The following is a 54,214-nucleotide window of genomic DNA, read 5'->3' as shown; positions in this document are numbered from 1 at the left end:
GTGCTGGAGGACGAAGATCACCTGACAGTCGCCCCGGTCGGTTTCACCCGCGCCCTGATGGCTGTGCTGCCGGCGCGGCGCTGACCATCGAGCCTGAGCTAGAAGGCCCCGCCGGCCCGCAGGTTGATCCCGTATTCGAGGTAGGCCTTCAAGCAGGCCAGCATGTGCATCCAGCCTCCGGCGTTGTCGTGCGACGCCTTGGCGCCCTCGACCGTCTGCGGCCAGGGGCCCTCGCGGATCTGAACCATGGTGTTGTCGGCGTCCATGGCGACGAAGGTCATCTCCACGCGCGTCGTCCCGCCGGCCGCCGAGGGCCAGTCGAAGACGATCTTCTGGTCCTTCACCACCTGGCCGACGACGACGTCGAGGGCCTGGTCCGCCTCGGCGAACTTCCAGCTCACCGTCGCGCCCGCCACCAGCGGTCCGCTGGAGGTCTGCAGGAAGTAGCCGCTCAACTTGGCGGGATTCACCACCGCCTCGAACGCGTCCTTCACCGGTTTGCGAATCTTCAACTGCACCTGGAATTCCACGGCAAGGCCTCCGGTTGCGATCGCGATCAAATATGTTATGAAAATATAACATGTCAACCGACGACGCCGATGACCTGGTCTTCAAGGCCCTGGCCGACCGCCGCCGGCGGCAAATCCTCGACATTTTGAAGGCTGGGCCCCGCACGACAGGGGAGCTGTGCGCCCACTTCGCCGGCGCCCTGGACCGCTGCACGGTCATGCAGCACATCGGCGTGCTGGAGCGCGCCGAGCTGATCATCGCCCGTCGCGAAGGGCGCAGCCGCTGGAACTACCTGAACGCTGCGCCCGTGAAGGCGATCTCCGACCGCTGGATATCGCCCTACGCCGCCGAGGCGGTGGAACTGCTCGCCCGCCTCAAGCGCGATCTGGAAACCCCCTAGGTTTCCGCGGCGGTCTCGGAGGTTTCGCGATTGGCCACCCGGATCGCGGCGGCTTCGGCGTCGTAGAGGAAGGGCAGGAAGGCGTAGCGCTTGCCCTTGGTCACCGCGGTCGCCTCGTGCAGCAGGGAGCAGGAGAAGATCACCGCCCCGCCGGTGGGCGGGCGATAGGTCTTGGGACCGAACTCGGCGAAGGTCAGGTCGCCGCCTTCGAAATCCTCGGCGTTGAGATTGATCGAGCAGGCGAACCGCCGGTGGGCGGTGCCCGGCGTGGTGTCGTCGCGGTGTGGCTTGAAATAGCCGCCGTCCTGCGCGTCGTAGCAGGCCACCATGTTGCGCTCGATATGGCTGACCTTGAACTGAAAGGCCTTCCGGATCTGGGGGAACAGGCGGTTCATCAGCGCCTGGTGCGTCTCGCGGACGAGGCCCAGGTCGGTGATCATGGTGTCGCGGCGCTTCTTGTAGTTGTCCAGCACGCCCACGGTCCTGCCGTCGATCTCGCGCATCACACCCGATGGCGTGCCGCCATCGGCTTCGTAATGGGCGATCAGCCGCCGGCAGAGGTCGCGATCGAAGATGCGCGGGGCGATCAGCACCGGCGCGTGCAGCGGCACGCCCGCATGGTCCTGCGGCGCGGGGAGGGCCTGGATCAGGGCGAAGAGGTCTTCGGCCTTGTCGATGTCGGCGGTGGCCAGCACGCACTCGGCCGGATCGAGCAGCACCCAGCGGGGCCGGGCCTCCCCCTCCGGCGTCAGGGCCTCGAACAGCCGGCTCACCGCGCCGTCGCGGTCCAGGAACCAGCGCAGCCCGGTCTGGTCACGGGCCATGCCGATCGTGGTCTCGTCGCGCAGCACCCCATAGGTCGAGAGCTTCACATCGTCGAACAGCCCCCGGTGCGCGACGATCAGGCTCAGCGCCGCGCGCCGGCCCTCCGGGTCGGTGGGCAGGAAGGCCAGCAGCACATAGCGGCCACCGAAGGCCGCGGAGGTGTAGCGGGGATTTGTGGTCGTCGCGCAGACGAACCGCGGCGCCAGCGCGCCAACGACGATGGACATGCCGCAGGTTGCCGCCGGACGCCCGCCCTGGCAAGGCGCGGTGGACCGCAGGGCGAAGATCCTCCCCCAGGCGCTTCGCGCCGATGTGGGGGAGGTGGGTCGCCGCGCAGCGGCGAGCCGGAGGGGTATCAACGTCGTTGGCCCCTACCGCCCCCAAACAAGAGTCAACGTCCCCCTCAGCCGGCCCTTCGGGCCAACAGCTCCCCCAGAGGGGGAGCATCTACCGTCCAGTATCCTCGCGAGGGGCCGGCCTACCCCTTGGGAATGGCCCCACACGCCACGCGGGCGCCGGCGCCGCCGATGGGCTGGGTCGTATGGTCGTCGGCGCCTGCGTGGATCACCAGGGCCGAGCCGTCGGCGTCCATCAGGGCCGGCCTGGCGCCCTTGCCGCTGAGCGAGGTGTAGCCGGAGAACAGTTCGGCGGTCCCGGTCCCATCGGCGCCGACATAGAGGTTGGGCAGGTCGCCGGCCTCGTTGCCGTCCGGGTTCAACAGGCCGTGAACCACGGCGGCCTGGCCGTGAACATGGGCGCCGGCCGACGTGAATCCGGCCGCCGAGCAGTCGCCCTTCTCGTGGAAGTGCAGCCCGTGCCAGCCGGGCGTCAGGCCCTTGGCCTCAACCTTCAGCATCACCCCGTTGGGGGCCTCGGTCAGGGTCAGGGTCCCGGCGGAGCCGCCGGTGGAATTCTTGAGATCGATCCGAAGGTTGGCGGGCGCGGCTGCCGCGATGGCGGCCGTCGCGGCCAGGCTGATGATCAGGCCGGGGAGGGCGAATTTCATACTGTCTCCATAGGCGTTTCCCAGGCTCACGAAGGTTGGCCTCGGGGGTCCTGGGATGTTAACAACTGAACTCTGATTTCCAGTCCGATTCCAACGGCGAAAAATTCCCCTTGAGCGACGACAGCACTATCCCTCCGGACGACGGCCGGCGCGGGGGCATCGCCCCTATCGCCATCGAGGACGAACTCAAGAAGTCCTACCTCGACTACGCCATGAGCGTCATCGTCAGCCGCGCGCTGCCCGACGTGCGCGACGGCCTGAAACCGGTGCACCGTCGCATCCTGTTCTCCATGAGCGAGCAGGGACATACGCCTGACCGCTCCTATGTGAAATCGGCCCGGGTCGTCGGCGACGTGATGGGTAAGTACCACCCGCACGGCGACCTCGCGATCTATGACACCCTGGTCCGCCTGGCCCAGCCGTTCTCCATGAGCCAGCTGCTGATCGACGGTCAGGGCAATTTCGGCTCGGTTGACAACGATCCCCCGGCGGCCATGCGCTACACCGAGTGCCGCCTGACCAAGGCGGCGATGGCCATCCTCGCCGACCTGGACAAGGACACCGTCGACTTCAAGGACAACTATGACGGCTCGGAGCACGAGCCCACCGTCCTGCCGTCGCGGATTCCCAACCTGCTGGTCAACGGCGGCGGCGGCATCGCCGTCGGCATGGCCACCAACATCCCGCCCCACAACCTGGGTGAGATCGTCGACGCCTGCCTGGCCTATGTGGACAATCCCGAGATCGGGCTGGACGAGCTGCTGGACATCGTTCCGGGCCCTGACTTCCCCACCGGCGGCGAGATCATCGGCCGAACCGGCGCCCGCAACGCCCTGATGACCGGCCGCGGCTCGGTGATCATGCGTGGCAAGGCGGCCATCGAAGAGGTCCGCAAGGACCGCGAAGCCATCATCATCACCGCCATCCCCTATCAGGTGAACAAGGCCGGTCTGGTGGAGCGGATCGCCGAGCTGGTGCGCGAGAAGCGCGTCGAGGGCATCGCCGACCTGCGCGACGAAAGCGACCGCCAGGGCATGCGCGTCGTCGTCGAGCTGAAGCGCGACGCCTCGGCCGACGTGGTGCTGAACCAGCTCTACCGCTTCACCCCGCTGCAGAGCTCCTTCGGCGTCAACATGCTGGCCCTGAACCGCGGCCGTCCGCAGCAGATGGGTCTGCGCGAGATGATCACGGCCTTCATCGACTTCCGCGAGGAGGTCGTGGTCCGCCGCGAGAAGTTCGAACTCTCCAAGGCCCGCGACCGCGGCCACGTCTTGGTTGGCCTGGCCATCGCCGTGGCCAATATCGACGAGTTCATCCACATCATCCGCTCGTCCAAGGACCCGGCCGAGGCCCGCGAGCGCATCGTGGCCAAGGGCTGGCCGGCGGGCGACATGATGCCCCTGGTGGACCTGATCGCCGACCCGCGCACCGTGCTGGAAGAGGGCGGCCTGATCCGCCTGACCGAGGAACAGGCCCGCGCCATCCTGGCCCTGACCCTGTCGCGCCTCACCGGCCTTGGCCGTGACGAGATCTTCGGCGAGGCCGAGAGCCTGGCCGGCGCCATCCAGGGCCACCTGTCCCTGCTGTCGTCGCGCGACAACATCATGGCCGTGGTGCGCCAGGAGCTGGTGGAGGTGCGCGCCGCCTTCGCCGTGCCGCGCCGCACCGAGATCGTCGACGGCGACGCCGACGTCGAGGACGAGGACCTGATCGCCCGCGAGGACATGGTCATCACCGTGACCCACGGCGGCTATGTGAAGCGCACCCCGCTGGTGACCTACCGGACCCAGCATCGCGGCGGCAAGGGCCGCTCGGGCATGTCCACCAAGGACGAGGATGCGGTCACCCGCGTCTTCTCGGCCAACACCCACACCCCGATGCTGTTCTTCTCCTCGGGCGGCAAGGTCTATCAGCTCAAGGTCTGGCGCCTGCCGGTTGGCACGCCCACCTCGCGCGGCAAGGCCTTCGTGAACCTGCTGCCCATCGAGCCGGGCGAGAGCATCACCTCGATCCTGCCCCTGCCCGAGGACGTGGCCACCTGGGATCAGTACGACGTCATGTTCTCCACCCGCTCCGGCGGCGTGCGGCGCAACAAGCTGTCGGACTTCATCGGCATCAAGCGCAATGGCAAGATCGCCATGAAGCTGGACGAGGGCGACCAGATCATCGGCGTCGGCGTCTGCAACGCCCAGGCCAACGACATCCTGCTCACCACCGCGCTGGGCCGCTGCATCCGCTTCGCCACCGAGGAGGTCCGGGTCTTCGCCGGCCGTGAATCCACCGGCGTGCGCGGCATCCGCCTGGCCGAGGGCGACAGTGTCATCTCCATGGCCGTGCTGCGCTCGGTCACCGCCACGCCGGCGGAACGCGCCGCCTATGTGAAGCACGCCAACGCCATGCGTCGCGCCATCAGCGGCGAGGGTGAGGACATCGAGGACGCCGCGGCGCCCGACGACGAGGACGAGGCCGGCGACGAGGCCCTGTCTCCGGACCGCATCGCGGCCCTGGGCGCGGCCGAGGAGTTCATCCTCACCGTCTCCACCGAGGGCTACGGCAAGCGGACCTCGGCCTACGAGTTCCGCCGCACCGGCCGGGGCGGCCAGGGCCTGCTGGCCCAGGACCTCACCAAGAAGGGCAAGGGCGGACGTCTGGCCGCCTCCTTCCCGGTGGAGGAGTTCGACGAGATCCTGCTGGTCACCGATCAGGGCCAGCTGATCCGCACGCCCGTCGGTCAGGTCCGCGTCATCAGCCGCAACACCTCGGGCGTCACCATCTTCCGCACCGCCCAGGACGAGCACGTCGTCTCGGTCGAACGCCTGGCTGATCAGGGCGGCGGGGAGGGCGACGAGCTGGAAGTCGAGGCGCAAGCGGGGCCGGACGAAACTTAGGGCTTGCCTTCAAACGCTTGCCCGGCCAAAGCCGAAGCCAAGAACAGTTGGGGGATACAGGCGAATGGCCACCCGCGTCGGGATCTATCCGGGGACGTTCGACCCGATTCACAACGGCCATACCGACATCATCGGCCGCGCCGTGAAGTTGGTGGACAAGCTGGTGATCGGAGTGGCGATCAACGCCGGCAAGGGGCCGCTGTTCACCCTCGACGAGCGGGTCGCCATCCTGCGCGACCTGGCCTCGGGCCTGCCCAAGGACATCGAGATCGTGGTCCAGCCCTATGAGGGCCTGCTGATCCACTTCGCCCGCGAGGTCGGGGCCAGCGTCATCATCCGCGGCCTGCGCGCCGTGGCCGACTTCGAATACGAATTCCAGATGACCGCCATGAACCAGCAGCTCGACCGCGACATCGAGACCGTGTTCCTGATGGCCGACCCCCGTCACCAGGCGGTGTCCTCCAAGCTGGTCAAGGAAATCGCCATCCTCGGCGGCGAGGTGAGCAAGTTCGTCAGCCCTGGCGTCCGCGAAGCCCTGCTGGCCAAGGTGGCCGCCGGCGCGAACTAGTTCGGATCCCGAACTATCTTCCAGCCTCTGGGGTACGACTTCATGCGGCGCCTGAACCTGCCCGCGCGGGGTGGCGATCTCGCCCGCGCCCCGCTAGGAGTGGGACCATGATCCGCTCCCTCCTGATCTCCTCCGCCGTTCTGGCGCTCGCCGGCTCCGCCTTCGCCGCGCCCAAGGCCAAGACCCCGGCCGCCCCCGCCGTGCCCAGCGCGCCCGGCGCGCCGACCGCCGCCGACTGGCGCACGCCTGATCCCGAGAACGTCCTGGTGATCGACACCAGCAAGGGCCGCATTCTGCTGGAGCTGTCCCCCCAGCTCGCGCCGGCCCACGTGGTCCGGGTCAAGGAGCTGACCCGCACGGGCCTCTATGACGGCCGCCTGTTCTTCCGGGTCATCGACGCCTTCATGGCCCAGACTGGTGACCCCCAGGACACCGGCCAGGGCGGTTCGGACAAGCCCGACCTGGAGGCCGAGTTCACCTTCCGCCGCGGTCCCGAGACCCCCTTCGTCCAGGTCGCCGACCAGACCGTGGCCGAGATCGGCTTCGTGGGCGCCCTGCCGGTCATGACCCAGAGCTCGATGCTCATGCCCATGACCAAGGACGGCAAGATCTCCGGCTGGGGTCTCTATTGCCCGGGCGTCGCCGGCATGGCGCGCGGCGAGGCCGAGGCCAGCGCCAACAGCCAGTTCTTCCTGATGCGCCAGGCCTATCCGTCCCTGGAAAAGCGCTACACCGCCTTCGGCCGGGTGATCTCGGGCCTCGAGGCGGTGCGGGCCATCAAGGTCGGCGAACCGGTGGTCGATCCCGATAAGATGTTGAAGGTCCGCGTGATGGCGGATATCCCGGCCGCCGAACGCCCGAAGGTTCGGGTGATCGATCCCGCCGGTCCCTGGTTCAAGGCCGAGATCGCCAATGTGCGCGGCGCGATGGGCGCCGATTTCACGGCCTGCGCAATTCGAATTCCCTCAGAGGTGAAGTAATGGACGCCGAAAATACCCTGATCATGACGCTGGAAAGCGGCCCGGTGACGATCAAGCTTCGCCCGGACCTCGCGCCCGGCCACGTCGAGCGGATCAAGGAACTGGCCCGCGAGGGCTTCTATGACGGCGTGGTCTTCCACCGCGTGATCCCGGGCTTCATGGCCCAGGGCGGCGACCCCACCGGCACCGGCTCGGGCGGTTCCAAGAAGCCGAACCTGACCGCCGAGTTCTCCAAGGAGCCCCACGTCCGCGGCGTCTGCTCCATGGCGCGCACGAACCAGCCGAACACCGCCAACAGCCAGTTCTTCATCTGCTTCGACGACGCCAAGTTCCTGGACGGCCAGTACACTGTCTGGGGCGAAGTGACCGAGGGCATGGACCTGGTGGACGGCCTGCCCAAGGGCGAGCCGCCGCGCGCGCCCGGCAAGATCGTCTCCATGAAGGTCGCGGCCGACGCGTGACCCCCGAGCTCGAGGCGGCCTACGCCGAACCGCATAGGCGCTATCATACCAGGACCCATATCGAGCAGTGCCTGGCGCTGCTCGATCAGGTTCCCGAGTTGATGGACTCTGAGCGCGACGTGCTGACCTACGCCATCTGGTGGCACGACGCGGTCTATGACCCGACCGCTCCGGACAACGAGGCCAAGAGCGCGGAGATGGCCAAGCGCGATCTCCGCGACCTCGACGTCTCCCTGCACGCCCGCGAGGAGGTGGCTCGGCTGATCCGCCTGACCGCCGGCCACCTTGTCGAGGAAGAGGATCGACTGGGCGAGATCCTGGTCTCCATCGACCTTGCCATCCTGGCGGCCGCGCCCCTCGACTACGACGCCTATTCTCGCCAGATCCGCGAGGAATATGCCCATGTTCCGGAGGACGCCTGGCGCGTCGGCCGGGCCAAGGTGATGCAACACTTCCTGGACGCGCCGGTTATCTACCCCGACCCGGCGTTCCGCGCCCTCTTCGAGGACGTGGCGCGGGCCAATATCGCCCGGGAGATCGCCTCCCTGGCCTGAGGGATTGGGAATGGCCGCCAAGCTGAAGGTCTTCGTCACCTCGGACGGCCTGGCCGACTATGTGGTGGCGGCCTCGTCACGACCCAAGGCGCTGGCCGCATGGGAAGCCCGCCAGGACCTGTTCGCCAGCGGCGCGGCCCACGAGACCGACGATCCCGAACTGATGAAGGCCGCGCTCGCCCAGCCCGGCGAAGTCCTGCGCCGTCCCGCCAAGAGCCACGTCCTGCCGGCCGCCTTGCCCAAGGTGGTCAAGCCCAAGGGGCCCTCCAAGGCGGCGCTGCGCAAGGTGGAGGCGGCCGAGCACCACTTGGCTGAGGTCGAGGTGGCACATGAGGCCGCCGCCGCCGCCATCGCGGCCGAGCGCGCCGCCCTGGACGCCCGCGAATCTGAGGCGCTGGAGGCCTACCAAGCCGACAGTCGCGAGGCCGAGCGCGCCCTGGCCAAGGCCCGCGCGAGCCTCTAGGGCGTCCGCGCCAGGGTGACGATCACCGGAAAATGGTCCGACCCCAGCGCCGGCCCGCGCTTGACGCTGACCGTCCGCCACTGCTTGCCCGCATAGACATGGTCGATGGGCAGGAACGGGAAGGGGACCTTGATCCGCCGATCTGAAACCTCGCCTGCCGGCCAGGAGAACAGCGCCTTGGTCCGGCGCTCCAAGCCAAACAGCTGGTCTTCCCGCCGCCGCGAGAAGGACCACGGCGTGGAGTTGAAGTCGCCGGCCAGGATCATCGCGTCCTTCGAATAATGGTCCAGCACCCAGGCCAGGCGCCGCCCCTGCTGCTGTTGCAGCGAGCCCTGGGTCGGCCAGGTGTAGTGGGCGCCCAGGACGGTGAACTGGCCCCCGGCGTTGCGATAGGTCCCTTGCGCTATGGGCGGTCGCGGCAGGCCCGCCGGAGAGGCTGGGGCTCCGCTGTCGAGCGGCTTGAGCTTGCTGAAGATCATCACCTGGCAGTCGCCGCACACCACGTGATAGGCGCGCCGAAGCAGGATGGCGTCGCGCACGGCCGGCGAGGCCTCCTCGATCACCACGATGTCGGCGTCCTGGTCCACGATCCACTGGGCGGTTTGCGCCAGGTCGGCGTTGCGACCCCAGACGTTGAACTGGACCAGCTTGAGCTGGTTGGGCGCGCTGGCCGGGGCGCGCGGGGTCATCGGCCGGATCAGTTCGGGCAGGACCAGGGCGCCCGCCGCCACCACGCCCACGCCGCCCACCGTCAGAAACACCGTCCGCAGGGTCTTGGGCGCCAGCAGCAGGGCGTAGCCCACCACCACCAGGGCGCCCGCCAGCCAGAAGGGCGCGAAATGGGTCAGGATGTCGGCCCGCGCCGAGACGCGCCCCCCGTGCGCCACCAGGGCGGCGACGGCGCAGACGAGGCCCTCGCCGAACATCAGGATGGCCAGCAGTCGGGAAATGACGATTCGGAGCAGACCCATGCCGGCCTCTAGCATGGTCTGGCGCTTGACGCGTGACGGCGCGCGTGGCCTTCACGCCTCGCCATGCAACTTGCCGACTTCGACTTCGACCTGCCCGAGGCCAACATCGCCCTGCGGCCGGTCAGCCCCCGGGATTCCGCCCGCCTGCTGCTGGTCGCGCCCCTGGCGGACCTTACGGTCTCGGACCTCCCCGACCAGCTCCGGCCCGGCGACGTCCTGGTGCTCAACGACACCCGGGTGATCAACGCCCGCCTGAAGGGAACCCGCCACCGGGGCGAGAACCAGCAGGCCTGCGAGGCGACCCTGCACCGCCGCCTGTCCCCCAGCCGTTGGACCGCCTTCATGAAGCCCGGCAAGCGCCTGGCCGTGGGCGACCGCGTGGCCTTCGGCGAGACCCAGGATCGCGCCTGCCTGCTGGGCCAGCTCGACGCCACCATCACGGAGAAGGGGGAGGGCGGTGAACTGACCCTGTCCTTCGACCTCATGGGCCCGGGCCTCGACGCCGCCATCGCCGAGCGCGGCGCCATGCCCCTGCCGCCCTACATCGCCGCCAAGCGGGAGCAGGACGCCCAGGACCGCGCCGACTACCAGACCGTCTACGCCCGGGACGACGGCTCGGTGGCCGCGCCGACGGCCGGTCTGCACTTCACCCCCGATTTGATGGCGCGTCTGCGGGACAATGGGATCAGCATCGAATTCGTCACCCTGCACGTTGGGGCGGGCACCTTCCTGCCGGTGAAGACCGACGACCTCGCCGAGCACAGGATGCATGCCGAGTACGGCGAGGTGACCGCCGAAACCGCGGCGCGCCTCAACGCGGCGCGCGCCGCCGGCGGCCGCATCGTCTGCGTGGGGACCACCTCCCTGCGCCTGCTGGAAAGCGCCACTGGCGAGGACGGCGTGGTGCGCCCCTTCGCCGCCGAGACCGCCATCTTCATCACCCCGGGCTACCGCTTCCGCGCCGTGGACGGCCTGATGACCAATTTCCACCTGCCCAAGTCGACCCTGTTCATGCTGGTCTGCGCCTTCGCCGGCTACGACACCATGCATGCCGCCTACGCCCACGCCATCGCCACGGGCTACCGGTTCTATTCCTACGGCGATGCGAGCCTGCTCTGGAGGGCGAACCCTTGAGCGCCTTCCCCTTCGAGATCACCGCCACCGAGGGCAAGGCCCGGACCGGAGTGTTGAAGACCGCCCGCGGCGACATCCGCACCCCGGCCTTCATGCCGGTCGGGACGGCGGCCACCGTCAAGGCCCTGACCGTCGACCAGGTGGCGTCGACCGGCGCCGACATCATCCTGGGCAACACCTACCACCTGATGCTGCGTCCGGGCGCCGAGCGGGTGGCCCGCCTTGGCGGCCTGCACAACTTCATGCGCTGGGACAAACCGATCCTCACCGACTCGGGCGGCTTCCAGGTCATGAGCCTGTCGAAGATCGCCAAGGTCACCGAACAGTCTGTGGCCTTCCAGAGCCACATCGACGGCTCAAAGCACATCCTCACGCCGGAACGCTCCATCGAGATCCAGGCCGATCTGCTGGGCTCCGACATCGTCATGCAGCTGGACGAGTGCGTCGCCTGGCCGGCCGAGGAGAACCGGGCGCGGGACGCCATGCTGCTGTCGGCCCGTTGGGGCCAGCGCTCCAAGGCCGCCTTCGGCGAGCGCGACCGCCAGGCCCTGTTCGGCATCCAGCAGGGCTCCACCTTCGAGCACCTGCGCAAGGAGTCCGCGGAGCGTCTCATCGAGACCTGCTTCGACGGCTACGCCCTGGGCGGCCTGGCGGTGGGCGAAGGGCACGAGGCCATGTGCGAGGTTCTGGACTACGCGCCGTCCATGCTGCCCGCCGACCGGCCTCGCTATCTGATGGGGGTCGGCAAGCCCATCGACCTGGTGGAGGCCGTCGCCCGCGGGGTCGACATGTTCGACTGCGTCCTGCCCACCCGCTCGGGCCGCCACGGCCAGGCCTGGACCTGGGAGGGGGCTCTGAACCTCAAGAACGCCCGCTTCGCTGAGGACGACACGCCGCTGGACGAGACCATCGCCTGTCCGGCCTCCAGCCACTATTCCAAGGCCTATCTGCACCACCTGGTGAAGTCCGAGGAGATCCTCGGACAGGTCCTCCTCTCCTGGCACAACATCGCCTTCTTCCAGGCCTTGACCCAGGCGATGCGCGACGCGATTTCGCAGGGCCGGTTCGAGCAGTTCCGGAAGGACTTCAAGAGCCGGCAGCACGCGTAAGCTTTCAGGCGAAGTGGGAACCGGTTCGCCGTCCGAAAGCACGCAAGCAAGGACTCTAGCGGATCGGGTAGCGCGGCTTCAGGGTTTCGGCCATCGGCTCCTCGCGATCCACCAGGTCGTGCGACGGCCGGGCGGGCAGGGGGCAGCCACGGAATTCTCCCAGCCCCTTCAGATAGGCCCGGCGCACCGCGCCCGCGCCGATCGCCGCCGACACCAGTCCGTCGTGACGCTCGGCCCCCGACAGCTTGCGCACCCAGCCCCGGAACGGGATCAGGCCCGAGGCCGCGCCGGCCACGGCGCCCAGCGCCGCCCCGCGCCCGCGCACCATCAGGTCGTCCTCATCCTGCACCGGCTCGTCCAGGTCCGCGCCCAGGGCCCCGTTCAGGGGCAGGATCAGGCTGGTGATCCGCGCGCAGGTGGCCGGGACGGGCAGGGCATAGGGATCGGCCATGGCGTCCAACAGCACCTGGGGGATCTTGGTGCGCAACACATTGACGTCCCGCAGTGGCGCGGCGACCGCGCTCTGCACGTTCTCGCGGTTGGCCGCCGAGCTGGTCTGGATCTGCGGCGAGCCGTCGGCTGGCGCCGTCGTGCAGGCCGCCAGCAGGGCCAGGATCGGGAGGGGAAACAGGGCCGCGCGCATGCCGGGATGCTACAGCTTGGCCCCAGGCCTTGGAAAGCCCGCGCACGGCCTTGCTCAGGCAGGGGACGCGCCCTATGGTCCGCGCCGCTTCGCCCGGCGCGCTTCTGCTCGCCGCGCTTAGGGCCGGTAGCTCAGTGGTAGAGCATTCGACTTTTAATCGAATGGTCGTGGGTTCGACCCCCACCCGGCCTACCAAGCAGTCGTACGTGGTCGCGAGGCGGGAAGATGTCCTTGCACGACCGGCGTCACGACGGACTATTCTCGGGCAGAGCCTGACCGCCGCTGTCTTCCGCCAAGGGATGAACCATGGATCTCGCCGCCCTTGTCCGCGCCGGTCGCCAAGCTGAGCTTTTCGCGGATCTAGAACCAAAGTCGCTGGCCGGCGATCACGCCGCGTCCAACAACCTGGCCCTGGTGCATCGCTGGCTTGGAAACCAGATGCTGGAAGTGGCCTATGCGCTGCGGGCCTTCCAGCAGGACCCTTCGTCCCTGGGAGGGATCAACACCCTGTTCCGCGCCCTCGGGGCCGCCGCCCAGTTCCGGGTCTTGACGGACATCTATGCCGGCCTGCCGAACAAGCGGCTGCTCAATCGCCACCAGAAGCTTCTCGTGGCGATCGCCTATCGTGAAAGCAACCGCCTCGCCCAATCCCAGGAGGTTCTGGAGGCGATCCCTGACTTCCCACAGGAGGACGCGGTGGAGCTGGACGTGGCGATGCGGTTCGCCCAGGCCGCCTCCGACCACGCCGCGGCGCTTGCCCTGATCGACCGCGTCGAGGCCGTGGGGGGGCACGCGAGCCGGCAGCGTCTGTCCGAACGGTTCACCTCCGGCGACATGGCCGGCGCCCTGCAGGTCTATGAGGACGGCTGGCGCAGCGATCCCGCCTTGGCCGAAGACGCCAAGACCGCCTTGTTCTGCGCCGTCGCTCTGGACCGCCGCGACATTGTCGAGCGGTTGGCCCCCAGCATGGTCGGCGGGGCGCGCGAGGTGGCGAGACTCTATCTTGAGGGGGCGCGCGAGGTTGCTGTCCAGGGCGCCGCCCGCTCCTACCGCTTTCCCTTCGAGCCGACGAACCTGTCGATCGCCCTGCGTCACGTCGTGGGCCAGTTCTACGAGATCCAGACCCTGCAACGCCTGGCGCACCTGCTCTCGCCGGGGGACGAGGTGGTCGACGTCGGGGCCAACATCGGCAACCACACGATCTACTTCGCCGGCGAGCTCGGGTGCCGGGTGACGCCCTTTGAGTGCAATCCAAGGCTCGCGCCGCTGCTGCGCAAGGTCGTGGAGGATTCGGCTCTCACGGGCCAGGTGGACCTTCGCCATGTGGGGAAGGCGGTCTCCGACGGGCCAGGCGAGGTGTTCTTCAACCATATCCGCAACGACTACTCCAACGTCTCCAAGCAGGCCGACGGCGCCATGGTTGGCGTGCCAGCCATGGCGCTGGACAGTCTCGACCTGCCGTCCTGCCGCCTGCTCAAGGTCGATGTCGATGGGGGGGAGATCGGGGTTCTGCGCGGCGCTGAGGCGTTTCTCGCCCGGCATCGGCCCCTGCTGGTCATCGAGGTGATGAATTTCAATATCGCCGAGGCCCTGAGCCTTATCGACAAGGCGGGCTACGCCATGATCCGGGAAAACGCCCAGGCCAAGACCCATAGTGACTTCGTGTTCTCCCCTGTCGAACAGGAGCCGCCTGCCCTGTGAGGGGGTCGCCAACATGATGAACAGGAGATGACCAGCGCTGTTCAAAACAGGTTCAGAGGGCCGGTCGCATATTGGCGACAACGCAGAGAGCCAACTGGCTCGAAGCTCCCTCAAAGGATGCCCCGATGAAACGCGCAATCGCCGCCGCCCTCGCTCTTTCCCTGCTGGGCGGTACGGCCGCCATGGCTCAGCCGGCGCAGTATCAGCGCGACTACCAGGGCCAGTATCAGCAAGGCTACAACGGTGGCCGCTACGACGACCGCCGTGACTACCGCTACGATGACCGTCGCGACGACCGTCGTGGCTACGGCCAGCAGCAGCGCCACTACAGCGGCCAAGCCTGGCGCCGCGGCCAGCGTCTGCCGAGCCAGTATCGCAGCTCGGCCTACTACGTGAACGACTACGGCCGCTACGGCCTGCGCGCGCCGCCCCGCGGTCATCGCTGGGTCCGGGCCAACAATGACTACGTGCTGGCGGCCATCGCCACGGGCCTGATCGTTCAGGTCCTCGCCAACAGCAACAGCGGCCATAACGGCTATAACGGCCATAACGGCTATAACGGTTATCACCGCTAAGACAGAGTCTACCCAGTGGCGTAAGGAGCCCCGTCCTCTTCAGTGAGGGCGGGGCTTTCTTGTGGGCGATGGCCAGGCTTTCACGCGGCCGCCTCGAAAATGGATATTGGCCGTGGATTCCGAGGGTCTCGGTGGTCTCGGGCCATATCCGCAGCGTGACCAACACCATGCCGTTGCATGTGGATATCATCTACAAAGAGTATGACGTCGTCGGCGCCTTCGCCGTCGCCGCCCTTCTGTGTTTCCTGGCTATCGTCACCCTTGCCTTGAAGACCCTGCTCGAGATGGTTCAGTCGCACTCGCGGCCGGCCCGTCACTGACCAAGAGACCCCATGACCATTTCCATCCGCTCGGTGGAGAAGACCTTCGGCCGCTACCCGGCCCTGAACGGGGTGAGCCTGGAGATCGCCGATGGCGAACTGCTGGCTCTGCTGGGTCCCTCCGGCTCAGGCAAGACCACCCTGCTGCGCGCCATCGCGGGGCTGGAGTTTCCCGAGAAGGGTCAGATCCTGTTCGACGACCGGGACATGACCTATGCCAGCGCGGCCGCGCGCCAGGTGGGGTTCGTCTTCCAGCAGTACGCCCTGTTCCGCCATATGACGCTGGCCAAGAACATCGCCTTCGGCCTGGACGTCCGAAGGGGCGCGGCCAAGCCTCCGAAGGTCGAGATCGACAAGCGGGTCGAGGAGCTCCTGGGCCTGGTGGAGCTGCCGGGCCTGGGCAAGCGCTATCCGGCCCAGCTGTCCGGCGGCCAGCGCCAGCGTGTGGCGCTGGCCCGGGCGCTCGCGGTCAGCCCCAGCGTCCTGCTGCTGGACGAGCCCTTCGGCGCCTTGGACGCCACGGTGCGCAAGTCCCTGCGCCGGGAACTGCGGCGCATCCACGACGCCACCGGCGTCACCACCATTTTCGTCACCCACGACCAGGAAGAGGCTCTGGAACTGGCCGACCGCGTGGCGATCCTCAACCACGGCGTCATCGAGCAGGTGGGCACGCCGCAGCAGGTCCATGACCATCCGGCCGGCGCCTTCGTGGCGGGCTTCGTCGGCGAGGCCAATCGCCTGGAGGGTTTGGTCAAGGGCGGGCGCTTCATCGGGGCGGAGATCGCCCTCCCGGGCCGGGGCGCCGCCGACGGCGCCGCCGTGGCCTTCGTTCGTCCCCACGACCTTATCCGCGCTCCGGCCGGCGAGGAGGCTTTCTTCATCACCACCGATCGCATAAACGTGCAGGGACCGGTGGCCAGGATCGAGGGCAGGACGCCTGGCGGTCAACGCATCGAGGCTGCGTTCGAACGCAACTCCGCCGAGGGTCTGAGGCACGGCGACAAGCTCGGCCTGACCGCCCAGAAGGCGTACATCTTCAGCGCGTAACGGATCTGCTTCAACTTTAACGAGAGATTCATGAATTGGCGGCGTTATGCCGCGCATGGATGATCTTCTCCACTTCCTGATGACCCTGCGGACCTCGCCCCAGCGGGCGGTGCTGGTGGAGGTCGGCTTCGTGGCGGTGGGCGCCTTCCTGCTCGGATTGACCCTGTTCCGCCTGATCTAGCGCTACTGCTGCTGCTGTTGCTGCTGGTCGTACTTCAGGGAGCCGGGCGGCCCCCGCCGGCGTCCGCCGCGGTTGAAGGACGGCTGGGCCACCCGGATGAACTCGGGTTCGGTCAGGGCCGCCTTGGCGCGGCGCACCGACACGCCCACCGCCAGCTGGCTCTCCGCCTCGCCCTTGTAGACGCCTCGCGACGGTGGGACGTCGTTGTAGTCGCGGCCCACGGCGGCGGCGATGTGGCGCTCGCCGGCCTCCACATTGTTGGTGGGGTCCAGGCCCACCCAGCGCAGGCTGGGCAGGAAGACCTCCACCCAGGCGTGGGTGGCGTCGGGGTCAGAGCGGTCGCCCCCCTTGCGGTCGGTGAACAGGTAGCCGGAAACGTAGCGGGCGGGGATGCCCCAGGACCGGCAGATGGCGATCATGATGTGGGCGAAGTCCTGGCACACCCCGCGCTTGGCGTTCAGGGCCAGGTCGATGGGACTCTCGGCGTCGGTGACGCCGGGCTCATAGGCGAAGGACCGGTAGATGATGGCCGACAGCTCGCGCAGGGCGCTGAGCGGATCGCGCACCCTGAGCTGGTCGATGCCGGAGTCCCTCACGAAGGCGCTGAGCGCCTGGGATTCCACCGCAAAGCCGTGATGGTGCAGGAAGTCGAAGTTCTCTCCACGGACGAAGTCGCTCTTCAGCCGGTCCCATTCTCCCAGGTCCAGGGCGTCGGGCAGCGCCGCGGTTGGTTGGGTCTCCACGGCACAGCGCGCCAGGATGTTCAGCCGATCGTGCGGCTGCGGCACGTCGAAATGATAGACCGCGTTGCCGAAGGCGTCGGCGTAGGAGAACAGCTGGGCCGGCGGATCCAGCTCCAGCTCAAAGCTGACCAGCCGCTGGCGCGCGCCCTTCTGGGGCTGCATCCACAGCTCCATGACGCTTTCGCGCACATTGGCGGCGTAGTGGTACTGGGTGACGTGGCGGACTTCCAAAAGCATCAGGCCGGCAACCGCATCTCGAGGGAATAGGCGACGAAGGTGTCGTAGATCGCCGTGTGGATCGCTTCGCATTCGTCCAGCACGGTGGTGAGCAGGGCGCCCGCGCCGCCGAGTTCGATGTTCTCGACATCGGCGTACTGCAGGCGCGCCTTCAGGCGGCCGGCGAGGCGCTCAGGCCCGGCGTGGCCGGCGTCCACATAGCGGCTTGCGGCCGAGAGGTGCTCTTCGATCCGGGCCGTGGAGAACCGGATAGACCTCGGGAAGTCCTCGTCGAACATCAGGAATTCCAGGATCAGCTCGGGCCGGACGTCGGCGGTGTAGCGGCGCAGATAGGGCTCCAGCGCGCAACTCATCCGCAGCAGGCTGGTGAGCGCGAAGTGGTCGGTGATCGGGCGCTTGCGGGCGTCGCCGAAGAACACCTCCAGCAGTCGGCCGATCAGCTGCGCACGTTCGAGATGGACCCCCAGCAACAGGAATCGCCAGCCCTCGCCGTGGCTCATGGTGGCGTCCGCCGCACCCTTGAACAGGTGCAGGTCGGCGATGATGTCGTGCAGGAAGGCCGAGGAGCCGTCGTTGAAGGCCTTGGCCGCCCCCGGCCCGGTGACCCGCAGATAGATCAGGTTCAGCCGCTCCCAGGTCTCGCTGGTGATCTGGTCGCGCACCTGGCGGGCGTTCTCGCGGGCGCGGGACAGGGAGGTGGTGATCGACCCGCCATCCTCGCGATCCAGCGCCAGGGCGCGGGCCGCGTCATAGGGCGAATTGGCCTTCTCCGGATCGTTGTCGCCCACGGCGGCGAGCACGATGCGCGCGACCTGGGTCGCGGCGTCGCTGCGGTCGAGGGTGGCGTTGAGCATCACGTCCGACAGCCGGCACATGTGCTCGGCGCGTTCCACGTAGCGGCCCATCCAGTAGAGGCTGTCGGCGACCCGGGCGAGCATCATGACTGGGCTTCCTCGGCGTCGGCGGCCAGGATCCAGGTGTCCTTGGAACCGCCGCCCTGGCTGGAGTTCACCACCAGCGAGCCCTTCTTCAGGGCCACGCGGGTCAGGGCTCCGGGGGTCACGGTGATCTTCTCGCCCGACAGGATGAAGGGACGCAGGTCGACGTGGCGCGGGTCGATCTCGCCGTTGATCAGGCAGGGCGCTGTCGACAGCTGGATAGTGGGCTGGGCGATGTAGTTGCACGGGTCAGCGCGCAGAGCGTCGGCGAACTCGCTGCGCTCCTTGGCGCTGGCGTGCGGTCCGATCAGCATCCCGTAGCCGCCCGACGCGCCCACCGCCTTGACCACCAGCTTGTCGAGGTTGGCCAGCACGTGGCTGAGCTGGGCCGGTTCGCGGCAGAGGAAGGTCTCGATATTGGGCAGGATGGCGTCCTCGCCGAGGTAGTATTTGATGATCTCCGGCACATAGGCATAGACCGCCTTGTCGTCGGCGACCCCGGTGCCGGGCGCATTGCAGATCACCACGTTGCCCGCCCGATAGGCGTTGAACAGGCCCGCCACCCCGAGGCCTGAGTCCCGGCGGAAGGTCAGCGGGTCGATGAAGTCGTCGTCCACCCGGCGATAGATCACGTCGATGCGCCGCAGGCCGGTGGTGGTCCGCATGTAGACCATGTTGTCGTGGACCACGAGGTCGCGGCCCTCCACCAGGGGCGCCCCCATCAGCCGCGCCAGATAGGCATGCTCGTAATAGGCCGAGTTGTAGACGCCAGGCGTCAGCACCACGACCTGGGGATTGGGCCTCCAGTCGGCCGCCATGCCCTTGAGGGTCGAGAGCAGCAGGTCGGGATAGCGGTCGACGGCGCGCACGTTCGAGGCGCGGAAGGTGCCGGGGAAGGTCCGCTTCGACGCCTCGCGGTTGGCCAGCATGTAGGAGACGCCGGAGGGGACCCGCAGATTGTCCTCCAGCACCGCGAAGGCGCCGTCCGGCTGGCGGATCAGGTCCGAGCCGCAGACATTGGCGTAGGCCTGGTGCGGCACATAGAGGTTCTGCATCTCGCGGCGGTAGGACGGCGCCATCAGCACCAGCTCGCGCGGCACCACCCCATCCATCAGGATCTGCTGCTCGCCGTAGATGTCGGCCAGGAACATGTTCAGGGCCCGCAACCTCTGAGTCAGGCCCTTCTCGATAGTCGCCCATTCCCCGGCGGGAATGATGCGCGGCAGCAGGTCGGTGGGAATGATCCGTTCGGTGGAGCTCTCGGCCCCGTAGACGGTGAAGGTGATGCCCTGCAGCAGGAAGAACCGCTCCAGCGTCCGCTGGCGCTCGGCCATGTCCTCGGAGGCCAGGGTGGCGATGCGTTCGTCGAGGCCGGCGTAGTGACTGCGCACCTCACCGGCGAGAGTCAGCATCTCGTCGTACGGGATCGCCCCGTCCGAGATCTCGATGGCGTTGGTGTCCGATCTCTTCGCCGTCGCCACGCCCCACTCCACCTCTGCGATAATCCTTCTGCTTCGCCTTGGTTCCGACCGTAGGGAGAGCCCCGGCCAAAGGGACGGCTTTTTGGAATCGGCGGGCGACGCAGGAGTTGCTGCCCACTATTTGGGCAGGCTTCCGCCTAGTTTGAAAGCGCCTTGCGCGTCTCCAGCGGGGTGACAAGGCAAGGCGACCCGAGATAGACCCGGGACGGGGACGGCAGGGATTCTTGAACCTTGGGACGACTGGTCTTCGCCGTCGCCGCCTCAGCGGCGCTTTGTGTCCAAGGGACGCCTGACTCCGCGCACGCAGAGGCGCCGAAGGCTGCCGTCGAGGGCGAACTGTCCGACAGCCTGCGCGACGCCATCACCAATGCGGTGGGCGAGACCGACAAGCCCATCGAGAACCGCTTCGAGGCCCGTAGGCGCGCCCGTGAGGCCGCCGAGGACGCGGTCGCCGTTCTGCGGTCGGAGGGCTATTACGCCAGCACCGTCGAGGCCGAGGTCACCGAGACCGAGCCCGCCCAGCCGGTGGTCAAGGTTGCGCCCGGCCAGCGCTTCACCATCCAGGACCCCAAGGTCGAGTGGATCGCGCCGGAGCCCGCGCCAGGCGTGCAGATCGCCGGCGAGGCGGTGCTGGGCCTGGCCAACGGCCAGGCCGGCAGGGCCGCCGACGTCCTGGGCGCCGAGGGCCGCATCGTGGCCGCGGTGCGCAAGCGCGGCTATGCCGACGTGACCTTTGGTGACCGCCAAGTGATCGTCGACCATGCCGACCACAGCGTCCGCCCCACCTTCCGCATCGTCTCGGGCGAGTTGGTGCTCCTGGACGGCATCGATCTGGTGACGCCGGGCCGGACAAATCCCACCTGGCTGCGCGGCTTGGCGCCGTGGAAGGCCGGCGAGCCGTACGACCCCGACGACGTAGGCGAACTGGAGCGCCGCCTGCTGGACACCGGTGTCTATGACAGCGTCACCGTCGCCCTGGCCGGCAAGGAGAAGGCGACCGCAGAGGGCCTGCGCCCGGTGATTGTCAGTATCTCCGACCGCAAGCGCCGCACCCTCGAACTGGGCGCCAGCTATTCCACCAGCGAGGGGGTGGGGGCCGACGCCCGCTGGACCCGCTACAACGTGCTGGGCCGCGCCGACACGCTCTCCTACTACGGCCGCGCCTCCACGGTGGACAGCCGCCTGGGCGGCGAGCTGACCCTGCCGCACTGGCGCCGCGCTCAGCAGACCCTGAAGGGCCAGGCCGGCCTCTATCGCGTCCACACCGACGCCTATGACGAGACCGGCGTCGGCGTCCGCGCCGACATCGAGCGCCGCTTCGGCAAGACGTCCCACGTCACGGTCGGGGCGTCCCTGGACTACAGCGAAACCCAGGAGCTGCAGGCGGTCACCCTGTCGTCCCTCGGCCGCAAGCTTGTCACCGCCTCGGTGCTGGGCGCCATGGCCCTCGACCGCTCCGACGATCCCCTGGATCCCAAGCGCGGCTGGCGCGTGGAGGCGCGGCTGGAGCCGACCCTGATCGTCGGCGCCGACACCTTGCCCTATCTGAAGGCCCAGTCTCAGGGCTCGATCTACTTCCCCTTCGACGAGAAGGGCCGCACTGTCGTGGCCGGCCGCCTCAAGCTGGGCTCGGCCATCGGCGGCCTGATGCCGGAGGTTCCGGCCTCGCGCCGGTTCTATTCCGGCGGCGGCGGCTCTGTGCGCGGCTACGCCTACCAGGCCATCGGCCCACGCCTGGCCGACAACACGCCTCAAGGCGGGCTCTCCCTGTTCGAGGGCTCGGTGGAGCTGCGCCAGAAGATCGGCAAGCGTTGGGGCGTGGTGGCCTTCGTGGACGCAGGCTCCGTCGGTTCCGACCAGATCCCCAGCTTCAAGGACCTCAGCGTCGGGGCCGGGATCGGGGTCCGCTATGACCTCGGCTTTGGCCCCATCCGCGCCGACATCGCCATCCCCCTGGAGAAGCGCAAGGGCGACGCCGCCTTCCAGATCTATCTCAGCATCGGGCAGAGCTTTTGACCGGCCCGTCCGACATCGAGGAGGTGGTCCACGAGGTGGAGGCCGCCGTGGTGAAGGTCGCCCGCAGCCGCGGCCTGCCCAAGGCGATCCTGGCCATCTGCGCCGTCATCGCCCTCGTGCTGTCGGGTCTGCTGCTCACCACCCGCTACGGCGTCCTGCTGCCCCAGGGCCGGATGCTGATCGAGTCGCGCGCCAACGGCCTCAAGCTCGGCCGCTTCGGGTCGCTGCGGATCGAGGGCCTGTCCGGCGACGTCTGGCGCCATTTTTCCGTACGCCGCCTGACCATCTCCGACGAGAAGGGCGTCTGGCTCGAGGCGAGGAACCTCGATATTTCATGGCATTACGCCAAGCTCCTGACCCGAAAGCTGCACGCCGAGACGATCACCGCAGAGCAGGTCACCGTCCTGCGCCGCCCGACCCTGACGCCCAAGCGGAAATCCAGCGGACTGCCGGTCTCCTTCGACATCGACCTCATCAAGACCCGGCTCGAGCTGCAGCCGGCCTTCAGCTACCGGCGCGGCGTCTACGATGTCACCGCAAGCCTCGACGTCCAGCGGCGCGGCCGGGGCCAGCAGGGCCGCGTCTCCGCCGCCAGCGTCCTGCACGCCGGCGACCACCTGGATATGCAGTTCGACTTCGGCAAGACCCGGCCCCTGCTGCTGGTGGCCGATGTCCATGAGGCCCAGGGCGGGGCGCTGGCTGGGGCGGCCGGTCTTCCCGTGGATCAGGCCTTCGACCTCAAGGCCCGCGCCGACGGCAAGATGTCGGCCGGCAAGCTGACCGCCGTCGTCACCTCCGGCCCCGCCACCCCCCTGGAGATGCAGGGCGCCTGGACGCCAGAGGGCGGGCAGGCCAAGGGCCGCCTGGACCTCACCGCCTCGACCCTGACTCGCAAGCTCTCGGCCCGCCTGGGCCCCCAGGCCCTGTTCGTCATCACCGGCGCCAAGGCCGAGCCCGGCCTGCATGACCTCACCGCCCGCGTGCAGTCGGCCAACCTGACCCTGGTGGCCAGGGGCAAGGGCAATATCGGCGAACGCCGGACCGGTCCCAAGGGCCTGGCGCTCACCCTGGACACGGCCAGCCTCTCCAAGATCAGCGGTGGACCGCAGATGGGCCCCGCGCGGGCCGCTGGCGTCCTGACCGGAACCGCCGACGACGCGCGCTTCGTCGGGACCGTCGCGGTGGACCGTCTGAAGCTCGGATCCTACGGCCTGGACCGCGTCAGCGGTCCCATCCAGCTCACCCGCAGGGCGGGCGTGCTCGGCGTAAAGGGCCAGGCCAGCGGCGCGGGCGGGGCAGGGACCGGCGTGCTCGCCGCCATCCTTGGCGCCAGTCCCACCGCCAGCTTCGACGCTCAGCGCCTGGCCGACGGCCGCCTCTCCCTGCGCGACCTGCAGGCCGCCGGCGCGGGGCTGAAGGTCCAGGCCAGCGGCGGCCGCGGCCTGATCGGCGGTCTCAACTTCAAGGGCAAGGCTGAGGTTTCCAACCTCGCCGCCGCCCGGACCGGCGCCAAGGGCTCGGCGTCGGCCACCTGGAGCGCCACCCAAGGCGGCCCCGGCAAGCCCTGGACCCTGACCGCCGACGCCCGGGGCGCGAAGTTCGCCTCCGGCTATGCCGAGCTCGACCGCCTGCTGGGCGCCTCGCCTCGCGCCTCGGCCAAGGGCAATATCCAGGACGGCAAGATATCCCTCGCCAGCGCGGAGCTGAACGGCGCGGCCGTCAAGGCGACCAGCGCCGGTGTCCTCGAGAACGGAGCCCTGAAGTTCAAGCTGGACTGGTCCGCCGATGGCCCGTTCCGCGCCGGCCCCGTGGAGATAACCGGCAAGGCCAGCGGCTCCGGCGCCGTCACCGGCACGCTCGGGGAGCCCCGCGCCGACCTGCTGGCCGACTTCGAGGCCCTGGACGTGCCGCGCCTGCCGTTGAAGGCCGCGCACATGACGCTGACCTTCATGCGCCGCCCCGACGGCTCCAGCGGCCTCGTGACCCTGGCGGCCACCAGCGAATTCGGCCCGGCCGTCGCCAAGGCCGCCTTCCGCTTCCCCGAAGGTGGCGTCGATCTCAGCGACCTGGCCATCGACGCCGGCGGTCTGAAGGCCACGGGCGCGCTCGCCCTGCGCCGGTCCACGCCGTCGTCGGCCGACCTGGCGATCAGCCTCAGCAAGGGCGCCTTCCTCGACGGCGGACAGGTGACCGGGGCGGTGAAGATCGTCGACGCCTCGGGCGGCCCCCGCGCCAGCCTCGACCTGCGGGCGCAGAACGCGGTCCTGCCGGGCTCCCGGGTCGCCATCAGCGCGGGCCGCCTTACCGCAGACGGTCCGCTCGCCCGGCTGCCCTATGCCGCCGACGTCAAGGGCGCCTCGAGCAACGGCCCCTGGGCCTTCAACGGCAAGGGGGTGATCACCCAGGCCAGGCCCGGCTATGTCATCGGCTTCGACGGCATGGGCCGTTACGGCCGCCGGGACCTGCGCACCCTGGAGACGGCCGTCTTCAAGGTCGGCGGTCCCGAGCGCAGCGCGCGCCTGCGCCTGGCGGCGTCCGACGGCGGCGAGATCGATCTGGACGGTCGGCTGGCGGGCGACACCGCCCAGGTCCGGGCCCACCTGCGCCAGCTGGGCCTGGGTCTGTTCAACGAGGACCTCACCGGCAAGGTCGACGCCGAGCTGAACCTGGCCGGCAAGGGCGCCCGCCTCGACGGGACCCTGGCCGCCAGGCTGGAGGACGCCCGCGCCAAGGGCTCCGACGTCTCCCAGGGTCTCGACGGCGTGCTCAAGGCGCGCCTGGCCGACAGCAGCATGGTCATCGACGCCGACCTCTCCAACACCGGAGGTCTCAAGGCCACCGCCAACCTGGTCCTCCCGGCCGAGGCCTCGTCCGCGCCCTTCCGCGTCGCCCTCAATCGCCAGAAGCCGATACAGGGCCGGGTGTTCGCCGACGGCGAGGTCAAGCCCCTGTGGGACCTGCTGGTGGGCGGCGAGCGCGAGCTGGCTGGCCGGGTGCGGCTGGAGGGGACCCTGGGCGGTACCCTGGCGGACATCAAGACGCGCGGCGAGGCCTCAGTGGATGACGGTCGCTTCTCCGACGGGGCCACCGGCCTGGTGCTGCGCGAGGTGATCGTACGCGCGACCCTCACCGACAATGTGATCAACGTCTCCCGCGCCACCGGCGCCGACGGCCATGGCGGCTCGGCCACCGGCTCGGGGCGGATCAGCCAGGATGGGGTCAGCACCTTCAAGCTCAATCTCACCGCTTTCCGGCTCATCGACAATGATCAGGCCACCGCCTCGGCCAGCGGTCAGGTCACCCTGGACCGGGACGTCGCCGGCAAGGTCCGGCTGGCGGGCAAGCTGCTGGTGGAGCGGGCCGATATCTCGGCCCGCACGCCGACCCCGTCGGGCGTGGTGGCCATGGACGTCATCGAGGTCAACAAGCCCATGGACCTCGGGGTCGCGCAGCAGGCCGTGGCGCGGCAGGGCCTGGGGGTGAACCTCGACGTCACCCTGACCGCGCCTCGCCGGATCTATCTGCGAGGCCGCGGCCTGGACGTGGAGCTGTCCCTGGACGCCCATGTCGGCGGCAACACCAACCGCCCGGTGCTCTCCGGCGTCGCCCGCGTGGTGCGCGGCGAGTACGACTTCGCCGGCAAGCGGTTCGAGTTCGACCAGCGTGGCGTGGTCTATCTGGCCACCTCCACTCGGGACATCCGCCTCAGCCTCTCGGCCACCCGCGACGACCCCTCCCTGACCGCCGTGGTCAGCATCCGGGGCACGGCGGCCAAGCCGGAGATCACCCTGAGCTCGACCCCGACCCTGCCCAATGACGAGGTGCTGTCCAACGTCCTGTTCGGTCGCTCGGCCTCGCAGCTGTCGCCTCTCGAAGCCGCTCAGCTGGCGTCGGCCCTGTCCTCTCTGGCCGGCGGCGGTGGCTTCGACGTCATCGGCAACCTGCGCAACTTCGCCGGCCTCGACCGTCTGGCGGTGGGCGGCGGCGACGAAAGCGGCATGACAATTTCCGGCGGCAAGTATCTGACGGAAGACGTTTATCTGGAATTGACGGGTGGTGGTCGCGAGGGACCCTCGGCTCAAGTCGAGTGGCGCGTGCGCAAGAACCTGTCCATCATCTCCAAGCTCGCCAGCCAGGGGGACGGCAAGCTCGCCGTGCGATGGCGCAAGGACTACTGATGCTGCGGACCGTGTTGATCGGGACCGCGGGGTTGCTGGCGCTGGCCGCCTGCGACACGCCGCTGAAGCCGCCGACCCACACCGGCGTCTGCTGGCGCCTCGCCCCGGCCATGAACGGCGCCCAGGACTTCCGGCCCATGTCCAACAGCGTGCCCAACCTCCAGGCCTGCGCCATCCAGCTCGAGGGCCTGCACCTTCGGCACGGGGCGCCCGTCACGGGCGCCTATCAGGGCCAGATCATCTACGTGACCGAGGATCGGATCGAAGCCGCCGCCAGCAGCAGGGCGCGGCGCTATCAGCTCTTCACGCCAGAGCAGCGGGCGGAGGTGGACCGGGGCCTTAAGCTGCTGATGGGAGCGGGCGACAACTGACTCCCTGCCGCCGCCGAGGGTGAGTTATCTGGCCGCGTAGGCCTGCGTTCCGCGGGTGAACACCTGGTCGCCAGGCGCCACCGCCGCGATCGGAATATCCCCCGACCTCGCGAGCCGATCATAGAGCGCCCCGAAGTCCTGCAGCGTGGCGTCGAGCAGGGCCTGCAGGGACGGGACCACGAAATAGACCTGCTGGAAGTCGTCGATCCGGTAAGGGGTGCGCATCACCCGCTCCAGGTCAAACCCCAGCCGGTTGGGGGAGGGGTCGTCCAGGGCGAAGATCGACTCTGCGTGGGACGAGACGATGCCCGCGCCATAGATTCGCAGGCCGTCTGGCGTCTCCAGCAGGCCGAACTCCACCGTGTACCAGTAGAGCCGCGCCAGGTTGTGCAGCTGGCCCCGGTTCATCGCCTTCAGACCCCCCGCGCCATAGGCCTGCATATAGTCGGCGAAGGTGGGATCGGTCAGCATCGGGACATGGCCGAAGACGTCGTGGAAGATGTCCGGCTCCTGCAGGTAGTCCAGCTGCTCGGGCTTGCGGATGAACTGGCCCGCCGGAAACCGCCGATTTGCGAGATGTTCGAAGAACACCTCGTCGGGGACCAGCCCTGGGACCGCCACCACGCTCCAGCCGGTCAGGCGGTCCAGCTCCTCGTTGATCCGCGCGAAGTCGGGAATGCCGCCGCGATGCAGGTCCAGGGCGTCGAGCCCGTGCAGGAAGGCGTCGCAGGCTCGTCCGGGCAACAGCCTGGACTGGCGCTCATAGAGGGTCATCCAGACCTGGTGCTCAGTCGGCGTATAGGCCGCCCAGTCCTGGTCGATGGTCCAGTCGGGCCGCGCGCCCGGAGGCGGGGTGAATCCGTCAGCGCTCATTCCGGCAGAATGGGGCCAATCGGCCGGAAGTTCCGTTCGAACTGCGTGGCTTTTCGGAGGGCGCTCGCGAAAACCTTGCGCGGAAGCAGGTCAAGGAGGTGGGGATTGCCTTCCCGGCTTCCCCCACATGGCGGGGGAAGGGGGCGGCGAGCAGGCCCGTTCGCCGGCTAGTGGCTGATCCGCGGCCGCAGGGTGTAGTGGCCTTCGTTGAAGCTCTCGAAGATCAGCGGGGCCTGCGGGTGGCCGACGGGTTCGCCGCTCTCGTCGGGCAGCAGGTTCTGCTCGGAGACGTAGGCGACGTACGAGTTGTCATCGTTCTCGGCCAGCAGGTGGTAGAACGGCTGGTCCTTGCGCGGCCGGATGTGCTCCGGGATCGACAGCCACCACTCCTCGGTATTGGCGAAGGTGGGGTCGACGTCAAAGATCACGCCCCGGAACGCGAACACGCGGTGCTTGACGACATCGCCGATGGCGAACTTGGCCAGCCGGATATCCGCGATCGCCGCGGGGTTGGGCAGGTGGCCAGCGTTTGGCTTTTCGAGTCGAGCGTCCATGAACAGAATCTACACCGTCGTACCTAACTGGGAGGTGAACGTAGCGCTCACGCGTCCGTGTTCAAGAGCGCGCCTTCCGGCAGGCGAATGGTCTTGCTACAGTCGCCTTGAAACGAGGCGCCCGTACCGGCGACTGCGAAGGCCCTAAGGTTGGTCCATGTCTGAGGCGCGCAGAAACACGCGATGCGTGTTTCGCCCTCATTTTGTAAGCGCTTGCCGGGCGCCTGAATGAGCGATCCGGCTGGAAGCGCGCCCGCGCCCGACGCCGTGAGGCATGGCCGGGACAGGTCTGGCAATGACGCGCCCTGCTATGGCGCCCTCGACCTCGGCACCAACAACTGCAGGCTCTTGATCGCCACCCCGTCCGGCAAGAGCTTCCGGGTGGTGGAGGCCTATTCGCGCATCGTGCGGCTGGGGGAGGGGCTCACCCAGAGCGGCCGCCTGTCGGAGGTCGCCATGGAACGCGCCATGGCCGCCTTGAAGGTCAGCGCCGAAAAGGTCCGCCGCCGGAGGGTCGTCAAGCTCAAGGCCATCGCCACCCAGGCCTGCCGCATGGCTGAGAACGGCCAGGAATTCATCGACCGGGTCTTCGAGGAGACCGGCATGCGGCTGCAGATCATCGCCCCCCGCGAAGAGGCCCAGCTCTCCGTCGCCGGTTGCCTGAACCTGCTGGACACCACCGCCGACGCCGCCCTGGTGGTGGACGTGGGCGGCGGCTCCACCGAACTCTCCTGGGTGGACCTCAAGGGCGAGGGCCTGGGCGGTGAGCTCAGCACCTTCGCGGCCTCGAAGCTGCCCATCAAGGCCTGGCTCTCAATCCCCATCGGTGTCGTCACCCTGGCCGAGCAGTTCCCGGAGGGCGAGACCGCCACGGAGGCCTGGTTCCGCGCCATGGTCGACCGGGTGAAGCTCGACCTCGCCGCCTTCCGCCACGCCGACCCCATGCGGCCGATCTTCGACGAGGATCGCGCCCACCTGATCGGCACCTCGGGCGCCATCACCAGCCTGGCCGGCATGCACCTGCGCCTGCCGCGCTATGATCGATCCCGCGTCGACGGCATCTGGATGACCCGTGACGAGTGCGAAGGGGCCGCCAACCTGCTGTTGAACCTCACCGCCCAGCAGCGCGCCGACCAGCCCTGCATCGGCCCCGACCGCTCCGACCTGGTCCTGGCCGGCGCCGCCATCCTCCAGGCCGTGCAGGAACTCTGGCCCTGCACCCGGGTGCGGGTCGCCGACCGCGGCCTGCGCGAGGGCATACTGATGTCCCTGATGTCCGAGACCGGCGGCGGCCGCCGCCGCAAGCGCCGCCGCGGCCGTCGCGGCAAACCCCTGGCCCAGGCCGCCGAATGACCGACGAACTTCCCCCGGCCCGCAAGCGCATGGTCAAGCCGCCCATGGGCGGCACCGAAGAGGGACGCGGCAAGCCCGCGCGCCTGAAGACCGCCAAGATGCGGACCCCGTCCTCCCAGGCCTGGCTGTCGCGCCAGGTCAACGACCCCTTCGCCGCCAAGGCCCGGGCCCACGGCTACCGCAGCCGCGCGGCCTACAAGCTGACCGAGATCGACGATCGGCTGCACCTGCTGAAGCCCGGGATCCGGGTCATCGACCTGGGGGCGGCGCCCGGCGGCTGGACCCAGGTGGCGGTCGAGCGCGGCGTCACCAATGTCGTGGGCGTCGACCTGCTGCCGGTCGATCCCATCTCGCCGGCCCAGATCATCGAGATGGACTTCACCGACCCCGCCTGCGGCCCCCTGCTGATCGAGATGCTGGGAGGACCGCCGGACGTGGTGCTGTCGGACATGGCCCCCAACACCGTCGGCCACCGTAAGACCGACCACCTGCGGATCATGGGCCTGATCGAGATCGGCGTGGACTTCGCCATCAGCGTGCTGAAGCCCGGCGGGTCCTTCATCGCCAAGGCCTTCCAGGGCGGCGAGACCTCCCTGGTTATCGCCAACCTCAAGCACCACTTCACCGAGGTGAAGAACATGAAGCCCAAGGCCAGCCGCGCCGACAGCTCCGAGACCTATCTGGTGGCGACCGGGTTCAAGGGGCGGAAATAGTATTTCGCTCATCCCGGCGAAGGCCGGGATGAGCGGAGTAGAGGCTCGATCCTCACCGCGATTTGCCGCTAATCTCCCCCCAACAACAAAGGGGGAGGCGACAATGGCTGACGGTTCGGTGGGCGGCTTCACGGCTGACAGGTATTCCAAGGTCCGCGAGGCCTTCCAGGCCAACCTCGATTCCGGCGCCGATGTGGGGGCCTCGTTCTGCGCCACCCAGGACGGCGAGACGGTGATCGACCTCTGGGGCGGCTGGGCCGACGCCGAGCAGACTCGGCCCTGGCAGAAGGACACCATCGTCAACGTCTACTCCACCACCAAGACCATGACGGCGCTGACGGCCCTGCTGCTGGCCGACCGCGGCGAGCTCGACTTCGATGCGCCGGTGGCCAGGTACTGGCCGGAGTTCGCGGCCAACGGAAAGGCCGACGTCAAGGTCAGCCACCTGATGAGCCATTCCGCAGGCCTCTCGGGCTGGAAGCAGCCGATCACCACCGAGGATCTCTACGACTGGGAGAAGGCCACCTCCCTGCTGGCCGCCCAGGCCCCTTACTGGGAACCCGGCACGCAGCCCGGCTACCACGCCCTGACCCAGGGCTACCTTGTGGGCGAGGTCGTGCGCCGCATCACCGGCAAGTCGCTGGGGACAGTGTTCCGCCAGGAGCTCGCCGAGCCCCTGGGCACCGACTTCCACATCGGTCTGCCGGCTAGCGAGGACGCTCGGGTCGCCAATCTGATCCCGCCGCCCGCCGGGGGCGGCATCGCCGACGGCGAGCAGACCGAACTGGTCGCCAACATGTCGCGTAATCCCGGCATCGACCCGCTGGCCACCCGCACCCGGGCCTGGCGCGGCGCGGAGATCCCCGCCGCCGGCGGTACGGGCAACGCTCGCTCCGTGGCCGAGATCCACGTGCTGCTGGCCAATGGCGGCGTCGCCAAGGGCAAACGGATTCTCTCCGAGGCCGGCTGCCGCAAGGCTCTCGAACTGCAGGTGGAGGGGACCGACCTGATCCTGGGCGGCCCGGCCCGTTTCGGCATGGGCTTCGGCCTGCCCAGCGCCACGGTCCCCATGCGTAATCCCAACAGCATCTACTGGGGCGGCTATGGCGGCTCGTTGATCATCATCGACATGGATGCGCGGACCACCGTCGCCTACGCCATGAACAAGATGGCCCCCACCACCACCGGCGACATGCGCGCCTTCAGCCTGATGGCGGCGATGGGGTAGGGGGAAGGCGCCCTTCTCCCGCAAGGGGAGAAGGGCGATGAAGGGCCGCGCTCAATATCCCTACGCCAGCATGCGCACCTTTGGCTCGCGGTCCCACTGGCGGGTGCGGGCCGGCGGGATGAAGCCGTCGGCGCCTGCCGCCAGGTCCACGATCCCGGCGTCCGGCTCGACATTGGCCTTGTCCAGCAGCGGCTGGGCCTCGGATGTGAGGCCGATGGCCTTCAGGTGGACGAAGGCGTTGGACACGAAGTCCGTCGCCGCGCTCTCCTTCAGCAGTTCGGCGCAGCCGGCCTCCGACAGCACCAGGGCCACGGCGTCGAACAGCACCGAGGGGGTCCCGGCCAGCTGGCCGTCGGCCGGCAGCATCTTGCCGTCCTTCAGCGTCACGCCGCCCACCTTGGGGGCGATGATCTTGACGCTGGCCCCTTCGGCCAGCGCCGCCTTCTTCACCGCATTGATCACCGCGCCGTCGGCGCCGTCGGTGACCAGGATGCCCACCGCCCGGCCGTTCAGGGTCTCGGGATACTTGCCGACGATGCGCAGGGCCGGCGAGGCGTCCATGTCCACGGGCTCCACGGCGGCCTCCGCCTTGGCCGGCAAGTCCATGGCCAGGCCGTCGGCCACGCGCTGGGCCAGGTCGGTGTCGATGTTCTGCAGGTTGCCGAGGATGCGCAGCCGCACATGCTCGAAGCTGCACTTGGACAGCTCGAACACCAGGGCGCTGGCCATGTGGGCCTGCTCGATGGTGGTCTGCGAGGCGTAGAACAGCCGCGCATGGCTGTAGTGATCGGCGAAGGTCTCGGCCCGCAGCCGCACCTTGGGCCCGTCATTCATCACCTGGGCCGTCCGGAAGCCACCCTTGGGGTCCTCGCGCGGGCCGCCCGGTTCGCCCACCAGGCCCAGGCTGTTGGGTTCGTAATTGGCCCGGCCGACGGGGATCTCCATCTGCATGTGCCCGTCGCGCTGCAGGTTCTGGAAGGGGCAGCCCTTGGCGCGGTTGATCGGCAGCTGGTGGAAGTTCACCGAGCCCAGCCGCGACAGCTGGGTGTCCTGGTAGGAGAACAGCCGTCCTTGCAGCAGCGGGTCCTCCGAGGCGTCGATACCCGGCGGCATGTTGGTCGGCAGGAAGGCCGCCTGCTCGGTCTCGGCGAAGAAGTTGTCGACGTTGCGGTTCAGCACCATGCGCCCGATCACCTTGATGGGGACCAGCTCCTCAGGGATCAGCTTGGTGGCGTCGAGGATGTCGAAGGGAAGGGCGTCGGCCTCCGCCTGAGACAGCAACTGCACGCCGAACTCCCACTCGGGGAAGGCGCCGCTGTCGATGGACTCAAACAGGTCGCGGCGGTGGTAGTCCGGATCGGCGCCGGCGATCTTCACCGCCTCGTCCCAGCAGGTGGACTGGGTCCCCAGCTTCGGCCGCCAGTGGAACTTCACAAAGGTGGCCTCGTCCTTATCGTTCAGCAGCCGGAAGGTGTTGACGCCGAAGCCCTCCATCATCCGCAAGCTGCGCGGAATGGTCCGGTCCGACATCGCCCACATGATCATGTGCATGCTCTCGGGCATCAGCCCGATGAAGTCCCAGAAGGTGTCGTGGGCGCTGGCGGCCTGCGGATAGCCGCGGTCGGCCTCCATCTTCACCGCGTGCACCAGGTCGGGGAACTTCATGGCGTCCTGGATGAAGAACACCGGGATGTTGTTGCCCACCAGGTCCCAGTTGCCCTCCTTGGTGTAGAACTTCACGGCGAAGCCGCGGACGTCGCGGGGCGTGTCGATGCTGCCCGCGCCGCCGGCCACGGTGGAGAAGCGGGCGAACAGCTCGGTCTTCACGCCGACCTCGGTGAGGATCTTGGCGCGGGTGTACTTTTCCAACGACTCCGTCAGCTCGAAGAACCCGTGCGCCGCCGAGCCGCGGGCATGGACGATCCGCTCTGGAATGCGCTCATGGTCGAAGTGCTGGATCTTCTCCCGCAGGACGAAGTCCTCCAGCAGGCTGGGGCCCCGCGGGCCGGCCTTCAGCGAATTCTGGTGGTCGCTGATCGGCACGCCGAAATTGGTGGTCATCCGCGCCTCTGGCGCGCTGGCGGTCTGATGCAGTTCGCCGCCGGTCCCCACGTGCGAGGTGTCGCTCGCGGGCGCATCATTGGGCTTGGTCATGTCGAGGATCCTGATCGAGGCGGTGGAGTCGCCATCTCAACGCGACGCGCGCCGATTGGTGGCCGCCAGGGCGCGTAAAAACCGCTGCCGTCGGTGGCCCTGCGTCAGGCACGGCAAGGGCTTGCGACCTTCACCCCCGGCGGACGCCACGGAAAGCCGGCGAAAAAACCTGGTCTCGCCGCTGTCGGATCGCGCCGTCTTGGTGCGTCCTGGGGACAGGAAACAACAGGAGACCCCCATGCCCTATGTCGACGGTTTCATCCTCGCGGTCCCCAAGACCAAGATCGAGGACTACAAGAAGATGGCCAGCCTGGGCGCCGAGGTCTGGAAAGAGCTGGGCGCCCTGGCCTATGTCGAATGCATCGGCGACGATGTGCCCTATGGCGAACTGACCTCGTTCCCCCGCGCCGTCCAGGCCACCGACGACGAGGTCGTGATCTTCTCCTGGATCGTCTACGAGAGCCGCGAGCAGCGGGACGCGATCAACGCCAAGGTCATGACCGATCCGCGCATGCAGCAGTACGATCAGACCAACACCCCCTTCGACGGCAAGCGGATGATCTATGGCGGCTTCCAGCCCTTCATCCAGGCCTAGGGGCCTCCCTAAACCTCCCGCCCGATCGGATAGAGCAGGTAGCGGTCGTCGTAGAACGGCGTGCGCTTGTAGAACCAGGCCAGCCGCGCACCAGGGCTGCCGGCGAACTTCGGGTCCGCCGCCAGCTTCGCCTCGAATTCGGCCTTCAGCTTCGGGTCCCCGGCCAGCATGGCGTCGGCCAGGGGCGCGATGGCGTAGGCCTCGATATATTCCACCCGGGTCAGCACCTCGGGGATCATCCCCCAGGCGAAGAAGCTCTCGCTGGACTGCGGCTCCAGCAGCAGCACCACCAGGTCCCCCAACGGCTGATCGGTCGAAATCCGCACCGAACCCGGCGAAAAGGTCCAGTCGCGGCGCTCGGGCGTCACCGCCTTGACGGTGATGGCCACGTGGCCCTCGGCCGCCTGGGTGGCGATCTCAGGCTTGCCCAGGCGCAGCATCTCGACGCTCACGGTGGTGGGGGCCGCGACCGCCTCCATCTCAACCCCGTGCAGCCCAAGGCGCTCGATCAGGTCCTTGCGATAGCCTGGAACCCAGTACCCCTTGGGCCGCGCCAGGGTCAGGGTCGGCTCCGACAGGAAGTGGGGCAGGCACCACGGCTCCGGGTCGGCCTCCCCCAGCCAGCGGATCTCGCGCCGCCCCGAGGCCACGCTCTCATAGGTCTCATACGCGATGCCCTTGAAGCTGCGCATCCGCGCCGGGGCCTTGCCGGGCACGAAGTTGGCCGGGATCTCCGCCGGCCGCAGCGCCCGGTTGGCCGTGATCGCCGCCCGCAGGCCCGCACCCTGGTCGGCCAGCAGCCGCAGCGAGGTCTCGAGGAACACATAGGTGGCCAGCACCCGCTGGGCGTGGGGCTTGAGGCTATGGTTCTCGATCAGGATGGTGGGCACGTGGGCCGCCGCGCCCCAGCCGTTGGAGAACCGCTCTCCCAGCCCCCCGTCCGAGAGGCCCTTCTTGGGATCATTGTCGTCCAGGCCGAACACCAGTTCGCCGGGGATGTGGCCCTCGGCCTCCAGCGCCGCGTTCATCGCCGGCTTGAGCACATCGTCCAGCCAGACGGCGATGGCCGGCGAGCGCGACCACGACCGCGCCTCGCCGTTGTAGCCGTAGGTCAGGTCGTACTGGTAATCGAGCCCGTCGGTGACGTGGATGTCCACATAGAGGTCGGGCCGGTACCGGTTCAGCAGCCCGCGCGCCGCCTGCATCTCCGGCTGGTCCAGCTTCATGTAGTCGCGGTTGAGGTTCTGGTTCGTGGCGGTGTTGCGCCAGCCCTGGATGCGCGGCCCCCGCTGGTTGGGTCGCGAATAGCGCGAGGCCCGCTCGTGTCCGTCCACGCTCAGGATCGGCGCCAGGATCAGGTTGGCCCGGTCCAGCAGGCCGTCCTTGCCGTAGAAGCAGATGTCGCGCAGCAGCATCATGCCCGCGTCCTTGCCGTCGATCTCACCCGGATGGATGCCGGCCTGGGCCAGCAGCACCGGCTTGGCCGGATCGAAGGTCGCCCCATCCTTGCTGGCGATCACCGCATAGATCGGCCGCCCCTCCGGCGAGGTCCCGAACACCTCGATGCGGATCCAGGGGGAGGCCGCCTCCAGCCGGTCGAACCAGGCCCGGGTGTCGGCGTAGTCGGGGCTGAAGTCATGCTCGGGATCGGCCTCGAACGCCGTCACCCACGGGTCGGTCACGTCCCGCAACAGCGCCTGGCTCGCCCCCTGCCAGGGCGGCGCCGGCGGCAGGAAATCCTGGTCCCAGGGGGCGGCGGCGGAGGAGGGGGCGTCGGTCATGGCGGGCTCCGGACAGGTCATGACCACATGGGCGCACGCGCGACCGCTGTCGAGAGCCCAGCCAAGCCCGCCGGGACCAGCACCGCCGCTGGAACCTTCTTCAACGGTGGAGGTTAGCCCCTCATGTCCATTCTCATCTTCATCATCGTCGTCATCGTCCTTCTGGCCCTCGCCCTCTGGGCCGTCCAGAAGCTGCCGATCCCTTCACCCCTCAACTGGATCGTTCAGGTCCTGCTGATCGTCGTGGCGATCTTCGTGATCGGGCAGCGCGCCGGCCTGTTCTAGGCCGCAGGCGGCGTCGCATTGGGGATTACAGCTTCCCGAACGCGACGCCTCGCCAGCCCCAGCCGCCCGCGTGCGCGGCCTCCACCAGCGGATCCTTGATCTCGCGGGTGTCGAATTTGTACGAGTAGATCTTGCCGAACGAGAGGTCCTCCTCGTCGAAGGCGTAGACGGTCTCGAAGCTCTTCTCCCAGCTTTGACCTCGGGAGGCCCTGGCGCTGGCCGACAGGGTGGGGACGCCCGCGCGCCACTCCACCTCCCATTCCTCGTCGACCGCCCGGACCTCGCCCTTGGCCTCGTCGAACTTCATCAGCACCTTGAAGACCCGCTTGATGCCGGCCTTGGCGAAGATTTCGTACCACTTGGCGTCGACGATCCGCCACTCGGCCACCAGGTCGCAGCCTTCCTTCTTGGTCGCCTCGCGCACCTTGAAGGGCGCGGTCGGGCGGTTCACCGCCAGCAGCCGTTGGCGCAACTTGGCGACGCTCTCGCGCGCCACGCCGCTCGGGGCGGGCTTGCTGCCCGTCAACCAGTCCAGGATGCCCATTCACGCCCCTCCGCACCGACGCGCCGGAGGGCGCGACTCCTTGACACCATGACACGATCCCAAGTCTGGTGACGCTACTCCTGGTCGGTGACCAACAGTCCTAAGGGCCGACCCCATGACCGCGCGTCTCATCAGCCGTCTCGGTCGCGCCGTCGCGATCGCCGCCGTTCTTGCGCCCCTGGTTGCGGGCGCGCCTGCCCAGGCCGCCCCCAAGAAGCTCGCCGGCGAGACGCGCTGCGGCTGGCTGCAGAACCCGTCGCCGGGCAACTGGTGGCTGTTCGACAGCGCCGGGGAATGGACCATAGCCACGCAGGGCGGCTTCCAGGCGCGCGGTCTCGACGACGTGCCAGACCTCACCGAACGCGACTGGGTGGTCACCAACGGCAGTTCCTACGGCTATGGCTGCGTCTGCCTGCGGGTCCAGACCGACCCCAAGCAACGCCGCATCACCCGCATCCACACCGTCAGGCAGCAGCCCCTGAAGACCTGCCGCGCCGACAGGAAACTGCCCAAGCCCTAGGGCAGGCTAGCGCGGTTCTGGGTCCTCTCCCGGGCGCGTGGGAGAGGGGCATCGAAACCGCCGACCTGGCGCACGCGAGCGTTTGGACCCGACAACCTGAAATCGACGAGCTGCGTTCGGTGATGTAGCTTCACGGTGGCGCTTTACAGGCATGCTGATCGGCCAAGCCTCCGACGCAACAATCAAGAGTCATCAAATGCTAGCGAGCCTTGTCGCCCTGGCTCTCACATCCGTGGTCGCATCGTCCGAGCCTCAGTTGGTCGGGTCATGGCCGGCCGATGGCGCAAAGGGGGTGCCCGCCGGGGAACAGACCCTGGTTTTCGAGTTCAGCGAACCCATGGCGCGAGACCGGATGTCGGTGACAACCGGGCCTGCCGGGGCCGCGCCCGAGTTCATAGGCTCTCCAAGCTTTTCGGAAGACGGCCGCACATTTCGCATCCGGATGCGCCTGAGACCGGGCCTTTCCTACGCGGTGGGCGCCAATAGTCCGAGCCACACGAACTTCCAGAACATTGCCGGTCAACCTGTGACGCCGCGCATCATTCGCTTCACAACCGCGCCCTGACGGTCTCAAGCCGCCGGAGGGCCGCCTGGGGTCGCGGCTCGCCGCTGGCCTCCAGTCCGCTCGCCTCGCGAAACCCTCAGGTCGTCCGCGGCCCAGCCAGGATGATCGCGGCGCCCACGAGGCACACCGACGCGCCGAGGATGTCCCACCGGTCCGGCGTCCGATGCTCGACAAGCCATAGCCAGAGGACCGAGGCGACGATGTAGACGCCGCCATAGGCCGCATAGGCGCGCCCCGCGGCCTCGCTGTCGACCCGGGTGAGCAGGTACGCAAAGAGGGCCAGCGACACGACGCCGGGGGCTATCCAGAGCGGAGAGCGATCAAGCCTGATCCAAGCCCAGAACGCGAAGCACCCTGCGATTTCAGCCAGGGCGGCGAGGGCGTAGATCAGCCAGGTCATGCAGTGTCCCTATGTCGCCTTCGCGCCCGGGCGGCATCCGCAACGCCCGTCGATGCGGCAGCTTTCCCCTTCGGTGGGGCAGGTGGGCCGCGGTCGCCGGGCGCTCACGAACAGGACAGCTACAGCCACCAGCGCCAGCGCGCCACAGGCGATGGCCTCCCAGCCAAGCTTCGCAAGCCAAGCCGCCGCCGTGGCCAGGCTGGCGCCCGCCAGGAGTGGGATCACCAGGGGCATGGCGCAGGCTCCGGCGCAGGCCACCCCGACGAGAATTCCGCCCTTCTTCATCATGGCGGTCAGCCCTTGATCAGCTTGATGACGAACGGTTCGTAGGCCGGGAAGGCCAGGCCCAGCACCAGCACGGCCGTCGCGGCCTGCATCATCAGCAGGGTGGGTTTCGCGGTGCGCTTGCCGGTCGAACGCGCGCGATAGATCACCCAGCCCCACGCTCCCGTCACCGACAGCAGCGCCGCGACGAACATCACGTTGGTCGCCGCGTCGATCCAGATGAGCAGGGCGCCCCCGCCGGCCAGGGCGATGGCGGGGAAAGCCACGGGCAGAACGCAGCAGGCCGCGCAGGCCATCGCGCCCCCGGACGTGGCCAGCGCCGTGCGCGGCGCGGCCTTGTCCATGATCCCTGGTGACACCGAGGCTTCCAAGCCGGCTTTCGAGATATCGATCATCATTGGTTCTCCCATGCGCAGGCCGAGGGACAGCTGCTCGCTATGCGGCGGGTGCAGGCGACGGAAGATTCACTGTCCGTCATGCTTGCCTTCCGCTCGGGCGGCCCTCATCTGGTGGAGCTGTAGGACTTCAAGTCACTTGAGGTTCAAGCGTTGTTTTCGGAGCCTGCATGGACCGCGCCCTTTCTATCGGCCGCCTTGCTGAGCGCAGCGGCACGAACCCGCCGACGATCCGCTATTACGAGCAGATCGGGCTCCTGAAGCGGCCGGATCGCCGTGAGGGCGGCCACCGCACCTATGGCCAAACCGACCTCACTCGCCTGACCTTCATCCGGCGATGCCGGGAATTTGGCTTTCCCATCGAGCAGGTCCGCAGCTTGGTCGACCTGCTGGAGAATGAGGATCGTTCGTGTACGGACGCTCGGGACTTGGCGCGCGACAACCTGACTCTCGTTCAGGCCAAGCTGGAGGCGCTACGGGCGCTAGAGACCAACCTCATCCAGATGGTGAATGACTGCGAGGCTGTCTGTGTCGGCGGACCCGGCCCGAACTGCGTCATCCTCGAGGACCTGTCGGAGCCAAGCAGGTCTAAGTGCCAGGGCTGTTAGTCGCTCGGTCTCGAGCGATGCTTCGCACGGCCTGTAATGGGGGACGTCTCAGAGATGTCGCCGCGTGACTGGGATGGGCGAGCGCAGCTTGGGCGCCTCTTCGCAATGGCGCCCCACGTCCGGTAAGGCTAGCCCCGCACGACGGCGACCAGATAGCGCGCCACGGCCTCGCCGTCGTTGCGATACAAAACATCGGCGGGCGGGCCGAACTCCAGCCGGTCGCCGGCGCTCAGCAGTGTGGTGTGGTCGCCTTCTAAATTCTGGTGACACTGTATGAATTACAGTGAAGGCCGCCTGCCGGCCAAGCGTTGCCCTAGACTGAGGGCGGCGCCTGCGTCCTGGCGCCCTCCGCCAGCAGCCACCCCCGGAACTGATCCAGCGCCCGGCTGCTGACCCCCGGCGCGGCCAGTAGGGCGAACCCGCTCTGGGCCGGGATGAAGCCGAAGGGCGAGACCAGCCGCCCATTGCGCACATAGTCGGCCACCAGCGGCCAGGGCATGATCGCCACCCCCAGCCCCGCGATGGCGGCGTCGAGGGCGAAATGCAGGTGGGCGAAGGGCTGCTCGGGAGCCGGGGGCAGTTCCAGTCCCGCCAGGGCCGCCCAGATCGCCCAGCCCTGCGGGTGGCTCTGGGCCGTCAGGCGCGGCGCCCGCAAGGCGTCGGGGAAACGCTGCGCCAGGCTCGGCGCCATCACCGCGCCTAAGTGGCTGGGCATGAAGGGGGTGACCAGGGGATCGGCCAGCCGGCTGGTGGGGACCAGCCGCACCACCGCGTCGGCCCCGCGCTGGCTGACCGCGTGGGAGGCCAGCTCCGTCAGATGCAGGCGCACGCCGGGATGGGCCTGGGTGAACCGCGACAGGCGGGGGATCAGCCACTTCACCGAGATGCTGGCGTTGACCGCGATGTGCAGGTCCTCGCCCCCCCCGCGCGCCTGGCGCACGGCGCCGGTGATCTGGTCGAAGGCGGCGGTCAGGGCCGGCAGCAGGGCCGCGCCGGCCGGGGTCAGCTCCAGCCGATGCTTGGGCCCGGTGAACAGCCGCACCCCCAGGCTCAGCTCCAGGGCCTTCACCTGCCGGCTCACCGCCGAATGGGTGACGTGCAGCTCGTCCGCCGCCAGGGTCGCCCGCCCGGTGCGCGCCATGGCCTCGAAGGCGCGCAGGGCGTTCAGGGAGGGCAGGGGGCTTGATGTGAGATTTTCGAACATCCCTTTGCCAATATGTCGATTTCCGTCATCAGGCAATCGGCGCACAAGCTGGGGATGGCGTCGAACCCTCACCCGCCCCAGACCGTGATCATGCTGGCCCTGGGGCTGGGGCAGACCATCGCCTTCGCCTCCAGCTTCTATCTGATCGGTGTGCTGGGCGACGACATCGCCGCCGAGCTCCGCCTCGCACCCACCTTCGTCTTCAGCCTGATGTCGGTGGCCCTGGCCGCCAGCGCGGTGGCCGCGCCGTCCGCCGGACGCTGGGTCGACCGCCATGGCGGCAAGGCTCCGCTGCTGATCTCCAACCTGGTGTTCGCCGCCGGCCTTGGCCTCATCGGCCTGGCGCGGGGCCCCGTCCTCCTGACCCTCGGCATGATTGTCCTGGGCCTGGCCATGGCCTTGGGTCTCTACGGCACGCCCTTCGCCATCCTGGTCACCCTCTATGGCGACCAGGCCCGGCGCTCGATCACCGGGGTGGCCCTGATCGGCGGCCTGGGTTCCAGCCTCGGCTTTCCCGTCACCCACTGGCTGGGCCAGCAGTTGGGCTGGCAGGGCGCCTGTCTGGCCTGGGCGGCGGCCCACATTCTCATCTGCCTGCCCCTGGGCGCCCTCGTCATTCCACGAGACCTCGGCGGCCACATGTCGGCCAATGTCGGCCCCCCCGCGCCGGTGGTCTGGGACCGCGCGATGATCCAGCTATCGGTTCTATTTGCGGGGGCCTGGTTCATTTCCACCTGCATGAGCACCCATCTTCCGCGGCTCTTGGTGGCGTTTGGTCTCTCCGTGACGGCCGCCATGTCCACCGCCGCCCTGGTGGGCCTGGCCGCCGTCGCCATCCGCGCCCTGGAGTTCGCCGTCCTGCGCCGCTTCCCGCCGCTGCTGGCCACCCGCGCGGCCACCCTCATGCACCCCCTGGGCGCCGCGGCCCTGCTCACCTTCGGCAAGGTCGCGGCCCCCGCCATGGCGCTGGGCCAAGGCGCCGGCAACGGCATGCTCACCGTGGCCAAGGGGGTGCTGCCGCTCAGCATCTGGGGGCCTGAAGGATACGCCTACCGCTCGGCGGTCCTCGGCCGCCCGGCCCAGATCGCCCAGATCGGCGGCCCGGCCCTCTACGGCCTGGCCATCGACCGCTCGCCGACCCTCGCCCTGACGGGCGGGGCCGCCCTCTGCCTGGTCATGTTCGCCATGACCTTCGGCCTCAACAAGGAGCCCTCGACATGACCCTGCTGGACGCTGCCCTTGCCCGACCCCATACGGACGCCTTATACGCGGCTCGCAAAATGGAGACTCCAATGGAGATTCGCGAAGGGCTCACCTTCGACGACGTTTTGCTCGAACCCGGCGCATCCGATGTGATGCCCGGCCAGGTGGACACCGCCACCCGGTTCACGCGCGAAATCCGTCTGAACATACCGCTTGTGTCCTCGGCCATGGACACCGTCACCGAGAGCCGCCTGGCCATCGCCATGGCCCAGGCCGGCGGTCTGGGCGTGCTGCACCGGAACATGACGCCGGACGAGCAGGCCGAGCAGGTCCGCGAGGTGAAGCGCTACGAAAGCGGCATGGTCATCAACCCGCTGACCATCAACCCGGACACCCCGCTCAGCGAGGTCCTGGCCATCAAGACGCGGCGCAAGATCTCCGGCTTCCCGGTGGTCGAGCCCGGCACCGGCAAGCTGGTGGGCATCCTGACCAACCGCGACATGCGGTTCGAGGGCTCCAGCGAAGTCCCGGCCAAGGCTTTGATGACCAAGGAAAACCTGATCACGGTGCGCGAAGGCTGCACCCAGGACGAGGCCCGCGCCCTCCTGCGCAAGCACAAGATCGAGCGGATCATCGTCGTCGATGAGGCCTACCGCGCCGTCGGCCTGATCACCGTCAAGGATATGGAAAAGGCCCAGGCCCACCCCATCGCCGCCAAGGACGCCCAGGGCCGCCTGCTGGTGGGCGCGGCCTCCACCGTGGGCGACGGCGGCTATGAGCGCTCCATGGCCCTGGTGGACGCCGGCGTCGACGTGGTGGTGATCGACACCGCCCACGGCCACAACGCCGATGTCGCCGCGGCCGTCGCCCGCCTGAAGCGCGAGACCAACCGGGTCCAGATCGTCGCCGGCAACGTCGCCACCTACGAAGGCGCGCGGGCGCTGATCGACGCCGGCGCCGACGCGGTGAAGGTCGGCATCGGCCCGGGCTCCATCTGCACCACCCGTATCGTGGCCGGCGTGGGCGTGCCCCAGCTGACCGCCATCGCCGACGCCGTGCGCGCCGCGGCCGGCACCGACGTGCCGGTCATCGCCGACGGCGGCATCAAGTACTCCGGCGACCTGGCCAAGGCGCTGGCCATGGGCGCCCAGGTGGCCATGATGGGCTCGGCCTTCGCCGGCACCGACGAGGCGCCGGGCGAGGTCTTCCTGTACCAGGGTCGCTCCTACAAGGCCTATCGCGGCATGGGGTCCCTGGGCGCCATGTCCACCGCCAACGGCTCGGCCGACCGCTACTTCCAGAAGGAGGTCTCGGCCCTCAAGCTGGTGCCCGAGGGCATCGAGGGCCAGGTCGCCTACAAGGGTCCCATCGCCGCCATCCTGCACCAGATGGTGGGCGGTCTCCGGGCCGCCATGGGCTATACCGGCGCCGCCGACCTGCAGGCCTTCCGCGACAAGGCCCGGTTCATCCGGATCACCGGCGCCGGTCTGCGCGAGAGCCACGTCCACGACGTCATGATGACCCGTGAGGCCCCCAACTATACGAGCCCGGTATGATGACCGCCGCCGCCCTCGAGTTGCAGCTCCTGGCCGCCGCGGTGGTGGTGGGCCTCGTCCAGTTCCTCTGGGCGACCCTGGCCGCCCGGGGGCAGCAGGGCCTGACCTACGGTCGCGGACCCCGCGACCAGCCGATCAAGCTCACCGGCGCCGCAGGCCGGCTGGAACGCGCCTACGCCAACTTCCTGGAGACCTTCCCGCTCCACGCCGCGGCGGTGATCATCGCCTATCTGGCGGCCAAGCTGGGGGACCTGACGCTGTGGGGCTCGGTGCTCTACGTGGCCGCCCGCGCCCTGCACCCAATCCTCTACGTGATCGCCATCCCCTTCCTGCGCAGCCTTGTCTGGTTCATCGGGTTCTGCGGCACCCTGGCGGTCGTCGCCGCCATCTTCCTGTGACGGCGGGCCAAGCCCTTGCGTGACGGGGGACGCCTCTCGGCCGCCATCGAGGTTCTCACCGACGTCGAGGAACGCCACCGGCCGGTGCGCCTGGCCCTCAAGTCCTGGGGCAATGACGCCCGCTACGCCGGCTCCAAGGACCGCGCCTGGGTCTCCGGCCTGGTGCTCGACGCCCTGCGCCGTCGCCGCTCCATCGCCTGGAAGATGGGCGACGACAGCGTTCGCGCCGCCATCCTGGGCGTGCTGAAATACGAGTGGGACTGGCCGGTCGACCGTATCGCCGCCGCCGTCACCGAGGAACCCCACGGCCACGGCGCGCTCACCGAGGCCGAGACCGCGGCCCTCGAGACGCCCCGCGACCTGGCCGACGCGCCAGCGTCCGTGCGCGGCGACTATCCGCAGTGGCTGGAGGCCAGCTTCGCCCGCGCCTTTGGCGACGCCGCCGCGCGGGAAGGCGAGGCGCTCTCTGAACGGGCCCCCATCGACCTGCGGGTCAATACGCTGAAGACCGATCCCGCCCGCGCGCTCAAGGCTACCCAGCCACTGAACGCCGCCGCCGTGCCGGAACTGCCCAACGCCCTGCGCATCCCTGCGCCCGCCGCCACCGACCGGGCCGGCGCCGTCGAGACCATTCCGGCCTTCTCCAAGGGCTGGTTCGAGGTGCAGGATCTCGGCTCTCAGATCGCCGCGGCCTGCGCCGGCCAGGTCAAGGGCGCCCAGGTCCTGGACCTCTGCGCCGGAGGCGGGGGCAAGACCCTCGCGCTTGCCGCCGCCATGGGCAACACCGGTCAGATCTACGCCTATGACAGCGAGGCGCGGCGCCTGGCCGACACCATCCGCCGGGCCGACCGCGCCGGCGTCCGCAACCTGCAGATCCGTTCGCCGGTGACCGAGGGGCCGCTGGTCGGCCTGGAAGGCAAGATGGACGTGGTCTTCATCGACGCCCCCTGTTCCGGGTCCGGCGCCTGGCGCCGCCATCCCGACACCAAGTGGCGGCTCAGCGAGGAGACCTTCGCCCGCCGTCAGTCCGACCAGGACGCCGTGCTGGACCTGGGCGCCGCCTTCGTGAAGCCCGGCGGCCGCCTGATCTACGTCACCTGCTCGGTCCTGCCCGAGGAGGACGAGGACCGCGTCGCCGCCTTCCTGGCCCGCACGGAAGGTTTCGCCGTCAAACCCGCGACGTCCGACGAACACCTCACTGCGCACCTGACCCCGGAAGGCTATCTCCGCCTGACCCCCGCCACCGCCGCCACCGACGGCTTCTTCGTCGCGGTGCTGGAGCGAACCCAACCTCTCGCCGACAAAGCCCCATGACCCCCACCCACGAACGCGTCCTAATCGTCGATTTCGGCAGCCAGGTGACCCAGCTGATCGCGCGGCGCCTGCGCGAGAGCGGCGTCTTCTGCGAGATCCATCCCTACGACAAGGTCGAGGCCATGCTGGCCGACTTCGCCCCCAAGGCGGTGATCCTGTCCGGCGGCCCAGCCAGCGTCCACGAGGCCGAGAGCCCCGCCGTCACCCGGCGGGTCTTCGAACTGGGAGTCCCGGTGCTGGGCATCTGCTACGGCGAGATGACCATGTGCGCCGAACTGGGCGGCAAGGTCGAGGGCGGCCATCACCGCGAGTTCGGCCGCGCCGAGATCAAGATCGAAAAGGCCTCGCCCCTGCTGGCCGGCCTCGGCGATGTCGGCGATCTGGAAACCGTCTGGATGAGCCACGGCGACAAGATCACCGCCATCCCGGAAGGCTTCGAGGTCGTCGCCTCCTCGCCGGGCTCCCCCTACGCGGTCATCGCCGACGAGGCTCGCCGCTTCTATGGCATCCAGTTCCACCCGGAGGTGGCCCACACCCCGCGCGGCGCCCAGATGCTGCGGAACTTCACCCACGGCATCGCGGGCCTGACGGGCGACTGGACCATGGCCTCGTTCCGCCAGGAGGTGGTGGCGAAGATCCGCGACCAGGTCGGCGACGGCAAGGTGATCTGCGGCCTGTCGGGCGGCGTCGACTCCTCGGTGGCCGCGGTCCTGATCCACGAGGCCATCGGCGCCCAGCTGACCTGCGTCTTCGTCGACACCGGCCTGCTGCGCCACAACGAAGCCGAGCAGGTCGTCACCCTGTTCCGCGACCACTACAACATTCCGCTCATCCACGTGGACGCCGGCGACCTGTTCCTCGGCGAGCTGGCGGGCGTCAGCGACCCCGAGGCCAAGCGCAAGACCATCGGGCGCCTGTTCATCGAGGTCTTCGACAAGGAGAGCGCCAAGATCGAGGGCGCGGCCTTCCTCGCCCAGGGCACCCTCTATCCCGACGTGATCGAGAGCGTCTCCACCAGCGGCGGCCCCTCGGCGGTGATCAAGAGCCACCACAATGTCGGCGGCCTGCCCGACTACATGAAGCTGAAGCTGGTGGAGCCCCTGCGCGAGCTCTTCAAGGACGAGGTCCGCGCGCTCGGCGTGGAGCTTGGCCTCGCCCCGGCCTTCGTCGGCCGCCACCCGTTCCCGGGCCCCGGCCTGGCCATCCGCATCCCCGGCGAGATCACCCGCGAAAAGGTCGCCGTCCTGCAGCAGGCCGACGCCATCTATCTGGACGAGATCCGCAAGGCCGGCCTCTACGACAAGATCTGGCAGGCCTTCGCGGTGCTGCTCCCGGTCAAGACCGTCGGCGTCATGGGCGACGCCCGCACCTATGAGGACGTGCTGGCCCTGCGCGCCGTCACCTCCACCGACGGCATGACCGCCGACTTCTTCGAATTCCCCTGGGAGGTCCTGGGCCGCTGCGCCACCCGGATCATCAACGAGGTCCGCGGCGTCAACCGCGTGGTCTACGACGTGACGAGCAAGCCCCCTGGGACGATCGAGTGGGAGTAGGGCGCCGCCCCTAGCCTGAGCCCGCCAAGCTCGGCCGACTTGCCTGCCGCGCCACGGTGGGCGAGGAAGGATTTCGGTTCGCGGCGGGGGCAGGTCCATGTTGAAGCGATTTCGGACGATGGCCGTGGCGATCCTCGCCGCACTGCTCGCGCCTCAGTCCCTGCAGGCTGCCCCGCCCACGGCCGACGTGCTGAGGGAGATCGACCAGATCTTCGAGACCTGGCGGCTGGACTCTCACGTCCCCGGCCTCGTCTACGGGGTCGTCCAGGACGGCAGGCTGGTGGCGGTGAGGAGCCTGGGGGTCCAGGACCCCACCTCCAAGGCGCCGGTCACTGCCGACACCCGCTTCCGCATCGCCTCGATGAGCAAGGCCTTCACGGCGCTCGCCATCCTGAAGCTGCGGGACGAGGGCAGGCTGTCCCTCGACGCGCCTGCTGAGACCTATGTGCCGGAGATGCGGAGCTGGACCTATCCCACCCGCGACAGCCGCAAGATCCGCGTCCGCGACCTGCTTCACCACACCGCCGGGTTCGTCACCGACGATCCCTGGGGGGACCGGCAGCAGCCGCTGTCGGAGGCCGCGTTCACGCAGATGCTGAAGACCGGCGTGCCGTTCGCGCGGTCGTCGGGCCTGGCGATGGAGTATTCCAACTTCGGCTACGCCACCCTTGGCCGCATCATCACCAATGTCTCAGGCATGCCCTACCAGGCCTATATCGGCGACACGATCCAGGCGCCGCTCGGCATGGGGTCCACCAGCTACGACGTCGCCAAGTCGCCGGCTGAACGCCGCGCCAACGGCTACCGCTGGCAGGACGACGCCTGGGTCCGCGAACCTGACATGGCCGACGGCGCGTTCGGCGCCATGGGCGGCGTCGAGACCACCGCCAACGACTATGCGCGCTGGGTGGGCTTCCTGCTCTCAGCCTGGCCGCCCCGCGACGACGCCGAGGCCGGCCCCGTCGCGCGCGCCACCGTGCGCGAGATCGTCGAGGGCTCCAACTTCCCGCGCGGCGTGATGCGAGCGACCACCGCCGGCGAACCGTGCCGGATCGCGCGCACCTACGGCATGGGCTGGATCGTCATCGATGACTGTGACCTGGGCCGCTACCTCACCCACGGCGGCGGCTATCCTGGCTACGGGTCCAACGTCCTGTTGCTGCCTGACCGTGGAGTCGGGATCTTCGCCCTGTCCAACCGGACCTATGCCGGGCCGTCCGTGCCCGTGCTCAGGGCCGCCCTGGCCCTCGCCGACGTCGACGCGATCCCCGACAGGTTAGTTCCGGTGAGCCAGGGCGTGAGGGAGGCCTATCAGGTCGTCCGTGGCGTCTGGGCGGCCGGCACGGTGGCCGGCGCCAGGCCCGCCCTGGCTATCAACTTCCTGATGGACCGCGACGAGGCGCGCTGGGCGCGCGACCTGGCCCGGCTGAAGGCCGAGGTCGGGGCCTGTCCCGCGAGCGAGGCGGTGACGCCCCTGACCGCCATGGAGGCCACCTTCACCTGGACCTGCGAGCACGGGCGCATCAAGGGCGGCTTCCTGCTGGCGCCCACCCGCGCGGTGGCCCTCCAGAGGCTCGACCTCGAGGTGGCCAAGCCCTGACCAGCGGCTAACGTCTTGAATTAGGCCGAGGCGCGGACCGGCAGCTTCCAGCCCGGCCGCACGAAGTGGCAGGTGTAGCCGTTGGGGATGCGCTCCAGATAGTCCTGGTGCTCCGGCTCGGCTTCCCAGAAGTCGCCCACCGGCTCGACCTCGGTCACCACCTTGCCCGGCCACAGGCCCGAGGCCTCGACGTCGGCGATGGTGTCCAGGGCCACCTGCTTCTGGGCCTCGTCGGTGTAGTAGATCGCCGAGCGATAGCTCAGGCCGATGTCGTTACCCTGGCGGTTCTTGGTGGTGGGATCGTGGATCTGGAAGAAGAACTCAAGCAGGTCGCGGTAGCTGATCCGCGCCGGATCAAAGACGATCTCGATGGCCTCGGCGTGGGTCCCGTGGTTGCGATAGGTGGCGTTCTTCACGTCGCCGCCGGAATAGCCGACCCGTGTGGAGATCACGCCGTCATAGCGGCGGATCAGATCCTGCATGCCCCAGAAGCAGCCGCCGGCCAGCACCGCACGTTCCTGACTCATCGATCTTCTCCTTCAATCTTCGGCGACCCTAGGCGCCCGGCCGCCCGAGGCCAAGCCCGGTTGATGGCTAGATGGGGTTCTTGCCCGCCGATCCAAGCCTCGCCATCGGACGGGCGCCTCGCGGGGCGAAATTCTGCCACACCCGCGTGGTCCGTCAGCCGCTCCACGGATGCGGAGTTTCCCATGCGCCCGAGTTTCCTGATCCTCGCCGCCGCCCTGGCCGCCGCCTCCACCGCCATGGCGGCGGAGGGCCGGTTCATCCATCCCGCCGACACCAACAAGGATGACCGGCTCAGCAAGGCCGAGTGGGCCGCCTACAAGCTGCCGGCCGCCGAGTTCGCCAAGGCCGACAAGAACGCCGACGGCCTGCTCGACGGCCACGAATTTGGCGCCTGGTACATGGCCCGGCAGGCCTCCAAGTAGCGCCTACTTCGCTGCGGCGATCTCGTAGAGGAAATCCACATAGCTCATGGTCGAGCCCACCAGGCCCTGGACCTTCGGGTTGCTGGACTCGATCACGTAGTACTCGTTGGGCGCATGCGCCCCGCTGCCGTGACCCAGGCCGAACTGGCCGGCCGGCAGGCTGACCGGCGCCGAGGTGAACACCGCCCCTGGCCACGAACCGGCCAGGCGGGGATAGATGGTGGTCGGAACCTTGTTGCGCTTGTAGGTGGCCAGCTCGGCCTTGATCAGCCGGCTGTTCTCGTCGGTCTCGGTGGGGTCGTAGCCGCCGCTGACATTGACCTCGATGTCCGCAAAGCCGCGCTTGTCCAGGTGGGCGCGCAGCTTGGCCACCGAGTCCTCGGCGGTCATGTTGGGCACCAGGCGCAGGTCCATCTTGGCCACCGCCCGGCCGGGCAGGATGGTCTTGCCGCCGGGGCCGGTATAGCCCGACACTAGGCCCTCGATGTTCACCGTCGGCTGTGAGGCTAGCCGCTCCAGGGTCTTCTCCCAGGGCAGGTCGTCGATGAAGTGCTCGACCCCCAGCGCCTTCTTGGCGTCGGCCTCGCTGAGCTGCTTGCCGGCCAGGGCGATCAGCTCCTTCTCCCGGGGTGTCAGGGGACGGACCTTCTCGAAATAGTTGTCGATGGCCGGATTGTTGCCGTCCGGAGTGACCAGGGTGGTGAGCGCCTGCACCAGCCGCCAGGCCGGGCTGTCGACCCGGGCCTTCTCGCTGGAGTGGATGTCGGTCTTGGGGCCTCGACCCCACTTGGCGCCGCTCGCCACCAGCTCCAGCTCGACGATGCCCTTGGCGCCAAGGTTGACCGTCACGCCCCCGTCGCTGGGGCTCTGCCAGCCGGCGGGGATGATCACGCCCTCGCACTTCTTCAGGGCGGCCAGGATGTGGGGCTTGGTGACGATCTGGCGGAAGTGGGGGCTGCCGATCTCCTCCTCGCCTTCGCAGATCAGCACCACGTTCACCGGCGATGTCTTGCCGGCCGCGCGGAGGGCGTGCAGCCCGGCCAGGAAGGCGGCCTGAGGCCCCTTCTGGTTCACCGCGCCGCGCCCGACGATCACCTTGCCGAAGCCGGGCTTGTCGACGATCCGCGCCTCCAGCGGCGGGGAGCTCCACTCGGCGGGGTCGTACTGCTTCACGTCGTACATGAAGTAGATGCCCATCCAGCGCTTGGCGCCGACATCCAGGGTGGCGAACACGCCGGGCGCGCCCTCGGTGGCCACCTTCTCGACGTGATGGAAGCCGGCGTCCTTGGCCAGGGCCGCCATGTAGTCGGCGCCCTTCTCCATATCGAGGTTCTCGGCGGCGATGGAGGGCAGGGCGATCCAGTCCTGGATGCGCTTCACCGAGGCCGCGTAGCCCGCCTCGGCGGCCTTGCGGATGGCGGGCAGGTCGCCGCTGGCGGCGAGGGCCAGGCCGGGCGTGAACAGGGCGGCGGCCGCGCCTCCGGCCAGCAGCGTGCGACGATCCGTGGCGATGGTTCCCAGGTTCGACATCCCAATCCCTCCAGGCCTGAATGGCGGGAATAGGACTGTCATAATCAGGGCCCGGCAAGCCTGATCTGGCGGAGCCATGTTCGATCAGCGCGGAGTCGGCCGCGCCAGACTGGCCCCCGCGCCGTCAGCCTCTGAACTGATCCACGTCCCGCACCGCGCCGCGGGCGGCGCTGGTGGTGAAGGCGGCGTAGGCGCGCAGGGCCATGGAGACCTTGCGTTCGCGCTTGGCGGCCGGGGTCCAGGCCTCGGGTCCCCGGGCCAACTGCGCGGCCCGGCGCTCGGCGATCACCGCGTCGCTCACGGCCAGGTGGATGCTCCGCTGCGGGATGTTGATCTCGATCTGGTCGCCGTCCTGCACCAGGCCGATCAGCCCGCCCTCGGCGGCTTCGGGCGAGACGTGGCCGATGGAGAGGCCCGAGGTGCCGCCGGAGAACCGGCCGTCGGTGATCAGGGCGCAGGCCTTCCCCAGGCCCTTCGATTTCAGATAGCTGGTGGGATAGAGCATTTCCTGCATGCCGGGCCCGCCGCGCGGCCCCTCGTAGCGGATCACCACCACGTCGCCGGCCTTGATCTTGCCGGTCAGGATGGCGCTCACCGAGGCGTCCTGGCTCTCGAACACCCGGGCCGTGCCGGTGAAGACCAGGATGCTGTCGTCCACGCCCGCCGTCTTCACGATGCAGCCGTCCAGGGCCAGGTTGCCCTTCAGCACCGCCAGGCCGCCGTCCTTGGAAAACGCGTTCTCGACATTGCGGATCACGCCGCCCGCCCGGTCCAGGTCCAGCGCGTCCCAGCGGCGGCTCTGGCTGAAGGCGGTCTGGGTCGGCACGCCGCCCGGCGCGGCCTTGAAGAAGGTATGGACGCTCTCGCTGGTGGTGCGGGCGATGTCCCAGCGGTCCAGGGCCTCCCCCAGGGTGGCGCTGTGGACAGTCGGGGTGTCGGTGTGCAGCAGGCCGCCGCGCTCCAGCTCCCCCAGCAGGGCCATGACCCCGCCCGCGCGGTGGACATCCTCCATGTGCACGTCGGACTTGGCCGGCGCGACCTTGGACAGGCAGGGCACCCGGCGCGACAGACGGTCGATGTCGTCCATGGTGAAGTCGACCTCCGCCTCATGGGCGGCGGCCAGCAGGTGCAGGACGGTGTTGGTGGAGCCGCCCATGGCGATGTCCAGGCTCATGGCGTTCTCGAAGGCCTGGAAATTGGCCACCGAGCGCGGCAGCACGCTGGCGTCGTCCTGCTCGTAGAAGCGCCGGGTGATGTCCACCACTGTGTGGCCGGCCTCCAGGAACAGCCGCTCGCGGTCGGCGTGGGTGGCCAGGACCGAGCCGTTGCCGGGCAGGGATAGGCCGAGCGCCTCGGTCAGGCAGTTCATCGAATTGGCGGTGAACATCCCCGAGCAGGAGCCGCAGGTGGGGCAGGCCGACCGCTCGATGGTCGCCACGTCCTCGTCGGAGACGGACTCGTCAGCGGCGGCGACCATGGCGTCCACCAGGTCCAGGGCGACTTCCTTGCCGTTGAGGATCACCTTGCCGGCCTCCATCGGCCCGCCGGAGACGAAGACCGTGGGGATGTTCAGCCGCAGGGACGCCATCAGCATGCCTGGCGTGATCTTGTCGCAGTTGGAGATGCAAACCATGGCGTCCACGCAGTGGGCGTTGGCCATGTACTCGACGCTGTCGGCGATCAGTTCGCGCGAAGGCAGGCTGTAGAGCATGCCGTCGTGGCCCATGGCGATGCCGTCGTCGACGGCGATGGTGTTGAATTCCTTGGCCACCCCGCCGGCCCGCTCGATCTCGCGCGCCACCAGCTGGCCCAGGTCCTTGAGGTGCACGTGGCCCGGCACGAACTGGGTGAAGGAGTTCACCACCGCGATGATCGGCTTGCCGAAGTCGGCGTCCTTCATCCCGGTGGCGCGCCAGAGCCCGCGGGCGCCGGCCATGTTGCGGCCATGGGTGGAGGTGCGGGAACGGTAAGCGGGCATGACGGTCTCAAGGGGCTCTGGAGCGAAGGCCTGCACATGGCGTGATCATCCCGCCATGTCCATGCTTCGAGGTGAGCTTTTGCCGGCCTGTGGGCCCCGCGCCGCGCTATCGGGTTGATCTCACCTTTGTCGTCTCATATTCAAGACGAATGGATACTCTAGTAGACGATTCCGGAGCGCTGCTGGCCAGCCGCCTGAGGCTGGAGCGTGACATGCGCGGCTGGTCGCTCGCTGACCTCGCCGAGCGCGCTGGCGTCTCTAAGGCCACCATCAGCAAGATCGAGCGTCAGGAGGTCAGCCCCACCGCCGTCATCCTGGTCCGCCTGGCCGGCGCCTTCGACCTCACCCTGGCCGGCCTCCTGCTCCGCGCCGAGGGCGGCGGGGAGCGCCTGACGCGCGCGGCCGACCAGCAGGTCTGGCGCGACCCCGAGACCGGCTACCGCCGCCGCCAGGTGTTCAGCCGCCCTGACCACCCTGTTGAGACTGTCGAAGTCGAACTGCCCCCCGGCCAGCGCGTGACCCTGCCGGCCTCGTCCTACGCCCACATCCGACAGGTGGTCTGGGTGCGGGCCGGCGACCTGGTCATCCACGAGGGCGGCGACCGCCACGAGCTCGCCGCCGGCGACTGCCTGGGCTTTGGCCCGCCCGGCGAGGTGACCATCGCCAACGAGACCGCGCACCCTTGCACCTATGTCGTCGTCCTGGCCCGGAGCTGACCATGATCCAGATGCTCGACACCACCCACCGGGACGCCCTCAGCGACCTGCTCATCGAGGCGGTCACCAGCGGCGCGTCTGTCAGCTTCATGCACCCCATCAGCCGGGAGACGGCCGACGCCTTCTGGGACCACGCTCTCGCGGCCGCCGCCCGGGACGAGCGCGTCATCCTGGGCGCCTTCGACGGCGAGGCCCTGGTGGGTACGGTGACCCTGCTGCTGGACTGCCCCGACAACCAGCCGCACCGCGCCGAGATCGCCAAGATGATGACGCGGCTCAGCCACCGGGGCCGGGGGATCGCCACCGCCCTGCTGCGGGAAGCCGAGCGCCTGGCCGTGACCAGGTCCCGGACCCTGCTGGTGCTGGATACCGCCACGGACGGTGGCGCGGCCCCGCTCTATGAGGCCATGGGGTTCAAGCTCGCCGGGGTCATCCCCGACTATGCCTACAAGCCGCATGGCGGGCTCAGCGGCACGGCCATCTACTGGAAGCAGGCCGGGGTCCGGCCCAACGTCTCCAACCCGGGCGTGGCCCGGTAAGCTGGCCGCTGATTCGGACGGGGAGCGCCACGATGGGAAAGACCACGATCTACGGCATCAAGGCCTGCGACACGATGAAGAAGGCCCGGGACTGGCTGGACGGCCACGGCGTCGACTACGACTTCCACGACTACAAGACCGTCGGGATCGACTGCGCCACCTTGCAGGCCTGGGTCGGGAAGGTCGGCTGGGAGGTCTTGCTCAACCGCGCCGGGACCACCTTCCGCAAACTGCCTGAGGCCGACAAGGTGGGCGTCGACGAGGCCAAGGCCATCGCCCTGATGCTGGCCCAGCCTTCGATGATCAAGCGCCCGGTGCTGGAGGCCGGCGGCGACCTGCTGGTGGGTTTCAAACCCGAGGCCTACGCCGCGAAACTGGGCTAGGGCGTATCGACATTCAGGATTCTCACGGCGAGAGATGTCTGATTCATAGGGCTCCGTTCGATGGACGGAGCCCCTTTGATGTCGGTGAAGCGCTACGAGTTGAGCCAGGTGCAGTGGAAGCGGTTCGCGGACCTGCT

Annotated in this window: 55 protein-coding genes, 1 tRNA gene and 1 pseudogene (1 of these 57 cut by a window edge); 37 read left to right on the top strand and 20 right to left on the bottom strand. The window is 68.7% G+C overall.

What is annotated here, in order from left to right; all coding sequences use genetic code 11:
• Positions 1–84 carry the end of an alpha/beta hydrolase gene (locus Q8N10_RS10095; protein WP_305663911.1) on the top strand. It extends 834 nt beyond the left edge of the window, so only the last 84 of its 918 coding nucleotides appear in the window; its start codon lies beyond the left edge, outside the window; it ends in the stop codon at positions 82–84.
• 14 nt (positions 85–98) lie between these two features.
• Here Q8N10_RS10095 and Q8N10_RS10090 read toward each other — a convergent pair whose 3' ends face one another.
• Positions 99–530, bottom strand: coding sequence for an SRPBCC domain-containing protein (locus tag Q8N10_RS10090; protein WP_304781611.1), 432 nt, complete (start codon positions 528–530; stop codon positions 99–101).
• 50 nt (positions 531–580) lie between these two features.
• Between Q8N10_RS10090 and Q8N10_RS10085 the strand changes: the two genes are divergently transcribed.
• Positions 581–910: a helix-turn-helix transcriptional regulator gene (locus Q8N10_RS10085; protein WP_304781609.1), complete on the top strand. Its 330-nt coding sequence runs from the start codon at positions 581–583 to the stop codon at positions 908–910.
• Here Q8N10_RS10085 and Q8N10_RS10080 read toward each other — a convergent pair.
• Positions 907–1,962: a 2OG-Fe(II) oxygenase gene (locus tag Q8N10_RS10080; RefSeq protein WP_304781607.1), complete on the bottom strand. Its 1,056-nt coding sequence runs from the start codon at positions 1,960–1,962 to the stop codon at positions 907–909. The two genes, Q8N10_RS10085 and Q8N10_RS10080, sit on opposite strands and share 4 nt — an antisense overlap.
• A gap of 251 nt (positions 1,963–2,213) precedes the next feature.
• Complete coding sequence (locus Q8N10_RS10075; RefSeq protein ID WP_304781605.1) at positions 2,214–2,741, bottom strand: superoxide dismutase family protein; 528 nt, start codon at positions 2,739–2,741, stop codon at positions 2,214–2,216.
• A gap of 110 nt (positions 2,742–2,851) precedes the next feature.
• Between Q8N10_RS10075 and gyrA the strand changes: the two genes are divergently transcribed.
• The 6 genes from gyrA to Q8N10_RS10045 all read left to right on the top strand — a co-directional run bounded on the left by gyrA (position 2,852) and on the right by Q8N10_RS10045 (position 8,655).
• Positions 2,852–5,629 (top strand): DNA gyrase subunit A, encoded by a 2,778-nt coding sequence (gene gyrA / locus Q8N10_RS10070; RefSeq protein ID WP_304781603.1) that lies wholly within the window; start codon positions 2,852–2,854, stop codon positions 5,627–5,629.
• Positions 5,630–5,693: 64 nt separating this feature from the next.
• The gene (coaD, locus tag Q8N10_RS10065; RefSeq protein ID WP_304781600.1) at positions 5,694–6,197 is read left to right on the top strand and encodes a pantetheine-phosphate adenylyltransferase; all 504 of its coding nucleotides are present in this window, start codon (positions 5,694–5,696) and stop codon (positions 6,195–6,197) included.
• Between the two features lie 107 nt (positions 6,198–6,304).
• The gene (locus Q8N10_RS10060) at positions 6,305–7,177 is read left to right on the top strand and encodes a peptidylprolyl isomerase (protein WP_304781597.1); all 873 of its coding nucleotides are present in this window, start codon (positions 6,305–6,307) and stop codon (positions 7,175–7,177) included.
• On the top strand, positions 7,177–7,638 hold the full coding sequence (locus tag Q8N10_RS10055) for a peptidylprolyl isomerase (RefSeq protein WP_304781594.1): 462 nt from the start codon (positions 7,177–7,179) through the stop codon (positions 7,636–7,638). The genes Q8N10_RS10060 and Q8N10_RS10055 overlap by 1 nt, the downstream gene beginning before the upstream one ends.
• Positions 7,635–8,192 carry a phosphohydrolase gene (locus Q8N10_RS10050; protein WP_304781592.1) on the top strand — a complete coding sequence of 186 codons (558 nt, stop codon included), beginning with the start codon at positions 7,635–7,637 and terminating at the stop codon, positions 8,190–8,192. Before Q8N10_RS10055 ends, Q8N10_RS10050 begins: the two co-directional genes overlap by 4 nt.
• Positions 8,193–8,202: 10 nt before the next feature.
• Positions 8,203–8,655 (top strand): hypothetical protein, encoded by a 453-nt coding sequence (locus Q8N10_RS10045; RefSeq protein WP_304781591.1) that lies wholly within the window; start codon positions 8,203–8,205, stop codon positions 8,653–8,655.
• Here Q8N10_RS10045 and Q8N10_RS10040 read toward each other — a convergent pair.
• Positions 8,652–9,626 (bottom strand): endonuclease/exonuclease/phosphatase family protein, encoded by a 975-nt coding sequence (locus tag Q8N10_RS10040; RefSeq protein ID WP_304781588.1) that lies wholly within the window; start codon positions 9,624–9,626, stop codon positions 8,652–8,654. The two genes, Q8N10_RS10045 and Q8N10_RS10040, sit on opposite strands and share 4 nt — an antisense overlap.
• A gap of 63 nt (positions 9,627–9,689) precedes the next feature.
• On the opposite strand from Q8N10_RS10040, the gene queA reads away from it, so the two are divergent.
• Together queA and tgt are read left to right on the top strand one after the other, a co-directional pair.
• Entirely contained in the window at positions 9,690–10,760 is a 1,071-nt protein-coding gene (gene queA, locus Q8N10_RS10035; protein WP_304781586.1) for a tRNA preQ1(34) S-adenosylmethionine ribosyltransferase-isomerase QueA, read from the top strand.
• Entirely contained in the window at positions 10,757–11,869 is a 1,113-nt protein-coding gene (tgt, locus tag Q8N10_RS10030; RefSeq protein WP_304781583.1) for a tRNA guanosine(34) transglycosylase Tgt, read from the top strand. Before queA ends, tgt begins: the two co-directional genes overlap by 4 nt.
• A 55-nt stretch (positions 11,870–11,924) precedes the next feature.
• Here tgt and Q8N10_RS10025 read toward each other — a convergent pair whose 3' ends face one another.
• Complete coding sequence (locus Q8N10_RS10025; protein ID WP_304781580.1) at positions 11,925–12,512, bottom strand: hypothetical protein; 588 nt, start codon at positions 12,510–12,512, stop codon at positions 11,925–11,927.
• A gap of 120 nt (positions 12,513–12,632) precedes the next feature.
• On the opposite strand from Q8N10_RS10025, the gene Q8N10_RS10020 reads away from it, so the two are divergent.
• From Q8N10_RS10020 to Q8N10_RS09995, 6 genes and pseudogenes are all read left to right on the top strand, one after another.
• Positions 12,633–12,707, top strand: a tRNA-Lys gene (locus Q8N10_RS10020).
• Between the two features lie 111 nt (positions 12,708–12,818).
• Complete coding sequence (locus Q8N10_RS10015) at positions 12,819–14,213, top strand: FkbM family methyltransferase (protein WP_304781577.1); 1,395 nt, start codon at positions 12,819–12,821, stop codon at positions 14,211–14,213.
• Between the two features lie 125 nt (positions 14,214–14,338).
• On the top strand, positions 14,339–14,788 hold the full coding sequence (locus Q8N10_RS10010) for an RcnB family protein (RefSeq protein ID WP_304781574.1): 450 nt from the start codon (positions 14,339–14,341) through the stop codon (positions 14,786–14,788).
• A 125-nt stretch (positions 14,789–14,913) separates the two neighbouring features.
• Positions 14,914–15,108: pseudogene (gene cysW / locus Q8N10_RS10005) on the top strand (sulfate/thiosulfate ABC transporter permease CysW); the annotation flags it as partial.
• Between the two features lie 12 nt (positions 15,109–15,120).
• Positions 15,121–16,155 carry a sulfate/molybdate ABC transporter ATP-binding protein gene (locus Q8N10_RS10000; protein WP_304781571.1) on the top strand — a complete coding sequence of 345 codons (1,035 nt, stop codon included), beginning with the start codon at positions 15,121–15,123 and terminating at the stop codon, positions 16,153–16,155.
• Between the two features lie 55 nt (positions 16,156–16,210).
• Positions 16,211–16,336, top strand: a complete 126-nt coding sequence (locus tag Q8N10_RS09995) for a hypothetical protein (protein WP_304781568.1) — start codon at positions 16,211–16,213, stop codon at positions 16,334–16,336.
• 2 nt (positions 16,337–16,338) lie between these two features.
• Here Q8N10_RS09995 and Q8N10_RS09990 read toward each other — a convergent pair whose 3' ends face one another.
• The 3 genes from Q8N10_RS09990 to Q8N10_RS09980 are packed head-to-tail and all read right to left on the bottom strand — an operon-like array spanning position 16,339 to position 19,666.
• Positions 16,339–17,316: a transglutaminase family protein gene (locus tag Q8N10_RS09990; RefSeq protein WP_304781565.1), complete on the bottom strand. Its 978-nt coding sequence runs from the start codon at positions 17,314–17,316 to the stop codon at positions 16,339–16,341.
• Entirely contained in the window at positions 17,316–18,257 is a 942-nt protein-coding gene (locus Q8N10_RS09985) for an alpha-E domain-containing protein (protein ID WP_304781562.1), read from the bottom strand. The genes Q8N10_RS09990 and Q8N10_RS09985 overlap by 1 nt, the downstream gene beginning before the upstream one ends.
• Entirely contained in the window at positions 18,254–19,666 is a 1,413-nt protein-coding gene (locus Q8N10_RS09980; RefSeq protein ID WP_304781630.1) for a circularly permuted type 2 ATP-grasp protein, read from the bottom strand. Before Q8N10_RS09980 ends, Q8N10_RS09985 begins: the two co-directional genes overlap by 4 nt.
• A 300-nt stretch (positions 19,667–19,966) precedes the next feature.
• On the opposite strand from Q8N10_RS09980, the gene Q8N10_RS09975 reads away from it, so the two are divergent.
• Genes Q8N10_RS09975 through Q8N10_RS09965 form a run of 3 tightly spaced genes read left to right on the top strand, consistent with a single transcriptional unit; the run spans position 19,967 to position 26,300 of the window.
• On the top strand, positions 19,967–21,751 hold the full coding sequence (locus Q8N10_RS09975; RefSeq protein WP_370690239.1) for an autotransporter assembly complex family protein: 1,785 nt from the start codon (positions 19,967–19,969) through the stop codon (positions 21,749–21,751).
• A complete protein-coding gene (locus tag Q8N10_RS09970) occupies positions 21,748–25,929 on the top strand; it encodes a translocation/assembly module TamB domain-containing protein (protein ID WP_304781559.1) in 4,182 nt (1,393 codons plus the stop codon). Before Q8N10_RS09975 ends, Q8N10_RS09970 begins: the two co-directional genes overlap by 4 nt.
• Positions 25,929–26,300, top strand: coding sequence for a hypothetical protein (locus Q8N10_RS09965; RefSeq protein ID WP_304781556.1), 372 nt, complete (start codon positions 25,929–25,931; stop codon positions 26,298–26,300). Before Q8N10_RS09970 ends, Q8N10_RS09965 begins: the two co-directional genes overlap by 1 nt.
• 24 nt (positions 26,301–26,324) lie before the next feature.
• On the opposite strand, the gene phhA is transcribed toward Q8N10_RS09965, so the two are convergent.
• Both phhA and hspQ read right to left on the bottom strand, forming a co-directional pair.
• Positions 26,325–27,173 (bottom strand): phenylalanine 4-monooxygenase, encoded by an 849-nt coding sequence (gene phhA / locus Q8N10_RS09960; RefSeq protein WP_304781554.1) that lies wholly within the window; start codon positions 27,171–27,173, stop codon positions 26,325–26,327.
• Positions 27,174–27,340: 167 nt separating this feature from the next.
• Positions 27,341–27,727 carry a heat shock protein HspQ gene (gene hspQ / locus Q8N10_RS09955; RefSeq protein WP_304781552.1) on the bottom strand — a complete coding sequence of 129 codons (387 nt, stop codon included), beginning with the start codon at positions 27,725–27,727 and terminating at the stop codon, positions 27,341–27,343.
• Between the two features lie 228 nt (positions 27,728–27,955).
• Here hspQ and Q8N10_RS09950 point away from each other — a divergent pair, with 228 nt between their 5' ends.
• From Q8N10_RS09950 to Q8N10_RS09940, 3 genes are all read left to right on the top strand, one after another.
• Positions 27,956–29,080 carry a Ppx/GppA phosphatase family protein gene (locus Q8N10_RS09950; RefSeq protein ID WP_304781548.1) on the top strand — a complete coding sequence of 375 codons (1,125 nt, stop codon included), beginning with the start codon at positions 27,956–27,958 and terminating at the stop codon, positions 29,078–29,080.
• Positions 29,077–29,793, top strand: coding sequence for an RlmE family RNA methyltransferase (locus Q8N10_RS09945; protein WP_304781546.1), 717 nt, complete (start codon positions 29,077–29,079; stop codon positions 29,791–29,793). Before Q8N10_RS09950 ends, Q8N10_RS09945 begins: the two co-directional genes overlap by 4 nt.
• 103 nt (positions 29,794–29,896) lie before the next feature.
• On the top strand, positions 29,897–31,021 hold the full coding sequence (locus Q8N10_RS09940; RefSeq protein WP_304781543.1) for a serine hydrolase domain-containing protein: 1,125 nt from the start codon (positions 29,897–29,899) through the stop codon (positions 31,019–31,021).
• Positions 31,022–31,081: 60 nt separating this feature from the next.
• On the opposite strand, the gene Q8N10_RS09935 is transcribed toward Q8N10_RS09940, so the two are convergent.
• Complete coding sequence (locus Q8N10_RS09935) at positions 31,082–33,175, bottom strand: catalase (protein ID WP_304781540.1); 2,094 nt, start codon at positions 33,173–33,175, stop codon at positions 31,082–31,084.
• A gap of 238 nt (positions 33,176–33,413) precedes the next feature.
• Between Q8N10_RS09935 and Q8N10_RS09930 the strand changes: the two genes are divergently transcribed.
• Positions 33,414–33,770, top strand: coding sequence for a DUF1428 domain-containing protein (locus Q8N10_RS09930; RefSeq protein WP_304781538.1), 357 nt, complete (start codon positions 33,414–33,416; stop codon positions 33,768–33,770).
• A gap of 8 nt (positions 33,771–33,778) precedes the next feature.
• Here Q8N10_RS09930 and Q8N10_RS09925 read toward each other — a convergent pair whose 3' ends face one another.
• Positions 33,779–35,551, bottom strand: coding sequence for a M14 family metallopeptidase (locus tag Q8N10_RS09925; RefSeq protein ID WP_304781535.1), 1,773 nt, complete (start codon positions 35,549–35,551; stop codon positions 33,779–33,781).
• A gap of 123 nt (positions 35,552–35,674) precedes the next feature.
• Between Q8N10_RS09925 and Q8N10_RS09920 the strand changes: the two genes are divergently transcribed.
• Positions 35,675–35,836 carry a hypothetical protein gene (locus tag Q8N10_RS09920; protein ID WP_304781533.1) on the top strand — a complete coding sequence of 54 codons (162 nt, stop codon included), beginning with the start codon at positions 35,675–35,677 and terminating at the stop codon, positions 35,834–35,836.
• Between the two features lie 25 nt (positions 35,837–35,861).
• On the opposite strand, the gene Q8N10_RS09915 is transcribed toward Q8N10_RS09920, so the two are convergent.
• A complete protein-coding gene (locus Q8N10_RS09915; protein ID WP_304781530.1) occupies positions 35,862–36,380 on the bottom strand; it encodes a hypothetical protein in 519 nt (172 codons plus the stop codon).
• Between the two features lie 115 nt (positions 36,381–36,495).
• Here Q8N10_RS09915 and Q8N10_RS09910 point away from each other — a divergent pair, with 115 nt between their 5' ends.
• Positions 36,496–36,900 (top strand): DUF4087 domain-containing protein, encoded by a 405-nt coding sequence (locus Q8N10_RS09910; protein ID WP_304781528.1) that lies wholly within the window; start codon positions 36,496–36,498, stop codon positions 36,898–36,900.
• 151 nt (positions 36,901–37,051) lie between these two features.
• Entirely contained in the window at positions 37,052–37,465 is a 414-nt protein-coding gene (locus Q8N10_RS09905; RefSeq protein ID WP_304781526.1) for an Ig-like domain-containing protein, read from the top strand.
• 76 nt (positions 37,466–37,541) lie between these two features.
• Here Q8N10_RS09905 and Q8N10_RS09900 read toward each other — a convergent pair whose 3' ends face one another.
• The 3 genes from Q8N10_RS09900 to Q8N10_RS09890 are packed head-to-tail and all read right to left on the bottom strand — an operon-like array spanning position 37,542 to position 38,548.
• On the bottom strand, positions 37,542–37,865 hold the full coding sequence (locus tag Q8N10_RS09900; protein ID WP_304781523.1) for a YnfA family protein: 324 nt from the start codon (positions 37,863–37,865) through the stop codon (positions 37,542–37,544).
• Between the two features lie 9 nt (positions 37,866–37,874).
• On the bottom strand, positions 37,875–38,153 hold the full coding sequence (locus Q8N10_RS09895; RefSeq protein WP_304781521.1) for a hypothetical protein: 279 nt from the start codon (positions 38,151–38,153) through the stop codon (positions 37,875–37,877).
• A gap of 5 nt (positions 38,154–38,158) precedes the next feature.
• Positions 38,159–38,548, bottom strand: coding sequence for a hypothetical protein (locus Q8N10_RS09890; RefSeq protein ID WP_304781518.1), 390 nt, complete (start codon positions 38,546–38,548; stop codon positions 38,159–38,161).
• A 167-nt stretch (positions 38,549–38,715) separates the two neighbouring features.
• On the opposite strand from Q8N10_RS09890, the gene Q8N10_RS09885 reads away from it, so the two are divergent.
• On the top strand, positions 38,716–39,153 hold the full coding sequence (locus Q8N10_RS09885; RefSeq protein WP_304781515.1) for a helix-turn-helix domain-containing protein: 438 nt from the start codon (positions 38,716–38,718) through the stop codon (positions 39,151–39,153).
• 313 nt (positions 39,154–39,466) lie between these two features.
• On the opposite strand, the gene Q8N10_RS09880 is transcribed toward Q8N10_RS09885, so the two are convergent.
• Positions 39,467–40,357, bottom strand: coding sequence for a LysR substrate-binding domain-containing protein (locus Q8N10_RS09880; RefSeq protein WP_304781512.1), 891 nt, complete (start codon positions 40,355–40,357; stop codon positions 39,467–39,469).
• Between the two features lie 54 nt (positions 40,358–40,411).
• On the opposite strand from Q8N10_RS09880, the gene Q8N10_RS09875 reads away from it, so the two are divergent.
• From Q8N10_RS09875 to Q8N10_RS09850, 6 genes are all read left to right on the top strand, one after another.
• The gene (locus Q8N10_RS09875) at positions 40,412–41,578 is read left to right on the top strand and encodes an MFS transporter (protein ID WP_304781510.1); all 1,167 of its coding nucleotides are present in this window, start codon (positions 40,412–40,414) and stop codon (positions 41,576–41,578) included.
• A 71-nt stretch (positions 41,579–41,649) separates the two neighbouring features.
• Complete coding sequence (guaB, locus tag Q8N10_RS09870) at positions 41,650–43,116, top strand: IMP dehydrogenase (RefSeq protein ID WP_304781507.1); 1,467 nt, start codon at positions 41,650–41,652, stop codon at positions 43,114–43,116.
• On the top strand, positions 43,113–43,514 hold the full coding sequence (locus Q8N10_RS09865; RefSeq protein ID WP_304781504.1) for an MAPEG family protein: 402 nt from the start codon (positions 43,113–43,115) through the stop codon (positions 43,512–43,514). The genes guaB and Q8N10_RS09865 overlap by 4 nt, the downstream gene beginning before the upstream one ends.
• Positions 43,515–43,529: 15 nt before the next feature.
• Complete coding sequence (locus Q8N10_RS09860; RefSeq protein WP_304781501.1) at positions 43,530–44,828, top strand: RsmB/NOP family class I SAM-dependent RNA methyltransferase; 1,299 nt, start codon at positions 43,530–43,532, stop codon at positions 44,826–44,828.
• Complete coding sequence (gene guaA / locus Q8N10_RS09855; protein ID WP_304781498.1) at positions 44,825–46,381, top strand: glutamine-hydrolyzing GMP synthase; 1,557 nt, start codon at positions 44,825–44,827, stop codon at positions 46,379–46,381. The genes Q8N10_RS09860 and guaA overlap by 4 nt, the downstream gene beginning before the upstream one ends.
• A 97-nt stretch (positions 46,382–46,478) precedes the next feature.
• Complete coding sequence (locus tag Q8N10_RS09850) at positions 46,479–47,981, top strand: serine hydrolase (RefSeq protein WP_304781496.1); 1,503 nt, start codon at positions 46,479–46,481, stop codon at positions 47,979–47,981.
• Positions 47,982–48,001: 20 nt separating this feature from the next.
• Here the strand turns inward: Q8N10_RS09850 and msrA are convergent, their stop codons facing one another.
• Positions 48,002–48,508: a peptide-methionine (S)-S-oxide reductase MsrA gene (gene msrA / locus Q8N10_RS09845; RefSeq protein WP_304781493.1), complete on the bottom strand. Its 507-nt coding sequence runs from the start codon at positions 48,506–48,508 to the stop codon at positions 48,002–48,004.
• Between the two features lie 183 nt (positions 48,509–48,691).
• Between msrA and Q8N10_RS09840 the strand changes: the two genes are divergently transcribed.
• Complete coding sequence (locus tag Q8N10_RS09840) at positions 48,692–48,931, top strand: hypothetical protein (protein ID WP_304781490.1); 240 nt, start codon at positions 48,692–48,694, stop codon at positions 48,929–48,931.
• 3 nt (positions 48,932–48,934) lie between these two features.
• On the opposite strand, the gene Q8N10_RS09835 is transcribed toward Q8N10_RS09840, so the two are convergent.
• Both Q8N10_RS09835 and ilvD read right to left on the bottom strand, forming a co-directional pair.
• Complete coding sequence (locus Q8N10_RS09835) at positions 48,935–50,461, bottom strand: M20/M25/M40 family metallo-hydrolase (RefSeq protein WP_304781487.1); 1,527 nt, start codon at positions 50,459–50,461, stop codon at positions 48,935–48,937.
• Between the two features lie 124 nt (positions 50,462–50,585).
• Positions 50,586–52,439, bottom strand: a complete 1,854-nt coding sequence (gene ilvD / locus Q8N10_RS09830) for a dihydroxy-acid dehydratase (RefSeq protein WP_304781484.1) — start codon at positions 52,437–52,439, stop codon at positions 50,586–50,588.
• A 149-nt stretch (positions 52,440–52,588) separates the two neighbouring features.
• On the opposite strand from ilvD, the gene Q8N10_RS09825 reads away from it, so the two are divergent.
• From Q8N10_RS09825 to Q8N10_RS09815, 3 genes are read left to right on the top strand one after another with little or no spacing between them, the layout of a single operon-like run.
• A complete protein-coding gene (locus tag Q8N10_RS09825) occupies positions 52,589–53,155 on the top strand; it encodes an XRE family transcriptional regulator (protein ID WP_304781482.1) in 567 nt (188 codons plus the stop codon).
• Positions 53,156–53,157: 2 nt separating this feature from the next.
• Positions 53,158–53,694, top strand: coding sequence for a GNAT family N-acetyltransferase (locus tag Q8N10_RS09820; protein ID WP_304781479.1), 537 nt, complete (start codon positions 53,158–53,160; stop codon positions 53,692–53,694).
• Positions 53,695–53,726: 32 nt separating this feature from the next.
• Complete coding sequence (locus Q8N10_RS09815) at positions 53,727–54,077, top strand: ArsC family reductase (RefSeq protein WP_304781477.1); 351 nt, start codon at positions 53,727–53,729, stop codon at positions 54,075–54,077.
• Positions 54,078–54,214: the final 137 nt, after the last annotated feature.

The sequence above is a fragment of the Phenylobacterium sp. genome (genome assembly GCF_030693625.1).
GTDB classification, from domain to species: Bacteria; Pseudomonadota; Alphaproteobacteria; order Caulobacterales; family Caulobacteraceae; genus Phenylobacterium; species Phenylobacterium ferrooxidans.
Note: the sequence above shows the minus strand (reverse complement) of the source record. Positions and strands in the feature narration are given on the sequence as shown.

Coding starts and splice junctions, on each gene's coding strand:
- Q8N10_RS09900 (WP_304781523.1), bottom strand. CDS start 37,865: ATGACCTGGCTGATCTACGCCCTCGCCGCCCTGGCTGAAATCGCAGGG.
- Q8N10_RS10085 (WP_304781609.1), top strand. CDS start 581: ATGTCAACCGACGACGCCGATGACCTGGTCTTCAAGGCCCTGGCCGAC.
- Q8N10_RS09950 (WP_304781548.1), top strand. CDS start 27,956: ATGAGCGATCCGGCTGGAAGCGCGCCCGCGCCCGACGCCGTGAGGCAT.
- Q8N10_RS09925 (WP_304781535.1), bottom strand. CDS start 35,551: ATGACCGACGCCCCCTCCTCCGCCGCCGCCCCCTGGGACCAGGATTTC.
- Q8N10_RS10010 (WP_304781574.1), top strand. CDS start 14,339: ATGAAACGCGCAATCGCCGCCGCCCTCGCTCTTTCCCTGCTGGGCGGT.
- Q8N10_RS09850 (WP_304781496.1), top strand. CDS start 46,479: ATGTTGAAGCGATTTCGGACGATGGCCGTGGCGATCCTCGCCGCACTG.
- Q8N10_RS09835 (WP_304781487.1), bottom strand. CDS start 50,461: ATGTCGAACCTGGGAACCATCGCCACGGATCGTCGCACGCTGCTGGCC.
- coaD (WP_304781600.1), top strand. CDS start 5,694: ATGGCCACCCGCGTCGGGATCTATCCGGGGACGTTCGACCCGATTCAC.
- Q8N10_RS09980 (WP_304781630.1), bottom strand. CDS start 19,666: ATGCTGACTCTCGCCGGTGAGGTGCGCAGTCACTACGCCGGCCTCGAC.
- guaB (WP_304781507.1), top strand. CDS start 41,650: ATGGAGATTCGCGAAGGGCTCACCTTCGACGACGTTTTGCTCGAACCC.
- Q8N10_RS09895 (WP_304781521.1), bottom strand. CDS start 38,153: ATGATGAAGAAGGGCGGAATTCTCGTCGGGGTGGCCTGCGCCGGAGCC.
- hspQ (WP_304781552.1), bottom strand. CDS start 27,727: ATGGACGCTCGACTCGAAAAGCCAAACGCTGGCCACCTGCCCAACCCC.
- guaA (WP_304781498.1), top strand. CDS start 44,825: ATGACCCCCACCCACGAACGCGTCCTAATCGTCGATTTCGGCAGCCAG.
- msrA (WP_304781493.1), bottom strand. CDS start 48,508: ATGAGTCAGGAACGTGCGGTGCTGGCCGGCGGCTGCTTCTGGGGCATG.
- Q8N10_RS10000 (WP_304781571.1), top strand. CDS start 15,121: ATGACCATTTCCATCCGCTCGGTGGAGAAGACCTTCGGCCGCTACCCG.
- Q8N10_RS09910 (WP_304781528.1), top strand. CDS start 36,496: ATGACCGCGCGTCTCATCAGCCGTCTCGGTCGCGCCGTCGCGATCGCC.
- Q8N10_RS09985 (WP_304781562.1), bottom strand. CDS start 18,257: ATGATGCTCGCCCGGGTCGCCGACAGCCTCTACTGGATGGGCCGCTAC.
- Q8N10_RS10055 (WP_304781594.1), top strand. CDS start 7,177: ATGGACGCCGAAAATACCCTGATCATGACGCTGGAAAGCGGCCCGGTG.
- Q8N10_RS09940 (WP_304781543.1), top strand. CDS start 29,897: ATGGCTGACGGTTCGGTGGGCGGCTTCACGGCTGACAGGTATTCCAAG.
- Q8N10_RS09965 (WP_304781556.1), top strand. CDS start 25,929: ATGCTGCGGACCGTGTTGATCGGGACCGCGGGGTTGCTGGCGCTGGCC.
- Q8N10_RS09945 (WP_304781546.1), top strand. CDS start 29,077: ATGACCGACGAACTTCCCCCGGCCCGCAAGCGCATGGTCAAGCCGCCC.
- Q8N10_RS10045 (WP_304781591.1), top strand. CDS start 8,203: ATGGCCGCCAAGCTGAAGGTCTTCGTCACCTCGGACGGCCTGGCCGAC.
- Q8N10_RS10075 (WP_304781605.1), bottom strand. CDS start 2,741: ATGAAATTCGCCCTCCCCGGCCTGATCATCAGCCTGGCCGCGACGGCC.
- Q8N10_RS09930 (WP_304781538.1), top strand. CDS start 33,414: ATGCCCTATGTCGACGGTTTCATCCTCGCGGTCCCCAAGACCAAGATC.
- phhA (WP_304781554.1), bottom strand. CDS start 27,173: ATGAGCGCTGACGGATTCACCCCGCCTCCGGGCGCGCGGCCCGACTGG.
- Q8N10_RS10015 (WP_304781577.1), top strand. CDS start 12,819: ATGGATCTCGCCGCCCTTGTCCGCGCCGGTCGCCAAGCTGAGCTTTTC.
- ilvD (WP_304781484.1), bottom strand. CDS start 52,439: ATGCCCGCTTACCGTTCCCGCACCTCCACCCATGGCCGCAACATGGCC.
- Q8N10_RS10040 (WP_304781588.1), bottom strand. CDS start 9,626: ATGGGTCTGCTCCGAATCGTCATTTCCCGACTGCTGGCCATCCTGATG.
- Q8N10_RS10080 (WP_304781607.1), bottom strand. CDS start 1,962: ATGTCCATCGTCGTTGGCGCGCTGGCGCCGCGGTTCGTCTGCGCGACG.
- Q8N10_RS09905 (WP_304781526.1), top strand. CDS start 37,052: ATGCTGATCGGCCAAGCCTCCGACGCAACAATCAAGAGTCATCAAATG.
- Q8N10_RS09890 (WP_304781518.1), bottom strand. CDS start 38,548: ATGATGATCGATATCTCGAAAGCCGGCTTGGAAGCCTCGGTGTCACCA.
- Q8N10_RS09880 (WP_304781512.1), bottom strand. CDS start 40,357: ATGTTCGAAAATCTCACATCAAGCCCCCTGCCCTCCCTGAACGCCCTG.
- Q8N10_RS09915 (WP_304781530.1), bottom strand. CDS start 36,380: ATGGGCATCCTGGACTGGTTGACGGGCAGCAAGCCCGCCCCGAGCGGC.
- queA (WP_304781586.1), top strand. CDS start 9,690: ATGCAACTTGCCGACTTCGACTTCGACCTGCCCGAGGCCAACATCGCC.
- Q8N10_RS09885 (WP_304781515.1), top strand. CDS start 38,716: ATGGACCGCGCCCTTTCTATCGGCCGCCTTGCTGAGCGCAGCGGCACG.
- Q8N10_RS09935 (WP_304781540.1), bottom strand. CDS start 33,175: ATGACCAAGCCCAATGATGCGCCCGCGAGCGACACCTCGCACGTGGGG.
- Q8N10_RS09815 (WP_304781477.1), top strand. CDS start 53,727: ATGGGAAAGACCACGATCTACGGCATCAAGGCCTGCGACACGATGAAG.
- Q8N10_RS09840 (WP_304781490.1), top strand. CDS start 48,692: ATGCGCCCGAGTTTCCTGATCCTCGCCGCCGCCCTGGCCGCCGCCTCC.
- Q8N10_RS09990 (WP_304781565.1), bottom strand. CDS start 17,316: ATGCTTTTGGAAGTCCGCCACGTCACCCAGTACCACTACGCCGCCAAT.
- Q8N10_RS09995 (WP_304781568.1), top strand. CDS start 16,211: ATGGATGATCTTCTCCACTTCCTGATGACCCTGCGGACCTCGCCCCAG.
- Q8N10_RS09865 (WP_304781504.1), top strand. CDS start 43,113: ATGATGACCGCCGCCGCCCTCGAGTTGCAGCTCCTGGCCGCCGCGGTG.
- Q8N10_RS09825 (WP_304781482.1), top strand. CDS start 52,589: ATGGATACTCTAGTAGACGATTCCGGAGCGCTGCTGGCCAGCCGCCTG.
- Q8N10_RS09875 (WP_304781510.1), top strand. CDS start 40,412: ATGGCGTCGAACCCTCACCCGCCCCAGACCGTGATCATGCTGGCCCTG.
- Q8N10_RS09820 (WP_304781479.1), top strand. CDS start 53,158: ATGATCCAGATGCTCGACACCACCCACCGGGACGCCCTCAGCGACCTG.
- Q8N10_RS09920 (WP_304781533.1), top strand. CDS start 35,675: ATGTCCATTCTCATCTTCATCATCGTCGTCATCGTCCTTCTGGCCCTC.
- Q8N10_RS10060 (WP_304781597.1), top strand. CDS start 6,305: ATGATCCGCTCCCTCCTGATCTCCTCCGCCGTTCTGGCGCTCGCCGGC.
- Q8N10_RS10025 (WP_304781580.1), bottom strand. CDS start 12,512: ATGCGCGCGGCCCTGTTTCCCCTCCCGATCCTGGCCCTGCTGGCGGCC.